Annotated in this window: 46 protein-coding genes and 1 pseudogene; 31 read left to right on the top strand and 16 right to left on the bottom strand. The window is 39.4% G+C overall.

All coding sequences use genetic code 11. From position 1 onward, the window contains the following. Positions 1-227: 227 nt before the first annotated feature. Positions 228-1,124: a Tfp pilus assembly protein PilF gene (locus H6G25_RS17325; protein ID WP_190393565.1), complete on the bottom strand. Its 897-nt coding sequence runs from the start codon at positions 1,122-1,124 to the stop codon at positions 228-230. A 486-nt stretch (positions 1,125-1,610) separates the two neighbouring features. On the opposite strand from H6G25_RS17325, the gene H6G25_RS17320 reads away from it, so the two are divergent. Continuing rightward, entirely contained in the window at positions 1,611-2,603 is a 993-nt protein-coding gene (locus H6G25_RS17320; protein WP_190393564.1) for a hypothetical protein, read from the top strand. 204 nt (positions 2,604-2,807) lie between these two features. Here H6G25_RS17320 and H6G25_RS17315 read toward each other — a convergent pair whose 3' ends face one another. Beyond that, positions 2,808-3,977, bottom strand: coding sequence for a homocysteine biosynthesis protein (locus H6G25_RS17315; protein ID WP_190393563.1), 1,170 nt, complete (start codon positions 3,975-3,977; stop codon positions 2,808-2,810). Positions 3,978-4,281: 304 nt separating this feature from the next. Next, positions 4,282-5,580: a histidinol dehydrogenase gene (gene hisD / locus H6G25_RS17310; protein WP_190393562.1), complete on the bottom strand. Its 1,299-nt coding sequence runs from the start codon at positions 5,578-5,580 to the stop codon at positions 4,282-4,284. 481 nt (positions 5,581-6,061) lie between these two features. Between hisD and rpsT the strand changes: the two genes are divergently transcribed. The 6 genes from rpsT (at position 6,062) to H6G25_RS17280 (ending at position 18,614) form a co-directional block, all read left to right on the top strand. Then, positions 6,062-6,349, top strand: a complete 288-nt coding sequence (gene rpsT, locus H6G25_RS17305; RefSeq protein WP_190393561.1) for a 30S ribosomal protein S20 — start codon at positions 6,062-6,064, stop codon at positions 6,347-6,349. Between the two features lie 52 nt (positions 6,350-6,401). After that, positions 6,402-7,187 (top strand): TatD family hydrolase, encoded by a 786-nt coding sequence (locus tag H6G25_RS17300; protein WP_190393560.1) that lies wholly within the window; start codon positions 6,402-6,404, stop codon positions 7,185-7,187. Between the two features lie 820 nt (positions 7,188-8,007). Next, positions 8,008-11,346 carry a DNA-directed RNA polymerase subunit beta gene (gene rpoB / locus H6G25_RS17295; protein ID WP_190393571.1) on the top strand — a complete coding sequence of 1,113 codons (3,339 nt, stop codon included), beginning with the start codon at positions 8,008-8,010 and terminating at the stop codon, positions 11,344-11,346. 209 nt (positions 11,347-11,555) lie between these two features. Further along, positions 11,556-13,448, top strand: a complete 1,893-nt coding sequence (locus H6G25_RS17290; protein ID WP_190393570.1) for a DNA-directed RNA polymerase subunit gamma — start codon at positions 11,556-11,558, stop codon at positions 13,446-13,448. A 7-nt stretch (positions 13,449-13,455) separates the two neighbouring features. Further along, a complete protein-coding gene (locus H6G25_RS17285; RefSeq protein WP_347239213.1) occupies positions 13,456-17,811 on the top strand; it encodes a DNA-directed RNA polymerase subunit beta'' in 4,356 nt (1,451 codons plus the stop codon). 257 nt (positions 17,812-18,068) lie between these two features. Then, the gene (locus H6G25_RS17280; RefSeq protein ID WP_190393559.1) at positions 18,069-18,614 is read left to right on the top strand and encodes a GIY-YIG nuclease family protein; all 546 of its coding nucleotides are present in this window, start codon (positions 18,069-18,071) and stop codon (positions 18,612-18,614) included. Positions 18,615-18,851: 237 nt separating this feature from the next. Here H6G25_RS17280 and H6G25_RS17275 read toward each other — a convergent pair whose 3' ends face one another. Beyond that, positions 18,852-19,523 carry a 2OG-Fe dioxygenase family protein gene (locus H6G25_RS17275; RefSeq protein ID WP_190393558.1) on the bottom strand — a complete coding sequence of 224 codons (672 nt, stop codon included), beginning with the start codon at positions 19,521-19,523 and terminating at the stop codon, positions 18,852-18,854. A gap of 291 nt (positions 19,524-19,814) precedes the next feature. Here H6G25_RS17275 and sfsA point away from each other — a divergent pair, with 291 nt between their 5' ends. Genes sfsA through H6G25_RS17260 form a run of 3 tightly spaced genes read left to right on the top strand, consistent with a single transcriptional unit; the run spans position 19,815 to position 21,235 of the window. Then, positions 19,815-20,540, top strand: coding sequence for a DNA/RNA nuclease SfsA (gene sfsA, locus H6G25_RS17270; protein WP_190393557.1), 726 nt, complete (start codon positions 19,815-19,817; stop codon positions 20,538-20,540). Between the two features lie 58 nt (positions 20,541-20,598). After that, positions 20,599-20,739, top strand: a complete 141-nt coding sequence (locus H6G25_RS17265) for a hypothetical protein (RefSeq protein ID WP_190393556.1) — start codon at positions 20,599-20,601, stop codon at positions 20,737-20,739. Positions 20,740-20,770: 31 nt separating this feature from the next. After that, positions 20,771-21,235 carry a gluconokinase gene (locus H6G25_RS17260; protein ID WP_190393568.1) on the top strand — a complete coding sequence of 155 codons (465 nt, stop codon included), beginning with the start codon at positions 20,771-20,773 and terminating at the stop codon, positions 21,233-21,235. Here H6G25_RS17260 and H6G25_RS17255 read toward each other — a convergent pair. Beyond that, a complete protein-coding gene (locus tag H6G25_RS17255) occupies positions 21,227-22,207 on the bottom strand; it encodes a carbohydrate kinase (protein ID WP_190393555.1) in 981 nt (326 codons plus the stop codon). The genes H6G25_RS17260 and H6G25_RS17255 overlap by 9 nt on opposite strands. A gap of 232 nt (positions 22,208-22,439) precedes the next feature. Here H6G25_RS17255 and H6G25_RS17250 point away from each other — a divergent pair, with 232 nt between their 5' ends. Continuing rightward, positions 22,440-22,718, top strand: coding sequence for a LuxR C-terminal-related transcriptional regulator (locus tag H6G25_RS17250; protein ID WP_190393554.1), 279 nt, complete (start codon positions 22,440-22,442; stop codon positions 22,716-22,718). A 362-nt stretch (positions 22,719-23,080) separates the two neighbouring features. Here the strand turns inward: H6G25_RS17250 and H6G25_RS17245 are convergent, their stop codons facing one another. Continuing rightward, positions 23,081-23,455 (bottom strand): hypothetical protein, encoded by a 375-nt coding sequence (locus tag H6G25_RS17245; protein ID WP_190393553.1) that lies wholly within the window; start codon positions 23,453-23,455, stop codon positions 23,081-23,083. 807 nt (positions 23,456-24,262) lie between these two features. Here H6G25_RS17245 and H6G25_RS17240 point away from each other — a divergent pair. The 4 genes from H6G25_RS17240 (at position 24,263) to H6G25_RS17225 (ending at position 28,610) form a co-directional block, all read left to right on the top strand. Beyond that, a complete protein-coding gene (locus H6G25_RS17240) occupies positions 24,263-25,483 on the top strand; it encodes a type IV pilus twitching motility protein PilT (RefSeq protein ID WP_190393552.1) in 1,221 nt (406 codons plus the stop codon). A 55-nt stretch (positions 25,484-25,538) separates the two neighbouring features. After that, the gene (locus H6G25_RS17235) at positions 25,539-26,309 is read left to right on the top strand and encodes a circadian clock KaiB family protein (protein ID WP_190393551.1); all 771 of its coding nucleotides are present in this window, start codon (positions 25,539-25,541) and stop codon (positions 26,307-26,309) included. Positions 26,310-26,359: 50 nt separating this feature from the next. Continuing rightward, complete coding sequence (locus H6G25_RS17230) at positions 26,360-27,115, top strand: MBL fold metallo-hydrolase (RefSeq protein WP_190393550.1); 756 nt, start codon at positions 26,360-26,362, stop codon at positions 27,113-27,115. 184 nt (positions 27,116-27,299) lie between these two features. Next, the gene (locus tag H6G25_RS17225) at positions 27,300-28,610 is read left to right on the top strand and encodes an ABC transporter substrate-binding protein (protein ID WP_190393549.1); all 1,311 of its coding nucleotides are present in this window, start codon (positions 27,300-27,302) and stop codon (positions 28,608-28,610) included. A 305-nt stretch (positions 28,611-28,915) separates the two neighbouring features. Here H6G25_RS17225 and H6G25_RS17220 read toward each other — a convergent pair whose 3' ends face one another. The 4 genes from H6G25_RS17220 to H6G25_RS17205 all read right to left on the bottom strand — a co-directional run bounded on the left by H6G25_RS17220 (position 28,916) and on the right by H6G25_RS17205 (position 31,843). Further along, entirely contained in the window at positions 28,916-29,515 is a 600-nt protein-coding gene (locus H6G25_RS17220) for a hypothetical protein (RefSeq protein WP_190393548.1), read from the bottom strand. Positions 29,516-29,920: 405 nt separating this feature from the next. Further along, a complete protein-coding gene (locus tag H6G25_RS17215) occupies positions 29,921-30,853 on the bottom strand; it encodes a cobalamin-binding protein (RefSeq protein WP_190393547.1) in 933 nt (310 codons plus the stop codon). Between the two features lie 266 nt (positions 30,854-31,119). Beyond that, entirely contained in the window at positions 31,120-31,644 is a 525-nt protein-coding gene (locus tag H6G25_RS17210) for a hypothetical protein (protein WP_190393546.1), read from the bottom strand. Then, positions 31,634-31,843, bottom strand: a complete 210-nt coding sequence (locus H6G25_RS17205) for a hypothetical protein (protein ID WP_190393545.1) — start codon at positions 31,841-31,843, stop codon at positions 31,634-31,636. The genes H6G25_RS17210 and H6G25_RS17205 overlap by 11 nt, the downstream gene beginning before the upstream one ends. A gap of 433 nt (positions 31,844-32,276) precedes the next feature. Here H6G25_RS17205 and H6G25_RS17200 point away from each other — a divergent pair, with 433 nt between their 5' ends. Genes H6G25_RS17200 through H6G25_RS17190 form a run of 3 tightly spaced genes read left to right on the top strand, consistent with a single transcriptional unit; the run spans position 32,277 to position 34,076 of the window. Beyond that, positions 32,277-32,855, top strand: a complete 579-nt coding sequence (locus tag H6G25_RS17200) for a hypothetical protein (protein ID WP_028085361.1) — start codon at positions 32,277-32,279, stop codon at positions 32,853-32,855. A 10-nt stretch (positions 32,856-32,865) separates the two neighbouring features. Next, positions 32,866-33,102, top strand: coding sequence for a hypothetical protein (locus H6G25_RS17195; RefSeq protein WP_190393544.1), 237 nt, complete (start codon positions 32,866-32,868; stop codon positions 33,100-33,102). A gap of 17 nt (positions 33,103-33,119) precedes the next feature. Continuing rightward, entirely contained in the window at positions 33,120-34,076 is a 957-nt protein-coding gene (locus tag H6G25_RS17190) for a PIN domain-containing protein (RefSeq protein WP_190393543.1), read from the top strand. Between the two features lie 58 nt (positions 34,077-34,134). On the opposite strand, the gene pruA is transcribed toward H6G25_RS17190, so the two are convergent. The 3 genes from pruA to H6G25_RS17175 form a co-directional block, all read right to left on the bottom strand. Next, positions 34,135-37,113 carry an L-glutamate gamma-semialdehyde dehydrogenase gene (pruA, locus tag H6G25_RS17185; RefSeq protein ID WP_190393542.1) on the bottom strand — a complete coding sequence of 993 codons (2,979 nt, stop codon included), beginning with the start codon at positions 37,111-37,113 and terminating at the stop codon, positions 34,135-34,137. Between the two features lie 45 nt (positions 37,114-37,158). Continuing rightward, on the bottom strand, positions 37,159-38,364 hold the full coding sequence (gene chrA / locus H6G25_RS17180; protein ID WP_190393541.1) for a chromate efflux transporter: 1,206 nt from the start codon (positions 38,362-38,364) through the stop codon (positions 37,159-37,161). A 74-nt stretch (positions 38,365-38,438) separates the two neighbouring features. Beyond that, on the bottom strand, positions 38,439-39,428 hold the full coding sequence (locus H6G25_RS17175; RefSeq protein WP_190393540.1) for a glycerophosphodiester phosphodiesterase: 990 nt from the start codon (positions 39,426-39,428) through the stop codon (positions 38,439-38,441). A 256-nt stretch (positions 39,429-39,684) separates the two neighbouring features. On the opposite strand from H6G25_RS17175, the gene ligA reads away from it, so the two are divergent. The 11 genes from ligA (at position 39,685) to H6G25_RS17120 (ending at position 52,863) form a co-directional block, all read left to right on the top strand. Then, on the top strand, positions 39,685-41,730 hold the full coding sequence (gene ligA, locus H6G25_RS17170; RefSeq protein WP_190393539.1) for an NAD-dependent DNA ligase LigA: 2,046 nt from the start codon (positions 39,685-39,687) through the stop codon (positions 41,728-41,730). Between the two features lie 98 nt (positions 41,731-41,828). Next, positions 41,829-42,374 (top strand): fasciclin domain-containing protein, encoded by a 546-nt coding sequence (locus H6G25_RS17165; RefSeq protein WP_190393538.1) that lies wholly within the window; start codon positions 41,829-41,831, stop codon positions 42,372-42,374. A gap of 171 nt (positions 42,375-42,545) precedes the next feature. Then, on the top strand, positions 42,546-42,842 hold the full coding sequence (locus H6G25_RS17160; RefSeq protein WP_190393537.1) for an RNA-binding protein: 297 nt from the start codon (positions 42,546-42,548) through the stop codon (positions 42,840-42,842). A 982-nt stretch (positions 42,843-43,824) separates the two neighbouring features. Next, positions 43,825-45,519 carry an alpha/beta hydrolase gene (locus H6G25_RS17155; protein ID WP_190393536.1) on the top strand — a complete coding sequence of 565 codons (1,695 nt, stop codon included), beginning with the start codon at positions 43,825-43,827 and terminating at the stop codon, positions 45,517-45,519. 88 nt (positions 45,520-45,607) lie between these two features. After that, the gene (gene truB, locus H6G25_RS17150; RefSeq protein WP_190393535.1) at positions 45,608-46,504 is read left to right on the top strand and encodes a tRNA pseudouridine(55) synthase TruB; all 897 of its coding nucleotides are present in this window, start codon (positions 45,608-45,610) and stop codon (positions 46,502-46,504) included. A gap of 221 nt (positions 46,505-46,725) precedes the next feature. After that, positions 46,726-47,721: a hypothetical protein gene (locus H6G25_RS17145; protein ID WP_206754779.1), complete on the top strand. Its 996-nt coding sequence runs from the start codon at positions 46,726-46,728 to the stop codon at positions 47,719-47,721. Positions 47,722-47,746: 25 nt separating this feature from the next. After that, on the top strand, positions 47,747-48,592 hold the full coding sequence (locus tag H6G25_RS20910) for a hypothetical protein (protein ID WP_206754780.1): 846 nt from the start codon (positions 47,747-47,749) through the stop codon (positions 48,590-48,592). Positions 48,593-48,837: 245 nt separating this feature from the next. Continuing rightward, positions 48,838-50,268 carry a dihydrolipoyl dehydrogenase gene (gene lpdA, locus H6G25_RS17135; RefSeq protein ID WP_190393533.1) on the top strand — a complete coding sequence of 477 codons (1,431 nt, stop codon included), beginning with the start codon at positions 48,838-48,840 and terminating at the stop codon, positions 50,266-50,268. An 83-nt stretch (positions 50,269-50,351) separates the two neighbouring features. After that, positions 50,352-51,233, top strand: coding sequence for an indole-3-glycerol phosphate synthase TrpC (trpC, locus tag H6G25_RS17130; RefSeq protein ID WP_190393532.1), 882 nt, complete (start codon positions 50,352-50,354; stop codon positions 51,231-51,233). Between the two features lie 117 nt (positions 51,234-51,350). After that, positions 51,351-51,596 (top strand): DUF5340 domain-containing protein, encoded by a 246-nt coding sequence (locus tag H6G25_RS17125; protein ID WP_190393531.1) that lies wholly within the window; start codon positions 51,351-51,353, stop codon positions 51,594-51,596. 115 nt (positions 51,597-51,711) lie between these two features. Further along, a complete protein-coding gene (locus H6G25_RS17120) occupies positions 51,712-52,863 on the top strand; it encodes an alanine--glyoxylate aminotransferase family protein (RefSeq protein ID WP_190393530.1) in 1,152 nt (383 codons plus the stop codon). Positions 52,864-52,955: 92 nt separating this feature from the next. Here H6G25_RS17120 and H6G25_RS17115 read toward each other — a convergent pair whose 3' ends face one another. From H6G25_RS17115 to nblR, 3 genes are all read right to left on the bottom strand, one after another. After that, entirely contained in the window at positions 52,956-53,147 is a 192-nt protein-coding gene (locus H6G25_RS17115; RefSeq protein ID WP_190393529.1) for a DUF2949 domain-containing protein, read from the bottom strand. Positions 53,148-53,748: 601 nt separating this feature from the next. Beyond that, the gene (locus H6G25_RS17110; protein WP_190393528.1) at positions 53,749-54,276 is read right to left on the bottom strand and encodes a DUF192 domain-containing protein; all 528 of its coding nucleotides are present in this window, start codon (positions 54,274-54,276) and stop codon (positions 53,749-53,751) included. 126 nt (positions 54,277-54,402) lie between these two features. Next, positions 54,403-55,116, bottom strand: coding sequence for a response regulator transcription factor NblR (gene nblR / locus H6G25_RS17105; protein WP_190393527.1), 714 nt, complete (start codon positions 55,114-55,116; stop codon positions 54,403-54,405). 379 nt (positions 55,117-55,495) lie between these two features. Here nblR and H6G25_RS17100 point away from each other — a divergent pair, with 379 nt between their 5' ends. Both H6G25_RS17100 and H6G25_RS17095 read left to right on the top strand, forming a co-directional pair. Next, on the top strand, positions 55,496-56,077 hold the full coding sequence (locus tag H6G25_RS17100; RefSeq protein WP_190393526.1) for a Uma2 family endonuclease: 582 nt from the start codon (positions 55,496-55,498) through the stop codon (positions 56,075-56,077). A gap of 182 nt (positions 56,078-56,259) precedes the next feature. Then, a pseudogene (locus H6G25_RS17095) lies at positions 56,260-57,671 on the top strand (hypothetical protein); the annotation flags it as partial.

Genomic DNA, 57,671 nt, shown 5'->3' with positions numbered 1-57,671 from the left:
TGTGATCAAATGTGATAAAGTGCCAGCAGTAGTTAACAATTGCCTACATTTTATCACAAATTTTTCTTTAACGCATCGTTAAAATTAAAAAAAGAAAAAGAAGTAGAAAAAAGCGATCGCCGAAATCCGTAGGGGCGTTATTTTCTTGCCCATTCAGTAGTTTAGGAGAAAGAATAATAAAGTTTCTCCCCTAGTCCCTGTCCCCTCTCCCCTCTCCTCCCTACACCTTACGGAGTAGCCGTAGGTGCAGGTGGAGATGATTCCGTAGGTGGTGCAGTGGGAGTAGGATTAGAATCTGCTACCTTATTGATTTCGTCCTTATACTGAGCCGGAGCTAAGGCTGTAGCTTGATCAAATAAAGGTTTTGCTTCAGCAAGCTTACCTTGTTGCTTAAACAGCATTGCTTTCGCTAAAACGGGACGAAAATCTTGATGATCTTGATTAATTGCTTGATCATACACAGAAACAGCCTGTAGATCCTGCTTCTGAAAAGCATAAACATTACCTAAAAGGACTTGAATAGCAACTACATCCCCACTACCCGGCACAATAGCATTAGCCTTCTTTGCAGCAGTTAAGCTTTCTTCCAATAAGCCAATAGCTGCTTCTGGACGCTTTTCACTTAATTGCAAACTGACCATCCCCTGTAAAGCCTTCAAATCTGCCGGTTTTGCAGTTAAAATAGTACGATAAGTTTGGGCTGCTCCTTCCTTATCGCCAATTTGTTGTTTAGCTTGAGCCAGTAAAACCCCATACTCTGACTTTTGGGGATTAAGTTTAGCAAGTTTTTCCAAAGGTTCAATCACAACTTGAATATCCGCCGGTTTAAGTTCCCCTTGTCCTTTTTGACTCAACAACTGTAACCGGGCTTGCAAAAGTCCTTTGAGTGCAGTTTGATTTTCTGGCTCTTTCTGTAAAACCAATTCATAGCCCCGGACTTGATCTTCTAATTTTGACTTTTGCTGCAATGAAGATCCTTGATTCTCAGTATTGGCTTGATTCGATGGTAATGATTGGGGTTTGTTAAATGTTGTAATTATGGGCATAACAGAAACCCCCACAAAAGCAACAACAGCGAAAGCCAACACTACTCGAACCATCCAGCGATTACGCGATTCAGACACAATATTATTCTACTCCTAAATGTTAACAAAATGTAAGTATATAGAACCAAAGCCATGCTACACTATCAGCAGATTTTAAATTTTGGATTTATTCTTGATCTAAATTCCGACAATGAAATTAATTACAAATTGCAAAGTTAAAAATTTCCAAAACTTTGCGGAATACGGTCATTTATCTGTGAATTTTATAACAAATAAATATCTATCCTGCTAAAGTAAGTGATGACTTTAGGAAGATCCGTCAGAATTATAGCTATGCTATGCTGCCGATAACCTAGCGTGGCCTTAGCCTCAATGGTTATGAAGAGGCTAAATTACACATTTAGTGTATAAATGTGAGATTTCGCGTACTTCTGTTCATATAAAGCATCAAGCGAAAGGCTAGATTAAAAGTAAATATACTTTGATCAGCCACACGCTTGCTCTTTTCTACCTGTCTTTGTCAAATCCTACCAAGGGATAAGTCTTGTGCCGCAAGGAGTTTTTATGAATTCCGACCTGATGCCATCTTCTCAATCCTCAAATTCCACAGCCTCTAAACAAGGCAGAAAAGAGATTTCACCCCCTGTTAATGCTCATACATTAGCAGACCAACCCTCTCAACTGGAAAATTCTGTCATTGACCTGAGTAAATCCGATGCTAACGGGCATTTAGTTAATCGAGAACAACCAATTCCACCTCCGAGTGAACCAACTCAGTACCGAGCTATTGGCCTAGTTCGCGGGTGCTATCATGCCAGTAGTGAACAGTTTACCCAAGGAACACTACTGACCAGCGATGGGGTTGAACTTAATGCCGTCCTATTAGGTCGGATTATGAGTTTAGTCAAAAATCACTTAGACCTAGAAAAAGAACATCTATGGGTAGTTTATCCCCGCACCAGACAAGAAAATGACGCATTACACCTGCAAATTGTTGGCGTTTGGGAACCAGAAAATCTGGCGAAAAATGCACTAGATGAACATAGACCAGATGGGATTACTCAAAAGTTACACAACTCGACAGTAGTTTGTGATGATCTCAAACCCTCATCATCTGTTCCTGATGGCGGTTTTTCTGTGCGCGGTGAGGTAGTTTACCAGTCTTTTGATGAAAGGAGTTTGGTTGTGAAAATCAAGCAATCTCCCCGGAAAACTACTGATAAAGCTAAATATTTTAAGTTGAAACTCAAGGGCATATTAACCACCAAAGCGGTCGGTAAGTTCTGGGACTTCAATGTTAAACGGGAATCGGATACTTTAGTAGTAATTAATGCCGAAGCGATCGCTGATTTACCGAAAAAACGTAGACCACCATTCAAAGCCGCGTCCCGTGGCGCTGCTAACAGCGGTACTAGAAGACCATTCGCCCCCCGACACAATGGTGAAGCCCCACGTCCCATTAGAAAGACAGCAGGTGATCCCACGGTCATTACTAAACCTATACCCAAAACCCCCACTCCTATGCCAATTAAGAGGCCTAAGCCGACCGGGGAATAGGTAATTAGTCCGTTGTCCGTTGTCCGTTGTCCGTTGTCCGTTGTCCGTTATCCGTTGTCCGTTGTCCGTTGTGAAATGATGATTAATGGGTACAGAAACACGGAATTTGCTGAGGAATTTCCCTCTTTGTCTTTCTTCTTGCTTGTTTTTTCTTGCTTGTTTTTTCTTCTTTCTCACTCCTGACTCTGTGACTCCTGACTCCTTCTAAAACTCCGTCCAACGATCTTGAGGTAAAAAAGAACGCTCCATTGGTATCGGGGCTACTGGTTCAGTTAGGCTAAATATCCCCTCTTTAATCCATTGTTTCAACTCTTGGGCTACTTTTCGGGACAGAAATAAGCTCGCTAAAGATGCTACTCGTACCGTTCTCCCTTCAATAGTGATACGTCCAGATTTAAGTTGGGCGTAACTCACTAAACCGAAGGTAGGACGGACACGACGAGGAATGGAAAAATCTACAATTGGCGCTACTAAGTCTCTGTCTTGGACAGCACACCGTTCTATCACTGCCACATTTAAAACTGGCAACGGCACGCCTACACCCATCATCAAGGATGGCCCATAGCTTTTAAAGTAACAACCTCGTATCCATCGGGCATCCATTTGTTTGGCATCGCCAATTAACGCTAAAGTGGCTGAAGGTCCAATCGGTGTCCGATTTTCTAACCGCTTTTGCAAAGGGAAATGTTGTGTCCCCTCCCAAGCTACATAACCAATACCCCCAGCTAAAAAAATCTTTGTCCCAATACCAACGATTTGTAAATCGGGGTCATTCAGCAACGGTGACAGCGAACCAGGGTTAGAATAAACTGCATTCCCTAAACGTGGCTGTAACGGTCCTAAATACGTATACAGTGGGCGATCGCCACCATTCACACCAACAATAAAATTTTGATAAAGATTACGCGGATTAAATAAATAAAACTGATTGATGGTGTCACGGGTAATAGTAGTTTCAAATGTAGCCCTGGGATAACAATCGGTAACTTGTCCAATAGCACGTACTTGGATAGATTTACCCGCAATTAAATCCTCAATCACATGACCCCCTCCACGTTCTCGCACTTCTTCCCCATCTATGGTGTCAACTGGACAACTAGCACCTAAGTATAAATCCACAGCCCCAAACCCAGAGTATGCTGGTACTCCATCTAACCAGCAACGCCGAATTTTTATCGGTGGGTCAGTATGTCCTAAATTAATAATTGCACCACTTGACTCCATTGGTTCAAATGTACCAGTGGTAATTACATCTACTTCCTTAGCAGCTTTATTAACACCAACTTCTCCAACTCGTGCTTTCAATTCTTCAGCAGTCCAGACTATCGCCCGTTTTTGGCTGATTTTCTCGTTAATCTCCGCAATTGTTCGCATTTTTAATTCAGTTGTAAGTTGGGTTTAAAAAAACCCAACATTTCCGTGTTGGGTTACACCTTCGGCACGCTACGCGAACACTTTGTTTTACCCAATTGACAATCTATCAGGATTGTATTCTCATTGTGCTTCAGACGCAGGAATTACATCACAAAACAAAACCCTTACCCTTCAAATATTGTGAAAAAGGCACGAGTCATCAGACTTGTGACTATCAAAAACTATGCGCCCGCTGTCAAAATCAATTTTTCCAGGATAAAGGTTATTCAAAATACTGTCACTCGTACCCGTGTTGTACCACCTATCACCTCTCATCTACCCTGAATTTAACAGAATCAGCATGGGAAGGTAAACCCTCTGTAGTTGCTAATATGTCAATGGCCAATGCCACTTTTTCTAGTGCGGTTTGCGAGTATTGGATAATACTTGAGTGTTTTAAAAATGTTTCTACCCCTAAGGCCGAAGCATAACGGGCAGCGCCAGAAGTAGGTAGGGTATGATTTGGACCTGCCAAATAGTCTCCCACTGCTTCCGGTGTAGAACTACCCAGAAAAATTGCCCCCGCATGGCGAATATGGTTAATTAAAGCCCAAGGATCAGCAACTTCTAATTCTAAATGCTCTGGTGCAAACTCGTTAGAAAGTTCCGCTGCGGCAGACAGAGATTCCACCACCACAATTAAACCATAATGGGCGATCGCTTTTTCCGTATCTATCCGGCGCGGGTGATCTGCCAATTGTCTTTCTACCTCGATTTGCACTTTTTTAGCCAAAATAGCATCTGTTGTCAGCAAAATCGCGGCGGCCATAGGATCATGTTCTGCTTGCGCTAACAAGTCCGCAGCTACATACACAGGATTAGCCGTTTCATCAGCAATTATTAGCACTTCGCTAGGACCGGCTAAAGAATCAATACCCACAGTTCCGTAAACTAATTTTTTCGCCAAAGTGACATAAATATTACCCGGTCCTGTAATTACATTTACTTTGGGAATAGTTTCTGTTCCATAAGCCAAAGCCCCAATAGCTTGAGCACCACCAACTCGGTAAATTTCCTGAACTCCTGCTTCTTGAGCCGCTACCAAAACCGCAGGATTAACCATTTTACCTCCTCTCACAGGTGTCACCATCACCACCCGTGGCACACCCGCTACTTTCGCCGGAATGGCATTCATTAACACTGTACTCGGATAACAAGCCCGACCACCTGGTATATATAAACCCGCACAGTCTACGGGCGTGTAGCGCTTACCTAATACTACTTCATCATCGCCAAACTGTACCCAGCTTTTGGGAACTCGCTGACGGTGAAAATTCTCTATTTTTTCGCAAGCTAGGCGAATAGACCGCAGCAAATCCTTAGATACCTGTTGATATGCTGCATCTAATTCTGAGCCTGTTACCTTTAGTTCTTCTGGTTTTAGGGTTTGCTGATCAAATTCAGCTGTATAGTGTAGTACAGCTTTGTCCCCTTGGCGCTTCACCGCTTGCAACACTTCGCGTACTGTTGCTTCTTTGTGAATTACCTGTTCATCCTGGGTGCGTTCGCAGATCCTTTGCAGTTCTGCTCTAACGTCAGCTTGCTCAGTAATAATTCGCAGCATGGAGTAAAAAAATATCAAATTTTACAATATTCTTAGACAAAAACTAATTAGGCTTTCTATTTGCCGGCACACCACAGCGTTAACACAACAAATATCCAAAAATAGCTAAAAAGTCCATTGTATCAGCTTTTTGACCTTGGATTTTTTGAGTTTTGACTACCGCCGCGCCCTACCAGACTATGAACCTGAATCTGATTCTTCTCTCTAGCTTAACCTGGATTTTTTTTTGATACTACTTTTATATATAAAACTCAACCAATCCAGGAAATTTAAAACTCCTTGGGGTTGAATTTGTGGCGATTAGTCAGCTTTCTTTGTCAATAACGCATTTTAACCTATTTACCCCCATCCCTAGCCATCAAGATTTTCTCTCCAAATACAAAAATTTTTTTCCAGAAATTATAACATTCCCAAAAATAATGCTATAGTTATTAAACCTGGTAGTGTGTGTACATAATTAATAGTCTTTTTTGGAATTACTGTGGCGAATACAAAATCTGCTCTTAAACGCGCCAAAATCGCAGAGCGCAACCGACTACGTAATAAAGCATATAAATCGGCCGTAAAAACGCTGATGAGGAAGTACTTTAGTTCTGTGGAAGCTTGTACAGCTAATCCAACAACGGAACTCAAGCAAGAAGTGGCAGCAAGAATGTCCGAGGCTTACAGCAAAATTGATAAAGCTGTAAAAAATGGTGTGCTTCATCCCAACAATGGGGCTAGGAAAAAGTCAAGATTGGCTCACAAACACAAAACCCTCACCGCTTAGTCCAGCGTTCAGTGGTTTGTTTACCGCTGACCACTGAACCAACTAACAAGCCATGCAACTCATAGATAGCCACGTACACATTAACTTTGACATTTTTCAGCCCGATTTGGCAGCAGTCCGCGCTAGGTGGCAAGAAGCAGGAGTAGTCAAATTAGTCCACTCCTGTGTTCACCCCCAGGAATTTGCCAGCATTAGTCAAATAGCAGAGCAGTTTCCTGAACTCAGCTTTGCTGTAGGGCTACATCCTCTGGAGGCTGATAAATGGAATGACCAAACATCTACCCTAATTAAGTCCTTGGCTAGTTCTCATTCCCAAGTGGTAGCCATTGGAGAAATGGGGCTGGATTTCTACAAAGCAGATAACTATGAGTACCAACAAGAGGTATTTAGATTACAATTGGACCTTGCTTGTGAACTGAATTTACCAGTGATTATTCATTGTCGTGATGCAGCACCAGCAGTGAGGGACATATTGCAGAAATGGCGGAATTTGTATGGGGAAAGGTTGCGCGGTGTCATGCACTGCTGGACAGGAACACCGGAAGAAACTCAATGGTTTCTAAATTTGGGGTTCTATATTAGCTTTAGCGGAATAGTGACATTTAAAAATGCTCAAACCATTCAAGCAACCGCCGCAATGGTTAATAGCGATCGCTTGCTCATAGAAACAGACTGTCCATTTCTGTCGCCCGTACCCAAACGTGGTGAAAAACGTAACGAACCGGCTTATGTTCGTCATGTAGCGGAGGCACTAGCCAAAATACGAGGGGAAACAATAGAAGAAATTGCCCAGAAAACAACTCACAATGCCTGTAAACTATTCGGTCTAGCATTGTAGATGACAAATTGGTTATTAGCAAAGATAATTGACAATTGATTTGAGTCCTGTGATCCTTCTGAAGGAGAAAAATGTGCTACAATCTTAACCTCCAAAACATTTAGGTTAAGCCACAATGGTAGGGGGAGAATAGTAACTTTATAAAACTCAATTTGCCCTGTTATTAACCCGATATTAGGCAGTTTGAAAGTTTCTGGTTTTAGCCCGCTTGATCAATCGAAAGGGCATCTGCGGCCTACGTTGCTATTATGCTTATTAAGCAGCCCCATCGAAAATCCAAAATCGTCTACCCATTCAATCAAATCTCTACAAACTTAAATCTCTACAAACGGATGCTCTCAATCACCAACAAACCGTGACAACTTAGTTAGTTTGACTAGAGTGAAAATTGTGAAAACAGCAATCCAAATCCCCACGTTCCCCTATTGGTATATCAAACCTATAGAAAATCGTAACAATAATTGTCTAGTTTAGACAATCATAACAATATCAAATCTATAGTGCAGGGACAAAATGCAACGTTGCACTACCAAGTCCAACTCTAGCGAGGCTTCCCAGTTTTGGGATCTGACAGAAAGGATAAAGTACCAGGTATGAGGTGTGAGGTGTGAAGTATGAAAAACTATGAAGTAGAAAAAATATTATGGACAAAGCTAGGCTACGCTATCAGTCAGAAACCTGACTATTGCCCAGTACATCGCCTTCATAACCCACAGTTCTCATTCTAGCACAAAGCCCTTATGGCAGACTCTCAGCTATGGCTACGCCACCTCGGCTATCAGCAACAAGCAAGTTTAACCAGGTTGATAAAGGTAAAGGCATGACTAACGACGATAAATACATGGAATCCGCCTTTCTGTTACCCGACTTGATTGAAATTCAGCGTTCCAGTTTTCGCTGGTTTCTAGAAGAAGGGCTAATAGAAGAACTAAACTCTTTTAGTCCAATTACAGACTATACTGGCAAACTAGAACTGCACTTTTTAGGCAATAACTACAAACTCAAAGAACCTAAATACAGCGTTGAAGAATCCAAGCGGAGAGATAGCACTTATGGAGTGCAAATGTATGTCCCTACCCGTCTGCTAAACAAAGAAACAGGAGACATTAAAGAACAAGAAGTATTTATTGGCGATTTGCCTTTGATGACAGATAGAGGCACATTTATTATCAACGGAGCAGAGCGGGTTATAGTCAATCAAATTGTGCGATCGCCTGGAGTGTACTATAAATCAGAAATAGATAAAAACGGACGACGGACTTACTCTGCCAGTTTAATTCCTAACCGGGGGGCATGGCTGAAATTTGAAACAGATCGTAACGACCTAGTTTGGGTACGGATAGACAAAACGCGGAAATTATCAGCCCAGGTACTTTTGAAAGCACTAGGACTATCAGATAATGAAATATTTGATGCCCTGCGTCATCCAGAATACTTCCAAAAAACCATAGAAAAAGAAGGGCAATTTTCCGAAGAAGAAGCCCTAATGGAATTATACCGGAAACTTCGTCCTGGTGAACCACCGACAGTTTTAGGTGGACAACAGCTTTTAGACTCCCGTTTCTTTGATCCTAAACGCTATGACCTGGGAAAAGTTGGTCGTTATAAACTTAACAAAAAACTCCGTCTTTCTGCTCCCGATACCATGCGCGTCCTTACCCCTGGGGACATCCTAGCGGCCATTGATTACCTCATTAACCTAGAGTATGACATTGGTAGCATTGATGATATTGATCATCTGGGAAATCGCCGAGTCAGAAGCGTGGGGGAATTACTGCAAAACCAAGTCAGAGTTGGGTTAAACCGCCTAGAAAGAATTATCAGAGAACGGATGACTGTATCTGATGCTGAGGTTTTAACACCAGCTTCCTTAGTCAACCCCAAACCCTTAGTAGCAGCCATTAAAGAGTTCTTTGGTTCTAGTCAACTTAGTCAATTCATGGATCAAACCAATCCTTTAGCCGAATTGACCCATAAACGGCGAATCAGTGCCTTGGGACCTGGAGGTTTAACCAGAGAAAGAGCCGGGTTTGCGGTGCGAGATATTCACCCCAGTCATTATGGAAGGATTTGCCCCATTGAAACACCAGAAGGACCAAACGCTGGACTCATTGGTTCATTAGCTACCCATGCCCGCGTTAACCTCTATGGTTTTCTAGAAACACCCTTTAGACCGGTAGAAAACGGCAAAGTTCTCTTTGATGTTCCCCCGGTTTACATGACAGCAGATGAAGAGGATGATCTGCGGACCGCAACGGGTGATGTTCCCCTAGATGAAAATGGTTATATCAAGGGACCTCAAGTACCAGTTCGCTATCGTCAAGATTGGACAACCACCAGTCCAGAACAGGTGGATTATGTGGCGGTTTCTCCAGTACAGATTATCTCCGTAGCTACCAGCATGATTCCTTTTTTGGAACATGATGATGCTAACCGGGCGCTGATGGGTTCTAATATGCAGCGCCAAGCTGTGCCGCTGTTGAAACCAGAACGTCCTTTAGTTGGTACGGGGTTAGAGGCGCAAGCTGCTAGGGACTCTGGTATGGTGATAGTTTCTCGCACCGATGGCGATGTGGTCTATGTTGATGCTACGGAAATTCGCGTTAGGGTGGGTGGTCAATTGCCCGCAGCCAGTGGTGGTGAGGTGATTGAGAAAGGACAAGAAATTAGATACAATCTTTCTAAGTATCAGCGTTCTAATCAAGACACTTGCTTAAACCAAAAACCCTTAGTGAGAATTGGCGAGAAAGTTGTCGCTGGTCAGGTATTGGCAGATGGTTCTTCTACGGAAGGTGGGGAACTGGCATTAGGGCAAAATATTGTTGTAGCGTATATGCCTTGGGAGGGGTATAACTACGAAGATGCAATTCTGATTTCTGAGCGTTTGGTACAGGAAGATATTTATACTTCTATCCACATTGAAAAGTATGAAATTGAAGCTAGACAAACCAAGCTAGGACCAGAAGAAATCACCAGGGAAATTCCCAACGTGGGTGAGGACGCGCTTAGACAATTAGATGAACAGGGTATTATCCGTATTGGGGCTTGGGTAGATGCCGGTGATATTCTGGTGGGTAAGGTGACTCCTAAAGGTGAATCGGATCAACCCCCAGAGGAAAAACTGCTACGGGCTATCTTCGGTGAAAAAGCCCGTGATGTCCGTGATAATTCCTTACGAGTCCCCAATGGTGAAAAAGGCCGAGTGGTTGATGTGCGGCTGTTTACCCGCGAACAGGGTGATGAATTACCACCAGGGGCGAACATGGTCGTCCGGGTTTATGTAGCTCAAAAGCGGAAAATCCAAGTTGGGGACAAAATGGCGGGAAGACACGGGAATAAGGGGATTATTTCTCGCATTTTGCCGGCGGAGGATATGCCTTATTTAGCCGACGGTTCACCGGTGGATATTGTTCTCAATCCCTTGGGTGTACCCAGCCGGATGAACGTGGGTCAGGTGTTTGAATGTCTTTTGGGTTGGGCTGGTCATAATCTAGGGGTGCGGTTTAAAATTACTCCCTTTGATGAAATGTATGGAGAAGAAACCTCCCGCCGTTTAGTGCATGGCAAACTTCAGGAGGCTAGGGACGAGACCGGTAGGGATTGGGTATATAACCCGGAAAATTGCGGTAAAATCATGGTTTATGATGGTCGCACGGGTGAACCCTTTGACCGTGCTGTAACTGTGGGGGTGGCGTATATGCTCAAACTAGTGCATTTGGTTGATGACAAGATTCACGCCCGCTCTACTGGACCCTATTCTCTGGTGACTCAACAACCTCTGGGTGGTAAGGCGCAACAGGGGGGGCAAAGATTTGGAGAAATGGAGGTTTGGGCACTGGAGGCATTTGGGGCTGCTTATACCTTGCAGGAACTATTAACGGTGAAGTCTGATGATATGCAGGGACGTAATGAGGCTTTAAATGCGATCGTTAAGGGTAAGGCTATTCCCCGTCCTGGTACTCCAGAATCTTTTAAGGTATTAATGCGCGAGTTGCAATCTTTGGGTTTGGATATTGCGGTTCATAAAGTCGAAACCCAAGCAGATGGTGGTTCCTTGGATGTAGAGGTAGACCTCATGGCAGACCAATCCCCGCGCCGTACTCCATCCAGACCCGTTTATGAGTCACTTTCCTATGAATCACTAGAAGAAGATGACTAAGGTGACAGGTAAGTACGACGACAGAATTAATTACATATTGGTTATTTACCAATTATTTGCCAGTCAAGGATTTCAGTCCAGATTTTTTGTGTGATTAATTTTGTCTAATTACTTAAGAGGTAAGAGTAAGAAATATTTCTCTAGCCTCCTCCGCTTCTTCTGCTCCCTGCAATCTGCATAACATGAGAAATTCACAATTATCACTTAACATGAAAGCCGCCCAAACTAATCAATTTGACTACGTAAAAATTGGTATAGCCTCACCAGATCGCATTCGCAAATGGGGTGAACGGACTTTACCTAATGGACAAATAGTTGGTGAAGTAACGAAGCCAGAAACTATTAATTACCGCACCCTCAAGCCGGAAATGGATGGTTTGTTCTGTGAACGCATTTTTGGACCGGCTAAGGACTGGGAATGTCACTGTGGTAAATATAAACGAGTTCGCCATAGAGGTATTGTTTGCGAGCGCTGTGGTGTCGAAGTAACCGAGTCTCGCGTCCGTCGTCACAGAATGGGTTTTATTAAACTAGCAGCCCCAGTGGCTCATGTTTGGTATCTCAAGGGCATTCCTAGTTATATTGCCATTCTCCTAGATATGCCGCTACGGGATGTGGAGCAAATTGTTTATTTCAATTCTTACTGCGTTTTAGCCCCTGGAAATGCTGATACCTTAACTTACAAGCAACTTCTGAGTGAGGATCAATGGCTAGAAATTGAAGATGCTATCTACAGCGAAGATTCTCAGTTAGAAGGCGTGGAAGTGGGTATTGGTGCGGAGGCACTATTACGGCTTTTGGCGGATATTAATTTGGAACAAGAAGCGGAAACTCTACGGGAGGAAATTGGCAATGCGAAGGGACAAAAACGGGCGAAATTAATTAAACGTTTGCGGGTAATTGATAATTTCATCGCCACCGGTTCTAAACCGGAGTGGATGGTTTTAGAAGTGATTCCAGTGATTCCTCCAGATTTACGTCCCATGGTGCAATTAGATGGGGGTAGATTTGCTACTAGCGATTTGAATGATTTGTACCGTCGGGTGATTAATCGTAATAATCGCTTGTCTAGACTTCAGGAAATATTAGCACCAGAAATCATTGTCCGTAATGAAAAACGGATGCTACAAGAAGCCGTTGATGCTTTGATTGATAATGGTCGGCGGGGTAGAACCGTCGTAGGTGCTAATAATCGTCCCCTAAAGTCGTTGTCCGATATTATTGAAGGAAAACAGGGACGGTTTAGGCAGAATCTCTTAGGTAAACGGGTAGATTATTCTGGTCGTTCTGTAATTGTAGTAGGTCCGAATCTAAAAATCCATCAATGCGGACTACCCAGGGAAATGGCCATTGAGTTATTCCAGCCCTTTGTGATTAATCGCTTGATTCGTTCGGGTATGGTGAATAATATCAAAGCGGCGAAAAAGCTGATTGCTCGCAATGATCCCTGTGTTTGGGATGTGCTACAGGAGGTAATAGAAGGACACCCGGTGATGTTAAACCGAGCACCGACGTTGCACAGGTTGGGTATTCAAGCCTTTGAACCGATTTTAGTGGAAGGTAGAGCTATTCAATTACATCCTTTAGTTTGTCCGGCCTTTAATGCTGACTTTGACGGGGACCAAATGGCAGTTCATGTGCCTTTATCTTTGGAAAGTCAAGCAGAAGCGCGGTTGTTGATGTTGGCTTGTAATAATATTTTGTCTCCTGCTACGGGTAGGCCTATTGTCACGCCTAGTCAAGATATGGTATTAGGGGCATATTATTTGACGGCGGAAAATCCCCAGGCGACAAAGGGAGCGGGGAAATATTTTTCATCCTTGGATGATGTGATTATGGCTTATGAAGCGAAGCAGGTGGATCTTCATGCCTATATTTATGTACGGTTTGATGGAGAAGTTGACTCAGGAGAACCAGACTCTGAACCCTTAGAAATCATAGAAGACAAAGATGATTTGGGTAAACTCAGGGGGAGGATGCTAAGGTATAAATTCCGTCGTGTCCGTGAAGATGCTCAAGGAAATTTAATTTCTCAGTACATTTATACAACTCCTGGACGAGCGATTTATAACAAGGCAATTCAGGAGGCGATAAATGCTTAATTAGTCAGTGGTCAGTGGTCAATGGTCAGTAGCAAAAGAAAAACAACTGATAACTGACAACTTGAACCTGGACGGGCTAGAAGCCCATCCCACAAAAACTGACAACTTGAACCTGGACGGGCTAGAAGCCCATCCCACAAAAACCGACAACTTGAACCTGGACGGGCTAGAAGCCCATCCCACAAAAACTGACAACCGACAACTGACATCTGACAAAATTATGACAACTAAAGCAGTTTTTCGCAATCTTGTGGTTAACAAAGGTAAACTAAGAGACTTGATTTCTTGGGCATTTACCCACTATGGAACAGCGCGGACAGCGGTAATGGCCGATAAACTCAAGGATTTGGGTTTCCGCTATGCGACTAAAGCGGGGGTATCTATTAGTGTAGATGATTTGATGATTCCTCCTTCTAAAAAAGAGCTTTTAGAAGCTGCAGAAACAGAAATTCTAGCCACAGAAGAACGTTATCAACGGGGGGAAATCACAGAAGTAGAACGTTTCCAAAAAGTCATTGATACTTGGAATAGTACCTCAGAATCCTTAAAAGATGAGGTTGTTACTCACTTCAAGAAAACCAATCCCCTTAACTCAGTTTACATGATGGCTTTTTCAGGAGCGCGGGGGAATATTTCTCAGGTGCGACAATTGGTAGGAATGCGGGGACTAATGGCAGATCCCCAGGGGGAAATTATTGACTTACCAATTAAAACTAATTTCCGCGAAGGTTTGACCGTTACAGAATATATTATTTCTAGTTATGGAGCGCGGAAAGGACTAGTAGACACAGCACTGCGGACAGCGGATTCTGGTTATTTAACTCGGCGGTTGGTGGATGTTTCCCAGGATGTGATTGTGCGGGAGTTTGACTGTGGGACGACAAAAGGGTTGGCTATCCGCGCCATGACCGAAGGTAGTAAGGTTTTAATTAAATTGGCTTCGCGGTTGATGGGTCGAGTAGTGGCTGAGGATGTAATTGACCCGGTGAGTGGGGAGATAATTGCGCCTCGGAATACACCTATTGACGATGATTTAGCCATCGCCATTCAAAAAGCAGGGGTCAAAGAGGTGATTGTCCGCAGTCCTTTGACCTGTGAGGCAGCCCGGTCTGTGTGTCAATATTGTTATGGTTGGAGTCTGGCCCACGCCAAAATGGTGGATTTGGGAGAGGCGGTAGGGATTATTGCAGCTCAGAGTATTGGTGAACCTGGTACACAGTTAACCATGCGGACTTTCCATACTGGGGGGGTATTTACCGGTGAAGTTGCCCAACAGGTACGGTCTAAAGTGGCGGGGACAGTGAAGATTCCCCGCAAGTTAAAAACCCGTCCCTATCGTACCCGTCATGGTGAGGATGCTTTGTATGTGGAAGCTGACGGAACTTTGATGATAGAAAGGGATAAAAAGCAAAGCAATACGCAAAGTCAGGAGATAGCAGTTACTCAAGGTTCAACTCTATATATACATGATGGACAGCAGGTATTAGCAGACCATTTAGTGGCGGAGGTGGCACTGGGTGGTAAAACCACTAGAACTAATACAGAAAAAGCGGTTAAAGATGTAGCTTCTGATTTGGCTGGTGAGGTGAAATTCGCTGAAGTTGTAGCCGAACAAAAAACAGACCGTCAGGGCAATTCTACTACAACGGCATCTAGAGGGGGTTTGATTTGGGTCCTTTCGGGTGATGTTTATAATTTGCCACCGGGGGCGGAATTGGTGGTTAAGAATGGTGATGCGATTGCGAAGCACTCCGAAGGAATCGCTACTAATGGAGTTTTGGCGGAAACTAAGCTGACTACTATCCATGGTGGTGTTGTGCGGTTGCCAGAGGTAGCTCCAGAAAAAGCGACTAGGGAAATAGAAATTATTACCGCTTCTGTGGTTTTAGACCAAGCAGCGGTTACGGTTCAGAGTTCCCAAGGACGCAATAGTTACTTAATTACGACTACTAATAACCAAGAGTTTAACCTGCGGGCTACACCGGGGACTAAGGTACAGAATGGTCAGGTAGTGGCGGAATTGATAGATGATCATTACCGGACTACTACGGGCGGTTTCTTGAAGTTTGCGGGGATAGAGGTGCAGAAGAAGGGTAAGGCCAAACTGGGTTATGAGGTAGTTCAGGGGGGGACACTGCTGTGGATTCCAGAGGAAACCCATGAGGTTAATAAGGATATATCTTTGCTGCTGGTAGAGGATGGTCAGTTTGTAGAAGCGGGAACGGAAGTAGTTAAAGATATCTTTTGTCAGACTGGCGGTGTGGTGGAAGTTACTCAAAAGAACGATATTCTCCGGGAGGTGGTGATTAAACCAGGTGAATTGTTGATGGTAGATGATCCTGAAGCTGCGATGGCTTTTGATAATATATTCTTGCAACCGGGAGAGGAACTGCAAGGGACGACGGTAACGGAATTGCGTTATATCCAATATGTAGAAACACCGGAGGGACCGGCATTATTAAGCCGTCCGGTGGTGGAGTTTGCTGTACCGACTACACCGGATGTACCTGCGACTACTTCTATTAGTCAACACACGGGGCGTTCTATTCAACTGCGGGCGGTGCAAAGGATTCCTTATAAGGATTCGGAGCGGGTGAAGTCTGTGGAGGGGGTGGAATTGCTGCGGACACAGATTGTGTTGGAAATTGAACAAGCGGCGGATACAGAACACGGGGCTTCACCTTTGGCGGCGGATATTGAATTGATTCCAGACTCAGAAGATGGTGAGATTCAGCGTTTGCAGTTGGTGATTTTGGAGTCTTTGGTGATGCGTCGGGATATTACTGCTGATGCGACCCAGGGTAGTACCCAAACTAATCTAGAAGTTGCTGATGGTGATACCATAGCTCCCGGTGCTGTGGTAGCCCGGACAAAGATATTGTGTAAAGAGGGGGGAATTGTTCGCGGTGTGCAGCAGGGGGCGGAAACGGTGCGCCGTTGTTTGGTGTTGCGACAGAATGATTTAATGACCGTGAGTACAAATGTTCTGCCCAGTGTGAAAGCTGGAGATTTGGTAGTCGAAGGGAGTGAACTTGCCCCTGGTGTGGTCGCGGCTGAATCTGGACAAGTAGTGGAAGTAGTCAGTGGTCAATTGTCAGTGGTCAATGACAAAACAACGGACAACGGACAACTGACAATTGACAATTCAGCCCACACTATTACTCTCCGTGTTGGTCGTCCTTACCGAGTTAGTCCAGGTGCAGTGTTGCAGGTAGAAGACGGGGATTTGGTGCAACGGGGTGATAATTTGGTGTTGTTGGTATTTGAACGTGCAAAGACTGGTGATATTATCCAAGGTTTGCCCCGGATTGAAGAACTTTTAGAAGCTCGTAAACCGAAAGAAGGGTGTATATTAGCCCGTCGCCCTGGGGAGGTGAAGGTGATTTATGGAGATGGAGACGAGGTAACATCTGTTTCTCGTGAAGCATATTCTATTAAAATCATGGAGGCTAATGGTACAGTCACAGACTACCCCCTCGGACCGGGGCAAAACTTGATAGTTCCCGACGGAGTGCAGGTAGTGGCTGGTCAACCCCTAACGGATGGACCTTCTAACCCCCATGAGATTTTGGAATTATTCTTTAGTTTGGGGTCTGAGGATGGGGTTTATGCTTGTGCTAGTCTAGCCTTGCAGAAGGTACAAACCTTTTTGGTGAATGAGGTACAAATGGTGTATCAGTCTCAAGGGATTGAGATTGCTGATAAACACATTGAGGTGATTGTCCGACAGATGACGAATAAAGTACGGATTGATGACGGTGGGGATACGACTATGTTGCCTGGTGAGTTAGTAGAATTACGGCAGGTGGAACAGGTGAATGAGGCTATGTCTATTACAGGTGGTGCAAAGGCGCAATATACACCTATGTTATTAGGTATTACGAAAGCGTCTCTTAACACTGATAGTTTTATCTCTGCGGCTTCTTTCCAAGAAACCACGAGGGTATTAACTGAAGCGGCTATTGAGGGTAAATCTGACTGGTTGCGTGGTTTAAAGGAAAATGTGATTATTGGTCGGTTGATTCCGGCTGGTACTGGTTACAATACCTTTGAGGAAGTAGGGGTAATTGATGACTATGTGACAGATATGGGTTTTGGCGACATGGGTGATAGGGTATTAGATGAAGTTGACGATTCTTTGGATATGGTGTTAGATGACCGTACGGCTAAACTATATAATTTGGATGCACCCGGTATGGTAGAAGGTGGTTTTGGTAGCAGTTCAAATTTTTTTGGGGGGGAAGAACGTCTGATTTTAGATGATGATGATGATGATGATTTGATTGTTGATGAAATTAGTGACCTCATTGCAGAAGATGATGAGGACGACGATGATTTTGAAGATGATCTTGATGATGAATAAAATCGGGCGTTGCTGAATTGAGGAGAAAAATTACCAAATTGAACCTTTAAAACTCTTACCTTTGCGTCTTTGCGCCTTTGCGTGAGACTAAAATTCATACCGTTAATCAGTAACGCCTAAAATACTAGGGGCAAACCCCCCGTGGTTGCCCTAAATATAAAAGGCAATAGGAATAGTAAATAGATTCCCTGTTCCCTGTATCTAAGAACCAAATTTAGCTAAATTATCATCTTTATCAGTAATTTTTTAATTCATTTATGACAACAGAAATCAATATACCAACCTTAGCCAGTCTTGAATATTATGCTTATATTGATGGCCATGGTGAAGTAATAGCTGACTTTGAGGGTAAAATCGGAGTTTATGCTATTTTTAATCAAGATAAAATTCTTCAATTTGTTGGTTATTCTCGTGATATTTATCTGAGTTTAAAACAGCATTTAGTCCGTCAACCTCAAAGTTGTTATTGGGTGAAAGTGCAAACTATAGAACGTCCTAATCGCACGGTTTTAGAAAATATTGAAAAAGCTTGGATGATCGAAAATGCGGCTACTTCTATTACTCAAGCCATGTTTAAACAAAAATGGACTAATCCTATAGATGTGAAGGATTTAATGACACCGGAGGAAAAAAATGATTATGAGTATAAGGCTGTTGATGAATTAGGGAAAAGCAAGGTTTTAAAAAATGTGGCGCGGCGTGTTGAAGAGGAGATTTTAGGGGTTTTGAAGCAACGGGGGGTAAATACTCAAGTCCGCTTTAATCCTAAATTAAAGGAAGTAGGATTGTTGGATTTGAAGTGAATAGGGTGAGAGGATGTTTATTAGGATTTTCCTGAATAGCCAAATTAAAATCTGCTATAGCTCCAGCATAATTTTTTTATTGGGCTTTTTCTAATCCCCGATCGTAAAATTCGTTATTCATAATTGGTAATGGAAAAAAATCAAGAATTTGTTAATGTAATTATACACCAATTCAAGAAGATCCCCGACTGCTTGAAGAAATAGGGGATCTGAATTTCTCTAGAACCTTGATATTTCCTAAAAATCAGAAATTAAGCTAGGATAATTGATCACAAATACATCTCTAGTTCCTAACCCAGGAGTTTCCGGTTTTATGGGAGTAGTAAAATGAAAAAATTGATGTTCATTAACTAAAATTATTTCTCCGGGTTGCAAAACTTTGTTAAAAACTGGCTTTTCCTTTTTCGCAGAATATAAATGAGTTTCTCCACCTTCAATATTATCTCTTCCTGCGGAAAAAATACCAATAAAATCACTACCATCTCTGTGGATACCTTCAGGAGCAGGATTTCCTAAATTATTTGGTGAACAGGTAGTTCTAATTTGATGAACATCAATTTCTGCTTCTATATCTAGTTTACAAGAATCACAGAATGCGAAAATCAGATGCTTAAAAATATCCAGTTCTATGAGTGCATTATCCAATTCTGAAAACTCTCTTTTTATCCCTCCCAATAAAGGATTATAATCTCTACTTTGTAATAGATATCCATGTGGAAGTTTGAGCAACTTATCTCTGGAAACTAGAAACCTGGATAACCTGCGTGAGCGATATTTTCCCTTAATATAAGGATCAATTGGTAAATTATCAAAAAATGGCTGAAAACCTATGGTATTAATGGAGTTTACTTTTCTGAGGGTAAACAGAAAAGCATATTCTAATTCCCTATCAAGTGAGACTTTTTGCATAGAATATTTCTCCTTGTATTGGTAAATGCTACCATATTTGTCTAAATGGTAGGTTTATAATATCCATTATATTCAAATCTGCTAAAAATATCGTAAATTTGACTACAAAAATGAATTATTTATGATTAAAATCAGACTTTGTGGCTTAATTATCCCTGAGTGATGGATAAACATATAGATTTTGTAATTTTACGGATTGCGTTGATTCCTATTTTCCTAATTTGCTCTAGTCAGCAAGACTGGGAATGATTTTGAGTTAATATGAGTAAATATTCTACCTAATTAATGATCATGACAGATTGGCTTTATAACTACCCAACCCTATATCCTGGTACTTTACTCAAACGCTACAAGCGGTTTTTTGCTGATATTCAATTAAATTCTGGAGAATTGATCACAGCACATTGTCCAAATACAGGACCAATGACAGGAGTTTCTACTATTGGTAGTGCTGTACAAGTTTCTAAAAGTGATAATCCTCAACGTAAACTAGCATATACTTTAGAACTAATAGAAGTCAATGATCATGCAACAACTTGGGTGGGTGTAAATACAGCTTTACCTAACCGTGTGATCAAATTAGCTTTAGAGAAACATTTATTTCCAGAATTGGCTGAATATGAACAGGTGAAAAGTGAAGTTGTCTATGGAAAAGATCGTAAAAGTCGAGTTGATTTTTATTTAACAGGAAATGCTCAACAACGTCCAATTTATTTAGAGGTGAAAAATACAACTTGGTCTCAAGGAACTTTAGCCTTGTTTCCCGACACAGAGACCACCAGAGGACAAAAACATTTACAGGAATTAATAGAAATTCTCCCCCAAAATCGGGCAGTAATGCTATATTTTATTAACCGGAATGATTGTTTAGAATTTGCACCTGGAGACAGCAAAGATCCCCTATATGGTCAATTGTTAAGAACAGCGATTAATCTAGGTTTAGAAGTTTTACCATGTCGGTTTGATATTTCTCCAGTAGGTATCCGTTATTTAGGTTTAGCAGAACTAAAAATATAGACGTGATAGCTATATTAAATTATGAAATTTGAAGATTTAAAATCTTAAACCTCGCGCTTTGGAAACCACAGCCGAAGAAAAAGCTGAATCTCAATTAAGACAAATTGCGGTGAATTTGTGGCAAAATGGGATGTCTCTAGAACAAGTAGCACAGTTAACGGGTTTAGAAGTTACAGAAATAGAAAAATGGCAGGTTTAATTTGATTAACTTAAGTTCGATTATTTTAATTATGGGTGTTTCTGGTTCTGGTAAAACTACAATTGGTAAACTTTTAGCTGAATTACTCAACTGGGAATTTAGAGACGCTGACGACTTCCATAAACTAGAAAATATCAAAAAAATGCAAATGGGAATTTCCCTCAATGATGGTGATAGAATATCTTGGTTAGAAGATTTGCAAGCAGCTATCAAAAATTGGCTACAAGATAACAAAAATGTCGTTTTGGCCTGTTCTGCACTCAAAACCAGTTATCGTCAAATGCTGATAATTGATAGCCGCATTCAGTTAGTTTACCTCCAGGGGTCTTTTGATGTCATTGAAAATCGGCTAAAAGCCCGGACAAATCACTTTATGACTGAAAAGCTCCTCAAAAGTCAGTTTCATGACCTTGAAGAGCCTGATAATTGTATTTGTGTTGATGTTTCCCAAGCCCCGGAAGTAATTGTCGAAAAGATTAAAAAGGCTTTAGGCTAGTTGATGAGAACTCAGAAAAGCGTCAACTTCCGCCGCAGTGGGTTGAGAAGCGATCGCACCTGGTTTAAGAGTAGTTAAAGCTCCCACAGCACTGGCATAGGTGACAATTTTTCTAGCGGTTTCCGCGTCCTTGAGTTTGTGAATCCCAACTTGATGTAATTGGTGGATAAACCCAGCCAAAAACCCATCTCCCGCACCAGTGGTATCCACAACAGGCACGGAAAAAGCTGGTAATTTACCTTCATTCTCCCCTAAACAATAGGAACAACCATTTTCACCATCTGTCACTAACACCCCTTCCAAAGAATTGAGTCTATAAGTAATTGCCCCAGGATCTATTGTATTAAATAACCATTCTGCTTCTTCCTTTGTCAATTTCAGGAAATCAAATCTCCCCAATAAAGCTTGAATTTTGGTCTTAGCTGTATTTTCATCTAGCCAAAATACTGGTCGCCAATTGACATCAAGAATAATTTTTAGGTCATATTGTTCTGCCAATTCTAAAGCTCGCAAAACAGCTTTCTCACTTTCAGGATAGGCTAATTCTAAAGTTCCTACCACCAAAAAGTCAGCTTCATCAAACAATGCGGGTGGTAATTTTGTGGCTTGGAGACGGGTATCAGCAAATTCTGAAGTATCATATTTACCAAAACCAGCAAAAGTGCGATCGCCTGTTAAATCCCTCACTACATATACTTGTCTCGTTGGTGCTGTAGGATGACGTTGCACACCAGTTGTATCTACGCCGACAGTTTCTAATAATTTTATCAGTGTATTCCCTGGTTCATCTTCACCCACTGCGCCCATAAATCCGGCTGATGTCCCCAACTTCACCAAAGCACAAGCCACATTTGCGGGCGCTCCTCCTGGGTAGGGAGTCCATGATTTGACTTCCTCTAGTTTAAGTCCCAATTGATCAGCTAAACAATCAAATAAGACTTCACCAAGACATAAAACACGGGGATTAATCATTGCATTTTTGATTTTCTATGGGGCATTATATATTTAGTTTGACAGGTTTTTAATTAATCCTAGTTAAAATCAACACTTTTTATCTGTAGTGTGTACGACTACAAACCTAAAATCAAAAGAAAATCTTGACATTAGGATTATTAGTAACATTTAAAACTATCTACCTCCGCAATAATCTTCTAGAATAGGGAATAAGACTTGAGTACATATACCAAGGGAGGAATATTAAGTAATGGCTGCTAGTGAGTCTGGAACCCGTGTTAGTCTGTCAGACAGAGAAATGCAAATTATCGACTTAGTGGCCACTGGCTTAACTAACCAAGAAATTGCAGCAAAACTGGAAATTAGCAAACGGACAGTTGATAACCATATTAGCAACATTCTCACCAAAACTAAGACTGACAACCGTGTGGCCTTAGTTCGTTGGGCTTTACAATGGGGTAAAGTCTGTTTAAATGATGTTAATTGCTGTTCTCTTCCCTCTGGGAATGATGAAAGTATGACCACGTGAAGCAAAGGATATTTAAAAAGCTGATTAGTCGGGCTTTTTAGTTATTCAGCACCTGCCAGTTAGGAGTATGGTTAGTTGATTTACGCTGTTGTGTACTATCAAATTTTCATAATTGCAAAGTCACGTAAAAGCACAGCTAGGGACAGGCGTAAATCAATTATCCTGCAAATATACTTGATTTAGTGAATTAGCGATTTAGCAATGGAAGTGCAGTAGCCGGACAAAGCCCACATTCAACGAAGTAAGGTAAGGAGAGTATCAATACTTCCAATCATATACAATCAAAAAACTACTGATACATAATTAAAAAACCCGGCTGAACCGGGCAGATGTACTTTTTGTCAAGTTTTAGCGAATGATCACTATTGGTTGATTTCACAAGTTAAAGGACAAGCTGCATAAACAGTAGTTTGGGTTTTTTCAGCTTCACCATGTAGCCAGCTTAACCATTTTATCTGCTTAGGATGAATACCCTTAGCTGTGAGAACTCCAGCAGCAATTAATACCGCCATAACATTAAGCATGACTAAACCACCTGCCACAACTAAAACTGCACTAGCGGGCATTACGGATTGTAACACAATAGACAACAGACATCCAATTGTAGCCATCAATACAACCAGTGGAAAACCGACGACTAACAAGCACACTGCCAATGTAAATGTCCAGATTAAAAAGCTTTTCATCACTAACAAGGAGTGGGTCTGAACTAGATTAGAGCTTTGAGCAGAAACCATGACTTTTCCTCCTAATACACAGCAAGTTTAAATTTCAGTTTCAGTTATTGATCGCTCGGGGGCGAATTAACCGATTTTGTTTCAGTAAAATTTAGTATATAAAACCTTAGCCCCAAAATGAGCATTTCTTTACTAAACTTTACAGTTAATTTTTCGTGCTTATGAATGAGAAGTCAGATATACCCGCAGGTGGGGAAACAAGTTTAGCTGTATGCCTTTAGAAATATAGACCAACGATAGATGAGAATCAGAACTTGATCCCCGCCATTTGATCCCCCAGATGCTTAACATTTCTTATAGAAAACTGTATTGTTTCTCATAATTTATGGAGAGGTGACAAAAAATAGCTTGTAGGTAAGGTGTAAATGCCTATTTTACCCAATGTTACTTATCGTTCCATGTTCAATAATAAGTATTATTTTTTATATTTTACTAGTATAGTTACGTGAGACCAAAGATAGTAAACCAAAAAATATGTATACTATAGGACTGGCATTTGATTTTTGAAATTACACTAGTAGAAATTCTGGAAATATCGAAATATCATTTATGATCCTTGTAGTGAGTTAGCCTAAATTGACAATTTAGTTTTCAAGATCGGGTTTACAGGGGTTTCCGCTCTTATGAGGTACATCCTAAGCCCCCTCCTCGCACCCCCCTCAATCCCCCCGCAGCGGGGGGAAGAAAAGGATAAACCTTTGATATTGGAGGGGGTTGGGGTGGGGTTCTTGTACCTCATAACATCGGAAAGTGCTGTATATAGCAGTAAACCACTCAAAAGGCTGTTGTTAGAAATCGTGAAAATATATGACAGAATCACAAATACCCAAAATGTCCTCACCACAATCACAGTCAGCAATAGCACAAACTCTAACCGCAAACAATTTAGGAATCAGTCCCAGTCTACCTGAGTTCCTAGTACCATCATTGATACTTTCTAGTTCAACAGCCTCCATAAATAAAGCTTCAGGACTTAGTTTGGTGGATCTTGTCAAAGAAGCATTTAATCACGGTTACTCTGATGTTCACTTGGGAGTAGGAGAAATCCCCCGCTTCCGCAACCAAGGAGAGATGCAAACCACCAATTATCCTGAAACTGATAAAGCAACCTTTATGAGTTGGTTGCGTGAGATTCTCACTGATACCGAAATTCAAAGGTTTCAAGAACGGCTAGAATTTGATTGTGCAACTCAGTACGAATTTATCCGTGTGCGGATTAATCTTTTTGATTCCTTGCGTGGTTATGGAATGGTACTGCGGTTAATTCCTCTGGAAATTCCATCTATCAAGCAGTTGCGTTTACCACCTATAATTCAAGATATTTGTAATTATCAAAAGGGCTTGATTTTGATTACAGGTCCAACTGGTTCAGGCAAGTCAACAACAATGGCCGCCATGGTTGACTATATCAATCGGACAATGCCTAAGCATATCATTACGATTGAAGACCCAGTAGAATTTGTTCATCAAAGTCATAAGTCTCTCGTCAGACAGCGAGAAGTGGGAATGCACACCCTGGAATTTGATAAGGCCTTAAAAGCTGCTTTGCGAGCTGACCCAGATGTCATTTTTCTGGGAGAAATGCGCGATAAAGAAACGCTGAATACCGCACTGAAAGCATCGCAAACAGGTCACTTGGTTATGGGAACTCTGCACACCATTAGCGCTGTAAAAAGTGTTGAACGGATTCTTAGTTTATATTCAGGTCAAGAAAAAGAAGCTATGCGCGTAGTCCTGGCTGAATCCTTGGTAGCTGTAATTTCCCAAGGTTTGTGCCGGACTACAGATGGTAAACGTTGTGCTTTCCACGATATTCTGATTAATACTGAGGCCGTTAAAGATTGGGTGAAAACAGGCAATTATGATGAAATTGAAGCGTTAATGAAACAATCACGCTTTGATGGTATGACCACAATGAATCAGTCATTGTTTACCCTCTACCAAGAAGGCCGTATCACTCAAGAAACAGCCTTGGAAATGTCCCCAACTCCTAACGAAATGGCGCAATTCCTTCGAGGTCGTCTTTAATGGGGAATTGGTAACTGGTAATTGCATATATATCATAACCGCTAACCGCTAACCAATGACTAAGTTGAATGTGGACAAACTATCTCAGCCTCAGTTATTCAAGGGTATTGCTTTGTTTACACCTGGAGGGGATTTAATTTACTGTATTGATCCTAGTAAACAAGGAAGATGGCATTTAAATCTCTGTGCGGCTTTGCGGGAAATCCTCGATTTACCAGAACCACCACATTTTTTAGTTCCTTGTTATACTGCAACTATTGATCATTGGTTAAATCCTCGGACTCAAAAAGTCCAAATCTTTGCCGAGGCTTATCCCGCAGTTATGCGTCACCAAGCTGTGCTAAATGCGATTTTTCGGACTGGGGATTTAGTCTGGCAATCAGCAGCCTGGCAAGATGGATTGTGCGCTCCCCTGGTATTATCAACTTATCGTGCTGCATTTCCTCAACTGTGGCAAGATCATGATTTAATTGTACGTCTAGATTTAACTGATTCTCCCTCGCAGTATCAACAACCAATCATGACTACACAACCTGCACCCCAAAATATCCCAGGTGATCCAGGTTTTGTTTTACGCTTGTTTGTTGCTGGACATAGTATAACCACTGAAAAAATTTTACAAAACTTGCATGAATCGTTAGAACGATCTCTAGGGTATCCTTATACTCTTAAAGTAGTTGATGTTCTCACTAATCCAGAACAGGCCGAAATTGATCAAGTTTCTGCTACTCCTACCTTAGTTAAGGTTTGGCCGCATCCAATTCGGCGCATGGTTGGTAATTTAGATAACATTGATAAAGTGCTACAGATGTTAGCGGGACAGTAAATCATTTCCAATGTCCAATGTCCAATTTTAAATTTGAGGATTTGTATAATATGAACTTTACTTGGTTAGATAGCAATAGTTGGTTAATTGAAATTGGTCAACAGCGAATACTAATTGACCCCTGGTTAATTGGTACTTTAACCTTTAACAATTTAGATTGGTTATTCAAAGGTTCTCGTGATCAGGATCGGTCAATACCAGATAACATAAATTTAATTCTGCTTTCTCAGGGTTTAGAAGATCACGCACACCCACCCACTTTAAAGCAACTTGACAAAAATATTCCTGTGGTTGCTTCTCCCAATGCGGCTAAAGTGGTAGAAAAACTAGGTTATCAACAAATCATCAGTCTTCAACATGGTCAAAGCTTCATTTTAAATCAGCAAATAGAAATTAAAGCTGTTCCTGGTTCTCCCATTGGACCTACTTTATTAGAAAATGGCTATCTGCTCAAAGATCTAGTAAATAATTCTACATTGTATTATGAACCCCATGGCTATCATTCCCCGCAACTTCAAGAAATAGCACCCATTGACGTGGTAATTACACCTATCATTGATTTGAGTTTACCCCTACTCGGTCCGATTATCAAAGGTATGAATAGCGCTTTAGATGTGGTAAAATCCGTGAGACCTCAATTTATCCTCCCTACCGCAGCCGGAGGGGATATTTTCTTTGAGGGACTATTGGTAAAATTTCTCCAAGCTAGGGGAAATACGACAGAATTTCAGACTTTATTAGAAAATAACAGTTTAACAACTAAGGTGATCAGTCCTCACCCCGGCGAAAAAATTAGTGTTTGTTAGTGTTTGTTAGTGTTTGTTAGTGTTTGAATTATGGAAAAACCAACCACTCCAGGACAGGGAGGAATAAGAGTTTAAATTGATTTCTCGTAAGTAAGTCATCAGAATGTTATTATTTGCGGTTGAAGCACCTGATATCAATTTAACTAGATCAAGTCTTCTAAATATCTGAGGAGTGTGACTAACTATGTCGAAAATTCGTGTCTCTCTAGCTTTGAGTATAGCTACCATAGCCAGTGGTTTCTTTTTAGCCGCTTGTGAAAGTCCTAAACCACCGTCTACGGGGGTTAGTACCACTTCACCAACACCTCAGACTACAACCAGTGATACTAAGGGATTGAAAATTGGTAGTTTATTACCCACCACTGGTGACTTGGCTTCTATTGGACAACAAATGGTTGGTTCTGTTCCCTTACTGGTGGAAACCGTTAACGCTTGTGGAGGTGTCAATGGTGAAAAAGTCAGTTTGGTAGAAGTAGACGACCAAACTGACCCTAAAGCGGGCGCTGCGGGTATGACTAAATTAGCAACTTTAGATAAAGTTGGTGGTGTGGTCGGTTCTTTTGCGAGTAGTGTTTCCACTGCGGCGGTTTCCGTGGCTGTACCTAATAAAGTCATGCTGATTTCTCCTGGTAGCACTAGCCCTGTATTTACTGACAAAGCTCAAAAAGGCGACTTTAAAGGCTTTTGGGCGCGGACTGCTCCCCCTGATACCTACCAAGCATTAGCTTTAGCCCAACTCGCTAAGAAAAAAGGCTTTAAACGAGTTTCCACTGTGGTAATTAATAATGACTATGGTGTGGGTTTTGAAAAAGCATTTGTGCAAACTTTTGAGAAATTAGGTGGTACAGTAGTTAATAAAGATAAGCCTGTTCGCTATGACCCCAAGGCTCAAACCTTTGATACAGAAGCATCTGCCGCTTTTGCAGGTAAACCAGATGCAGTTTTAGCTGTATTGTATGCTGAAACCGGTAGTTTATTCTTGAAGGCTGCTTATCAACAGGGTGTTACCAAAGATGTACAAATTTTACTCACAGACGGTGTAAAATCCGATAGTTTCCCTGATCAAGTTGGTAAAGGTAAGGATGGTAAATACATCTTATCTGGCTCAATTGGTACAGTTCCCGGTTCTAGTGGTAAAGGTTTAGAAAATTTTAATAAACTTTGGAAAGATAAAAAAGGTACTTCCCCAGGAGAATACGCACCTCAAGCCTGGGACGCTGCGGCCTTATTGGTATTAGCAGCCCAAGCCGCTAAAGAAAATACTGGGGTGGCTATTGCTAGTAAATTGCGAGAAGTAGCTGCTGGTAAGGGTACACCAGTAAGTGATGTTTGTCAAGGGCTGAAGCTTCTGAAAGAGGGTAAACAGATTAATTACCAAGGCGCAAGCGGTGATGTAGATGTTGATACTAATGGTGATGTCATTGGTACTTACGATGTTTGGACAGTGGAGGATGATGGTAAAATCAAGGTAATTGACAAGGTAAGTCCTAAATAGGGCTGGCTGAAAAATTACCCAAAGAAAACCTAGATACCACACAGTGCGAAAAATGGTGGCTTTGAAGATTGGTTTCCAAATTCAGCCCCCAATTTTCTAGAGAAATGCAAGGATTTTGAGGTTCTAAATGTCATAGCCTTAGCCTTACATTTTTTTATGCTAAAAATCTGCGAAACCCTTATTCAGAAGCGGTTCTACCTTGACTCAGCAATACCTAAATAGAGTATACAATAGTATTGCAAGGAGCTTAAGTCCTTTGCAAATGGCTCAATTCATCTAAATATGAATAAAAAGCAACCTATCTTCTAAAATCCCTTGAAGTTGTAACCAACTCCTAATAAAATCCCGACATCAGTTTGATTGAAAAATCCGGCGTTTACGGCGGCTGTGGCGGTGAATCTTTGACCGAGAGGTACATCTACACCACCAGTTACTAAAACAGCAGTTTCAGATTTATCATCAGTAGTTGTAGATTTCTGAGCAGTTTTAATGACTGCACCCACTCCTATATAGGGAGATATAGTTACAGTCTCAGTAAATGGATCTACTGGTTTAATCGAAAAATCATAGGTAAGAGGAACGAGAAAGGTTGTGTCGCTTCCCAGTATTGCTGATGGTCTGACCGATAGAGATTTGGTAAACCGAATTTTACTGATGAAGCTGAAATTACCATCACTCAAGGCTGAAAACCCACCTGTTACACCAATAGTAGTACCAATACCGACATAGCTACCAGGACTTTGATTTGACTTACCTGTTGTAGTATCCGCCTGTGCTACTTGATTGGATAATTGTGTTTTTTCGGACACTGTTTGAGCATTGACGGAAATTCCACTACCTAATATTGCCAAAGCCGCAAGACCTGGTAAGGCTAAAAAGTTTTTACGAATGATAATATTATTCATGTTTACTCCTGACTAGATTTAAGATTGACATCTGTGCATATCATTTTGTACGATCCTCAATTAACTTACCAAACCCCATGGGAGGGTTTGCTGATAGCTTGCGTGGCCTAGCCCATAAATGTTATCTAGGAGGACGAGGAATACGTAAGAGGGAAGGGTTATCTGAACATCCTAAGTTTCCCATATCTGACCACAAAAAATGCAACTATTTAAAAATAAATACTGATTAATTGATTCAATACCAGATGATTGAGAAGAGTTCGTCAATTTAATATCATGCTCTTTGATTCGATTGGTTATGAAACTCAAAAAACCCACACTGTGAAAGATGTGGGGTTTGATCATTTATTTTTTGTTAATCCTTTAAGCTGTACGAAGGTTGTCTGTTTATTCAGCAAGCCCTAATTACAAAAGTTGCCAACCAGTACCTTGATAACCATAATCAAAGATATCAGGATGCAATATTTCTGCTAATATCTCCACAGAATCTACCAATCGTGGACCAGGACGGTTAAAATAAGCATTACCATCGGTAATGAAAACCCTTCCACTTTGAACAGCGTGGAGTTTTTTCCATTCTGGACGTTGAGTTAATAATTCAGCTTGTTGCTGAGTCCGTTGCAAATCAAAGCCACAAGGCATGAAAATAATTACATCTGGGTTACTAGCTACTAGTGTTTCCCATTGTACATGAACAGCGGGTTTACCCATCAAACAGAACAATGATTGTCCCCCTGCTAAATTAATTAATTCAGGAACCCAATTTGCAGCGGCTATTAAAGGATCAGTCCATTCAATACAAGCTACCCTCGGCATTTCTGCGTTAGAAAGCCCCTGGAGTTTGCGCTTGCAAATTTTAATACGGGCTTCTAAGTTATCCAGTATTTGTACTGAATCTACGCCAAAAGTGCGACTAACTCGTTCAATATCACCCCAAACATCTTGTAATGTGTTAGGCTGTAAAGATATAATTTGGGGTGAACTGTGGGTAAGTTGGGCAACTGCTGCTTCTACTTCTGGTAAAGTAACAGAAAAAGCATCACATTGGTCTTGAGTGACAATGTGGGTAGGGTGCAATTTCTCCAAAACATCAACTTTGATCTTGTGAATACTTAAAGCAGATTGTAATACATCATTGACTTGATTATGAACAGAGGTACTACTAGCATGACCATTAAAACGTGCTTGGGTACAAACTGGACGATTTACGATTTCTGGAGGATAGTCACATTCATGAGACCTGCCTACTATAGCATCAAATAAACCCAGTTTAGCGATAATTTCCGTAGCACTCGGAATTAAAGAAACAATTCTGATATCGTTATTTGTACTAATCATAGTTCCACCCCCTGCTAATAGGAGTTCAGGAGTTAAAAATAGAAAATGGTGTTAAGTTTTTTTAACAGACGTTTCTACCTTCATTGTGGCATATTTTCCAAGAGTGGGTATCTATCTTGAGGATGTTAGCATTTTTATTTTTCCCTAGGATGCTAAGGTACAAAGTTTTATTCTAGACACGAATACGCAGTTACCCACCTTAATTAGTAATTATATTAGTAATTATATTTCAAGCTGGGGATTTTATCTGAATTTAGATATTCAGATTAATAAGGTTCATGAATTGATTTACATTCCCAAAACTGTCCGGGTCCTACTATTAAAATTTGCTCATTTGGCATCATTAATTCCCAATAAGCAAGCCCAGAATCATCTTCTAAATCTGGTTCTAAAATTAGTTCATAATTAAGATCACCCTCAAATGATAAAATGAGTTTCATCTCATTACTATTAGCAAGAGTGACAAAATTAGTCAGTTTTGTATTTTCTAAACACTGTAACTGTATTTTAGCAAATTCCACAGTATTCTCATTATTTACTAACATAGACGAACTCCAGGAAACACCCTTTTTTAGCATTAAATACCAAGGTGTAGCCCTAGTGCTAAGTTGCCAGCTTCCTTTGCGTAAATGTGATAATTTAGGATGATTGTAGGCAGTCATTTCACCAAAATCTAACAGCAATTCATCCCCATAACTAAATGCAACTTGATGGCAAATTTCGCCAATAATTGGTTGAGTAATTTGATTTAGATCTAGTATTGAATTAGCAAGAGATGTTTTAGGAGTCATAATTAATATCCTCTAAAAATTCTTTAGCTTTCTGACGCAGTTCTGGATAAGTAAAATCACCTCTATCATTTAAAGTTCCACCATAACCATTTCTTTTTTCTTGCTCCAGAAATCTACCAAAAGCTTTTCTTTCTTTCCCTAACATACCAAATTCTCTCGCAATTGCATCAATTTGTTTAATATCACCTTTTTTACCCATAAATATAGATAAACCCTGATTTTATATTTTAACATCAAAATATCATAATTTGTCAGAAACAGGATATCTAGGATTTAAGGATTTACAGGATAGGGATATTAAAAACCTACAGATACCTTCATGTTCTTCGCTTCTATCCCTACGGGACGCTACGCGAACGTAGTTCATTTTTGACTAAGGGTAATTCATAAATTACCCCTGTAAGCGGGAAATTATACTGGTAAAATTAGGATCAATTTGCATCAATTCTTAATAGTTGCAATTACTTTTGCTGAATCTGGTGAATTTGAGTCTTTGTTTAGTTGGGAAGAAGATCAATCTTGAGTTATTGAATATTAAATACTCAATAAATCCTTATTGTTTTGTAAAAGGCTAAGATATCAATGTATAATTTTGAGATTGTAAAGTAATTGTAAGAAGGGTGTAAAACAAATTGACTACTATCGGAAGTTATCACGTAAAAGTTTTAATTGAATCCAACGCTGAGGAAGTTGCTTTTATTTCTCCAGCAACTATTGATGATATGCCCACAAATTGGTCTTGTAACTGGTTAAATATTTGCAATGAAACAGCCTTTTACTGTCAAAATATAGTTAAACTTGTTTATAATGATAAAATCTGGGGATTAATAAAATATAGTCTTTATCCATATACTTATCCTGATCCGAGTCCCCCTATATTTCTGGAAATAAATAATTTAGAAGCACACCCTACCAGTCGAGGAGATGTTGCTACAAGATTAATTGAACCTATTGGTAAATGGTTGATTTGGTATGCAATACAGGTTGGTTTCGAGTTTTGTGAACCAAAACCAGAAGCACCGCTAATTATACTAGATGCTTTGGATAAAGCTGTGCCATACTATAGAGATAAGGTACAAATGGAGTATCTTGGTTTATCATGTAGCACACCTGGAGAAGATTTATATGGCTTCAGATTTTCACGAACCGCAGCAGCAGAATTTTGTCAGCGACATGAAACAATATGGGGAGAACCCAAGCGATATGAGTAGTGACGAAATAATGGCAGGGTCAAAAGAGATAATGACTCATGCTCAAAGACAAGCTTTTCTGAAAACATCTTATGCAGGAAAGTTATTTGGTGTTGCACATTTACTTCCCGAAGTGATAGAGGTAATAGAAGAAAGATCAGAAAATTTACCACACTTAAAACGAGTACGCGGACTATTCAAGTCTGAAAAACAAAAAGATCAACAACATAATTCTAATAATACCGAAGTTGCTAAACATGGAAGTTAGGATTTAGAGCAACACTAATGATCAGAAAAGTTTTATTAGATGATGATATTCTTCTAGATATTCTGCTCGAAAGAGATCCATTTATAGAAGATTCATCAAAAATTTGGGAATTAATTGAAACTAAACAAGTAGAGGGTTATGTAACACTTACAACCCTCAATAAAATCTTTGATGTTGGTAGAGATAACGGAGGATTTGAGATTGCTTGGGAGGCTATATCTGAAATTCGATCTGTCATGAAAGTTTGTATTATTGATGATAGAATTTTAGAAATAGCTCATTCATATCACCTTAAAGATTTTGAACAATCTATACAATTAGCTTGTGCGAAATTTTTTAAATTAGACTATATTCTTACTAGAAAAGTTGAATATATTAAATCTTCTCTTCCAACTTCTCTTCAAAACTTAGGGGATTCTTATAAAGAATTTTTTTCTGTAGTTAAACCTACCTCATTTTTGTTTATTTACTTTCGTAGTCATTTGAGTTATGGTTTTTGCAACTCTCTTGAATTTTATAAAATTCTTTTTCAATATTACAGAAAACGTATAGAAATTGTTGGAAATATTACTAATAAAACAGATATTCTAGTTAATTATTCATTAAAATATCTCTTAGATTCTATTTCTACTCAATCAGTTGAAATACAAAATCAGCTAGAATCTGAAAACAAAATTGCTGTTGTACAACGAGATATTGCAACTATTATACGCTATATAATATATGCAATTTTAGCTGAAAAGTTAACTTTAGATGATAATTATATCAATAGTTGTTTTACAGAATGTAACTCTCTTAATATATCACGTCAATCTTTAATTATTGCTTTACAACATACGAAAGAATTAACTATTAAACTTACTACTCAACCAGCTAATCAAGATATTGATTTTTCTGACTTGAATTATAAGATTTTGGTTAATGAGATAAGCAGATATTTTGATCAATTTATAATTAAACTCACATCATATTAATTTTATATCCCCAACCTCTTAAAGAAGTCGGGGATATTTATAAACTCCTACAAATTAATTATTCATTACCTTCAATTGGCGCAAAACCTTGACGTTGGATGTTTTCTGTGATATGGCGTGGTTCTAGGAATTGCAAAAGATAATCTGGTCCTCCTGCTTTTGAACCGACTCCAGAAAGTTTAAATCCACCGAAAGGTTGACGAGATACTATTGCACCAGTTATATTTCGGTTAATGTATAAGTTCCCTACTTCAAATTCAGCTTGCGCTTGTTCAATGTGGGAAGGGGTACGAGAATAAAGACCACCTGTTAAAGCGTAATTTGTGTTATTGGCAACTTCTAAAGCTTCTTGAAAATCTTTAACTCTAATTACAGCTAAAACAGGTCCAAATATTTCCTGTTGTGCAATAACTCCATTTGCGGGTACTTCTGAAAAAATCACAGGACCGATAAAATATCCTTGGGTGGGTGCAGGTAACTCTAAAGCTAATTTAGCTTCTTTTTTGCCCTCTTCAATATATTCTAAAATGCGATCTTGGGCATTAGCGTCAATTACTGGACCTACTTGGGTACTGGGTAAATCCGCTTCTCCAATATTTAAAGATTTTGTCGCTTCTACCAACCTTTCTACAAAAGCATCATAAATAGGTTCAAGCACAATTACCCGTGAACAAGCAGAACATTTTTGTCCACTATAACCAAAAGCAGATTGCACAACGCCGACAACAGCTTGGTCTAAATCAGCACTTTCATCAACAATGATGGCATTTTTGCCTCCCATTTCCGCAATCACTTTTTTGAGGTGCTTTTGACCAGGTTTTAAGATGGCGGCTTCTGCGTAAATTCTACATCCTACTTCCTGAGAACCAGTAAAAGCAATAACATGAGTATCAGGATGATTTACCAAATAAGCACCGACTTGAGAACCTTTACCAGGGACGTATTGAAAAACACCTTTAGGGATTCCTGCTTCTATTAATATTTCTGTAAATTTTGCTGTAATTACAGAAGAAGTTTCCGCAGGTTTGAGTAGAGTACAATTTCCTGAAACCAAAGCAGCGACGGTCATACCGCAAGCAATAGCTAGAGGAAAATTCCAAGGAGAAATTACAATTGCGATTCCTTTGGGCTGGTAAATATAACGATTAGTTTCGCCAAGAACATCGTAAATTATACCTTTATCCAGCCTTTCCATTTCCTCAGCGTAATAAAGACAAAAATCAATTGCTTCGGAAACTTCTGCGTCAGCTTCCTTGACGGGTTTTCCTACTTCCAAAACTATCCAAGCCGAAAGTTCAGCGCGTCTTTGTTCCATTAACGCCCCAGCTTGACGCAAAATATCAGCACGTTGTTTAACGGGAGTTTTTTTCCAAGCGGGAAAAGCAGCTTTAGCAAATTTCATTGCTTCCTCAGCTTGTTCAATGCTAAGTAAACCTACTTTACCGACAATTTGACTAAAGTTAGAAGGGTTAAGAGAATCTACAAAAGTTGTCGTATTTACATATTCCCCATTAATGAATGGTAAATAAGTTTTACCCAACTGCGGACGTACACCATCAAAAGCTAAACGCGAACTATCCCTGCTTTCTTCCTTTGCAAAATCGGTATCTGCTACACCGCAGAACCCCCCCTCAGTCCCCCCCGCAAGCGAGGGGGAAGCTAGAACTGGTATTGGTGGTGCTAACAACTCCTCAACGGGACGATTTTCTAAATTTTGGCGTAAAAAGGAGCTATTTGCGGTATTTTCCAACAACCTGCGAATTAAATAAGCCATTCCCGGTAATAAGTCACCGTAGGGACAATAGACCCGGACGCGATAACCCTTATCTACCAAGGCTTTAGCTATTTTATCACCCATGCCGTAAAGCACTTGCATTTCAAAGCGACGACGGGGAACTTGAAGACTTTCCGCAATGGCTATGGCGCGAGATTGCGATCGCACATTATGACTACCTATGGCAGAATAGACATACTGATGATTTTCTAGCAATAACTGGGTAATAGCTTCAAAATTGGCATCTGTCGCCACTTTATCATGATAAACTGGTTGCGGCCAATGTTTTTGAGCGGCTTTGATGGTTTCCTGGTCCCAATACGCACCTTTAACCAAGCGAATAGTAAGAGGATAACCCCGTTGTTTTAACCAAGCAATGATTTCTCTAGCGTCCTGTTCGCTGTCGCGGAGATATGCTTGAATGGTCATACCAATATCGGTACGTTGACGAAATTCCGCTTCTAGTAAAAGTTTTTTGAGAATGGTGAAAGTAATATCTTTATAGGCGTATTGTTCCATATCAAAATGGACTGCTGTACCTAATTCTTTGGCACGACGGAGTAAAGTCCGAATATGTTCGCTTACTCTCGCTTCACTACCTTCAGCATCTAAAGGGTCAAATTGGGAATAAAACGCCGTTAATTTGACAGAAACCTGGACTTTGGGGATATTTTCGCCGTCTGCTTCGTCAATAGCTGGAATTTTCGCCCAATTTTGTGATGCTTCCACCAACTGCTGCATTAATTCCAGGTATCTTTCTAAATAAGATTGTGCCTCTATTTCCGTAATTACCGCTTCACCAAGTAAGTCAATGGTGAAAGCCATTTTATCTTTTCTCAGTCTTTCAACGGTTTTGATGACTTGTTTAATATTTTCGCCTGAAATATATTTATGTGCTAAAGTTTGCACAGCAGTTCCCACGGTTGTCGCTGCTACCTGTGCGGGCATAGAATCCGGGTTAGCAAAGTTCAAAATTGCTTTTAAAGCTGCTGGTAATTCTACTGATTCATCTCCCAAATATTCTTGTAAATGGGACGCAATTTCTGATTTACTATGTAAAGCGGGTAAAGTATCTATGAAGCGAAATAATTGTACTCGTAAACCGGGGTTACTCATAGCCCAGTCGAGTAATTTATCGTCCCAGCGCATTTGGTCGCGTAAAGCAGCTAAAAATGAGCGATTTTCCTGGGTAACAGCTAAAACCTGTCTAGCAATTTCTTGGGTTTTCTCTTCGTATTTGTTGCTTTCTACTTGTAATACCATAAGATTTGTTAAAAGTATGAATTTCCCAGTCAGGTAATTATGTTCTTATCTAAGATAACCCAAGATTAAAGCACTCCCACCAATAATACTACCAGCTAAAATCAAGTAAATGCTATTAATGCGGTAGTGAATGACTAAAATTGCGGAAATAACAGCAATTCCTAAACCTAAAAAATCTAGGGAATTAGTTTTAGGTAATATTAAAGTAGCTATTCCTAATTGTATTGTAGTTACTGTCATTAAGGCTACAGCACTAACATTAACAGCATCTAAAAATGGTCTTGTCCAAGATGATTTACGAAGGGTATCCATAAAGGGATTTAAAATAGCAACAAACAAAAATGAAGGGAGAAAAATCCCCACAGTTGCTACAATTGCTCCCGGAAAACCAGCAATTATATAACCAATAAATGTCGCGGTAGAAAGCACTGGACCTGGTGTAAATTGTCCAATAGCAATACCATCTAATAATTGTTGTTGTGTTAACCAGCCATATTCTTCTACTAGTCCTTTTTGTAAAAATGCTATTAGTAAATAACCACCTCCAAAGAGGACACTACCAACCTTTAAAAAAAATAAACCCAATTTCCATAAAGGTACAGATACATGATTATTGATATTATTTATATTATTGATAACTGTACTTGTTGGGGTTGTTTCTAAAAACGTTCCTGTGGTTAAACCCAGAATAATTAAGTTAGTTTGATTACCACTGCGTAACCAAATCATTCCTAATATTCCTCCCATTAATAAAGCCACTATTTCGTTGATTTTAGTAAATTGATTTATTAATCCCACAACTATAGCAATTATCAATAATTTTCGCGTTTTTACTGCTTTTTTTCCTAAACCCCAAACAGCATTAATAATAATTGCTAAAACAACGGGTTTTATTCCATAAAGTAAAGGTGCAATTTGCGGTAATGTCCCATAACTAACATATATCCAAGCCAAGAAACCTGTAATTAAAACCGCAGGTAAAATAAAGCAAACTCCAGCAACAATTAATCCTAACCACCCTGCATAAATGTATCCTATATGAATAGCCATTTCTGTGGAATTTGGACCGGGAATTAAGTTTGTTGCACCTAATAAATCTAGAAAATGTTCTTGTGTTAACCATTGACGACGTTTGACTATTTCATCTTCTATCATGGCTATATGGGCTACTGGTCCACCAAAGCCAATTATACCCAATTTGAGAAATATTTGGGCAATTTCAGTTAAGCGATTTAATGATGATTTATTCATGGTTTTTGACTAAGGGTTAATAATAATTAAATGCAGATGAATTTGAGGATTTTGATAAGGGATAGATTGATTATTTATTTTTGATTAAGGTAGCAACATTTCTGCTTTACAGCTAGGTCTGGATAATCAGTAAATACACCATTTACTCCTAAATTTAAAAAGATTTCATATTCTTTTTCAGGACTTCCTTGTAAGTCTAAAGGTAAGAAAAAATCTTCATTTCTAAATGTCCAAGCATGAACTTGTAAATTGGCTGCATGAGCATCTATAATTAAGGATGTTGGTGATAATAATTTACCATGAATATCTCTGGGAATTAATAAGTTTTTATGTACCCCTATTGCTTGTGCATATTCGGCAATTTCTTGTAACCCTTTTGCTGTTAATAAATCTCTATATGTACGCTGATCATTGTTTATAACAAAATCATAGGGTTTACCAATATCATTAATTAATTGTACTAATGGTAAATCTGTTTTCTGAGATAATTCTTTGAGGTTACTCACCGCAAATGATTGAATAAATATGGGTAAATTAATGTCTTGCAAATTCGATAACAAGGCCGCTTCTAATGGTAAACCAATCTCTTGAAAATATCTGGGATGTTTGGTTTCTGGATAAATACCAATATTGCGACCAACTTTTTCACTTTTATCCTTAACTAAATCAATGATTTCTGTAAAAGTAGGAATAGTAAACATTCCGTTATAAATTGCATTTTGAGGACGAATTTCGGGAATACGTTCTTTAGCAGTTAAAGTTTTGATTTCTGCTATAGTAAGATCTTCTGTAAACCAACCTGTTTTAATTTCACTATCAATGATTTTAGTAGTTCTTAAATAAGCAAATTCAGCATGATCAACAATATCCGTAGTTTCTGATATTTCATTTTCATGACGCGCAATTAAAATACCATCTTTAGTCATTACCAAATCTGGTTCAATATAATCAGCACCTAAATCAATTGCTAACTCATAACTTGCTAAAGTATGTTCAGGACGGTAGCCACTTGCACCCCGATGAGCGATAATAATAGGAGACTGATTTGTGAAAGTTTGAATCATAGTTTTTCTCTATAATTAAAGTTTTGCTAAGTAGGTGAACGGAAAAAAACCGACATAAGTAACGAAAAGTAAAGTTTCCCAAAACCTCTCCCCTGTTCCCTGTTCCCTGTCCCCTGTTCCCTTGTCATAACGACAATTTTTAACGCCAACCTACTTACTACTTTATTCTTCCTTCTTGTCCTTTGCGTCTTTGTGGTTCATTCATATCAGTATTCTTCCCCTGAAAAAGGAGTATAATTCTTTCATTATGAAACTTATGATCTCAACTCAAACTGAATTAAAGCGTATAGAAGAATTACGATCTTTGTTACAAAAAGCTAGTTACGCTTATTATGTTTTAGATGCACCAATAATGGAAGATACAGTTTATGATCGGCTGTATCGAGAATTACAAGAATTAGAAACGAAAAATCCAGAATTAATTACTCCCGATAGTCCTACCCAGCGTGTTGGAGAAAGACCTGCAACCCATTTTACCTCAGTCCGCCATAATATTCCTCTGTACAGTCTGGAAAATGCTTTTAATATTGAGGAATTGCAAAATTGGGAGCAACGTTGGCGGCGACACATACCAGAACAGTATAATGCCGTAGAAATAGAATATGTATCTGAATTGAAAATTGATGGTGCGGCTTTGGCCTTGACCTACGAAAATGGACTTTTAGTAAGGGGTGTAACTAGAGGAGACGGCATAATGGGTGAAGATATTACCCAAAATGTCAGAACTATCCGCTCAATTCCCCTCCGTTTGAATTTTGACGGCTTGGAAAATATCGCCAAAGTGGAAGTACGGGGAGAGGCGTTTCTACCTTTACAGGTATTTAAAGAAATTAACGAAAAAAGACAAAAAGCTGGTGAACAAATATTTGCTAACCCGCGCAATGCTGTAGCTGGTACGCTGAGACAATTAGACTCCCGTATTGTCGCCCAACGACAGTTAGATTTTTTCGCCTATACTCTACATATTACCGGGTTAGATGATTCCAGTATTGCCAATACTCAATGGGAGGCTTTGGAATTATTACAAAAAATGGGTTTCCGCATTGATACCAATCATAAACTCTGCCATTCTATCCCTGAAGTCGCCGCATATTACCAATATTGGGATACAGCACGGCTCAATTCTCCCTATATGACTGATGGAATTGTAGTTAAATTAAATACTTTTAAACTCCAGGAACAATTGGGGTTTACACAGAAATTTCCCCGCTGGGCTATAGCCTTAAAATATCCCGCAGAAGAAGCTCCAACCCGTGTAGAAAAAATTACAGTTAATGTCGGCAGAACCGGCGCGTTAACTCCCCTGGCAGAAATGTTACCGGTACAATTAGCGGGAACAACTGTTTCCCGTGCTACCTTACATAATAGCGATCGCATCGCACAATTAGATATTCGCATTGGTGACACCGTAATTGTACGCAAAGCGGGAGAAATCATTCCCGAAGTAGTCCGAGTAATCAAAGAATTGCGTCCCCCTGACACCCAACCCTTTATTATGCCTTCCCATTGTCCCGTCTGTGGACAACTGGTAGTCAGAGAAACTGGCGAAGCTGTTACTAGATGTGTAAATGCCTCCTGTCCCGCCATTCTCAAAGGTGAAATCGAACATTGGGTAAGTCGTGACGCTTTGGATATTAAAGGTGTTGGAGAAAAACTAGTATATCAATTAGTAGAAAAAGGTTTAATACATTCCGTCGCTGATTTATACGAATTGACAAAAGAGCAATTATGTGAATTAGAACGCATGGGAGAAAAATCAGCGGAGAAATTGATCAAAGCGATCGCCCAATCAAAAATTCAACCTTGGTCTAGGGTATTATATGGTTTAGGCATTCGTCATGTAGGTAGCGTCAACGCCCAATTATTAACCCAAAGGTTTACCACCGTCGCTGAATTAACAGCCGCCAGACAATCAGATATTGCGGGCGTTTATGGTATCGGTGCAGAAATCGCCCAATCAGTGTATCAATGGTTTCATACAGTAGCAAATCAAACTTTAATTTCCCGTCTTCAAGCCATGGGGTTACAACTAGCAAACAGCCCAGAAACCAAAGCTGTAGGCGAGATTAATCAAAAACTTGTCGGGAAAATCTTTGTAGTTACTGGCACATTACCAACCTTAAAAAGAGACGAAGCAAAAGCTTTAATTCAAAAACATGGCGGTAAAATTACTGATTCAATTAGCAAAAAAACAGACTTCTTAGTAGTAGGAGCAGAAGCAGGTTCTAAATTAGAGAAAGCGCGAAATTTGGGAATTAGCCAATTGACTGAGGCGCAGTTATTGGCAATGCTGGCAGAATAGTTGTAAACAGACGCAAATTGTTAAATTCTGTTACAGTATTTATTGTCAAGTTGAAGTAACCGCAATATCAGATTTTGAAACTTTTTGGAGTATAAACCATGAATTCCCTATTCAGTAAAACAGTTAGTATCGCCATAGCTACAACTACTCTTCTTATTAGCGCCCCTAGCTTCGCAGAAACTAAGCCTCCTAAACATACTACACCCGTTACCAGTACACAGACCGTAGGAACAATTGTCGAAATTGCCAGCGCCAACAGTTCTTTGAAAACCCTAGTCACAGCTATCAAAGCCGCAGGTTTGGTAGAAACCCTCTCTGGTAAAGAACCACTCACTGTATTCGCGCCTACAGACGCAGCATTTAAAGCCTTACCAAAAGGAACTTTAGCAAAACTCCTCAAACCAGAAAACAAAGACACCTTAGTTAAAATATTAACCTATCATGTAGTTCCTGGGGCAATTACCTCTAAAGATATCAAAGCCGGTGAGATCAAAACAGTTGAAGGCGCTGTAGTTAAGATTCAAGCGAGAAAGAGGCGAGTCACTGTAGGTAACGCTAAGGTAACAAAAGCAGACATTAAAGCCAGTAACGGTGTGATTCATGTAATTAATAAAGTCCTACTTCCTCCCGATGTAAAATTGTAGACTTTTTCCTAACTTAGATTCCCGCATTCTTAAAGAATGCGGGAATCTTTTTGCTTATAAACGACTTACAATAAAAATTAGTAATTCAAACTTGGAAATAAATCTTAATCACGGGTATTATATATTTAATTAGTAGTGCAAACTGCGATTTTTGATTTCTGGAGCTATTCAATGTCAATTTATGCCGGTAATTTATCCTATCAGGTTACGGAAGACGCCCTGAAAGAGGTTTTTCAAGAGTATGGAAATGTTAAGAGAGTCCAAATACCCACAGACAGAGAAACTGGTCGTGTTAGGGGCTTTGCATTTGTCGAAATGTCATCAGATGCAGAGGAAGAAGCCGCAATTGCTGCTCTTGACGGTGCTGAATGGTTGGGACGGCAGTTGAAAGTTAACAAAGCTAAACCCAGAGAAGAGCGTGGTGGCGGAGGACGGGGTGGTTATGGCGGTGAACGCAACCGTTACTAAGTTTTACCACCAAGAGGTTGTTGGGAAAGTTTTGGATCGTGATTTTAGATACTTGCAGATCCCCCTGCCCCCTTAACAAGGGGAATTACAGTCTAAGTCCCCCTTTATTTGAGGGATTTAAGGGGATATGAAAATATTTGATACACTATGAGCGACTTTTCAAACATTCTCTAACACTCTAAAATATCATATTTTCAGGACAGGGTAAATCCCTGTCTTTTTTTATGAGGACTTACCCAAGAGGTAACTTCTCTCTCCTAAGAGGTTGATGGTAAATTTTGCGACTTCCCAAACAGCCTCTTATACCCAAACACCAAAACCAGTTCACCTTCGACCTTTTCTATATTACCCGGACTAACCACCAACAGCCAGAAGTATTTAACTATTCCTGGTACTTGACTATTATGTAAAAATAATTATTTTAAATAATTTATTCCATTTAGTCATTATTAATAATGCCTAAAAATTGCCGTTGATTAGTAATTTTTCAGGAGCGTTATCCATAATATCAATACCTGGGTGTATCTATATTAATTTGGGGGTTTTCCCTATCACGAAAACAACTATTACAATCTTTAGCTTATGCTTGAAAACAGAAAACCAATAATTTCTCAGCATTACCTTTTTTATCCCTAAATTCAGATAAAAAGTAACTTTGATTAATAGGATTAATTAGCATTATTCAAATTTTATTAATCAGTCAAAATACATAATCAATACTGATGTAGATAAATCAGTCATCTATTATGATCTTCAAAGAAATGCTGGTATTAGAACCTGAATATAAGTCCTTCTATCCCATTTCTGATTTCACTCATAAATATATCTGAGAATTAGAATACAATATAGATTTATCAGGGTGTCCAAATAACTACCAAAATTGAGCCGCGCTCAACAACATCACCATAAAAGTTAAGCGATCAATATGTTTGGTAATTGTGGCAAGAACCTGATAAAAAATTCCCTATTACTGATTTTATCAATGTTGCTGCCAACATTGGGAATAAGTAAATCTGCAATGGCAGCAACACAAATTCATGCAGCTTATTCAGCATTAGAAATTTCTATCCCCACTAGTGTTTTAGAAAACTATGCTAAACATGGTTTTGTTAATAAAAACTTTGCCCAATATTATCAATATATTCCCACAAGTACACTACAAGAATTAAGGAAAATTTTAATTCAACCAGTCAAAATTAGTCCTGCTGTAGTTTCTGAATTTCTCGACACTCAACAAGGGAAATTCATCTTAAAAAGGTTGACAGAATTAATTCAAACTAAATCCCATTCTCCAGAATCAGAATCTCAGAATTTACGCACAGCTTTAATTTCCGCTGCTGGTGAACCAGAAGGATTAAATTTATTAAATTTATTACGTAAATATCCTCAAGATAGTATTAGTATTGATCTGATTTCTGGCTGGAAAATTGCTAGAGAATTAGAGAAAATGATCAGCGAAACTCAAAAAGCGATCGCTACATTAACACAAGCATCAAATTTAGAAGCAGCAACCATTTCCCTAGAGAATTTATCTAAATTACCACAGCAGCCAAATTTCCCAATTCAAAAACAAACATTAAAGTTATTCGACTCATTGCGTAATCGGCATTTACCCACTGATATCTATATTCCTAATACCCAAAATTCTGCCCCTATAATTGTCATTTCTCACGGTTTAGGTTTAAATAGTAGTAACTTTCGTTATTTAGGAAAAAACCTAGCTAATTATGGTTTTGCTGTCGTCATTCCCAATCATCCAAGTAGTTATGAAGAAAAAGTAAAATCCTTAATAAATAGTAATCAAGTCATACAACCTCATGAATTTAAAGATAGACCTTTAGATATAAAATATATTTTAGATCAATTGGAATCAGATCCACAATTTCAGAAGCGGCTTAATTTCCAACAAGTAGGAGTATTTGGCCAATCTTTAGGAGGTTATACTGCATTAGCTTTAGCTGGAGCAAAAATTAACTTTCAACAACTAAAAAAAGACTGTGATTTAGACAAATTACGAAATACCTGGAATATGTCTTTGCTGTTGCAATGTCGGGCTTTAGAATTACCAAATCAATCAGAAAAAGAATATAATTTACAAGATAAAAGAGTCAAAGCTGCTATCGCTGTTAATCCTATCACCAGCTCCATTTTTGGCCAATTTGGTTTAAGTCAAATTCGCACCCCAATCATGATTATTGGTAGTAGTGAAGATACTGTAGCCCCAGCTTTATATGAGCAAATTTTACCTTTTTCTTGGCTTACTTATCCCCACAAATATTTAGTCATGCTACTTGGTGCTACTCATTTTTCTACCATTGGTAATAGTGACCCTGAAAGTACACAAATAGCATTACCTAAAGATATGTTAGGTGATGCTTCCCAAGCCCGTCATTATATGAATGCTTTAAGTTTACCTTTCTTTCAAACTTATGTAGCTAAAAAACCAGAATATATTCCCTATCTTAACGCCGCTTATTTTCAAAGTATTTCTAGTCAGTCTCTTGGTTTAAATCTTGTTCAATCTTTTGATCATATTAAATTAGCACCAGTTTTAGATGATCACTTTCATAAAAACCAACCTCGCAAAAAAAAACTTTCTCATACCATAGTCCGCATTGGATTTTGGATACTGGGTATTGGTGTTTCTCTACTTCACTTATTGATATTTTCTTCCTAATTCAAATTCCTTCTCTGAAGAAGTTGGCGATCTTATTCTTGACAATTTATGTAAAAATACAAAAATATCAAATCTTAAATCTAAAATTGTGCAAGGTTTTCTTAATTTAAACAAACCATTTGACTGGACCTCTCATGACTGTGTAGCCAAGGTGCGAAAACTACTGAAAATGAAAAGGGTAGGACACGCAGGAACTTTAGACCCCGCAGCTACCGGAGTATTACCTATAGCTTTGGGTAAAGCCACAAGATTGTTACAATATTTACCAGGAGAAAAAGCCTATCAAGCCACTATTCGTCTAGGTGTACAGACTACTACTGATGATTTACAAGGAGAAATTATTACCTCCAAACCTTGTCCCGGCTTGGATTTAGAAAATGTAAAAACCGCACTTTCCCAGTTTATTGGCAAAATAGAGCAAATTCCCCCTAATTATAGTGCCATTCAAGTTGATGGCAAACGCCTGTATGATTTAGCACGAAAAGGGGAAATAGTCAAAGTTCCAGTGCGAACAGTAGAAATTTTTCAAATTCAGCTATTAGACTGGCGAGACAGTGATTTACCGGAATTAGATGTAGCTATATCTTGCGGTGCGGGAACTTATATTCGGGCGATCGCTCGTGATTTAGGTAGTATATTAAATACAGGTGGTACTCTAGCCGCCCTCATGCGTACAGAAAGCAGCGGTTTTCAAATCCCAGACAGTCTCACATTCACAGATTTAGAAAACCAACTGCAAACAGGTAGATTTCAACCTCTAGCCCCAGACGCACCATTACAACATTTAGCATTTGTAACTTTACCAACAGTATCAGCTAAAAAATGGTGTCAAGGTCAAAAAATTGCCCTCAATCTTACTATTTCTGACTTTGTGCGGGTTTACGAAACAGAAGGCAATTTTTTAGGAATCGGTAAATTACAAGATGATTTCTTAATTCCCCAAATGGTATTTTCTGAACTGACAATTCCCTCTCTACAATCATAAAATCTTTAACCAGACTTTATTAAACCATTAAGTTTGTAAACTCTTCTGCAAGATTTCCTGATCAATTTCCTTTTCACCCTGATATTTCCAACCTAAACGGTATTTTCTTAGTGATTTGCTTCCCATAGCAGTTTTATTTCCATGCTCAAAAGCGAAGTATAAGGATAAGGATTAGGATTTTGCAGAAAGCAAAAATTTTATGTATGATAGTAGGAATAAAATTGTCACAAGTTACAGGTATAACAATATTCAGTTGTATTTGTTTCGCCAATTTTATTTCAGTTAATCTTGCATTGGCAGCAGATCATATAGTTGCTAAAAAGCAAAGTAATGAATTAATCACTAATCAATTCTCTAATCACAAAGAAGTGATAGCGAAAAAAGCAGAATTAGGAGAGAAAGCTGGATATATTCTTGAAAAACAACCACAGATAACTGCTCAAACAGATCCTTCCGTCCCTGCCAATAGCAGTCCGATTGATGCTAATAAATTACGAGAGGATTTATCAATTCAACCTCTTTTCAAAGTAGTTCCCAAAAAACGGACTTACCAACCTTCACTTACTTTTGCCAGTCCCAGTGCCTTCGGGGCTACTTGGGGTGACGTGTTCTTTGGAGGATCAGCAGCAACCGCTGGTAAAGCCAGGAAAGGTAGTCCAGACGGAAGCCTCAGTATGGGTTTTGGCTTAGGAGATGCCCGGCAAATTGGTCTAGAACTTGGCTACAATATTGGTAGTATCAAAAATTTTGCGTACAACGGCACATTTGACCTCAAAGCTAACCACATTGTCTATGCTCAAGGTAATACTCAAATAGCTGCTGCAGTCGGCTGGAAGACCTTTGCCCAGCACGTTAAGAAGGAAAAAGTTAGACCTTCCAGTGGCTATGGTGTAGTTACAACTTACTCCCTATTGAAGCCTAATGATCCAGTCAATCAAATGCCTATCTCCTTTTCTTTAGGAGCCGGTGGTGGTGATTTCCGAAAAGACCCTGCTACTACTGCAATATTTGCTGGAGTGGGTGTGCAAGTTCATCCTCAAGTAGGTATAGGTATGGGTTGGAGTGGAGTTGGTTTCAACATTGGTGCTTCCTTCGTTCCTATCCCTACTATTCCCTTGACAATTAGTGCTGTGGGCGCAGACCTGACAGATAATAGTCTAGGCGGTACAGTATTCGTTCTGAGTATAGGCTATGGTTTCAATTTCTTACCTAAATAAACACTTCAATTCTGAGAAAATCGCCATGTTAAAAATCAGAACCTTGATTCTAGTCCTCAGTCTTACACCCCTCTTGTCGCTCAATTGGCAGCTACCAAGCCAAGCCCAAAAATCACCTAGTGTGGGGACAGCCGGGGGTCAAAGTGGTGGTGGTACAATCGGCGGCAGTGGTACTACCAATTCCAATCCTAGTGTGGGGACAGCCGGAGGTCAAAGTGGCGGTGGTACAACTGGCGGCAGTGGTACTACCAATTCCAATCCTAGTGTGGGGACAGCGGGAGGTCAAAGTGGCGGTGGTACAACTGGCGGCAGTGGTACTACCAATTCCAATCCCAGTGTGGGGACAGCCGGGGGTCAAAGTGGCGGTGGTACAACTGGCTCAGGTACTAATAATCAAAACAATCAGCAAATTAACACTGGTTTGTCTGCGATCAGTGAATCACCTAATATTACTGTCACAACCGGAGAAAATGGATTTGTAACTCTTAATATTGCATCCCCAACTCAAGAGAGGCTCAATGCGGCTTTTACTGCTCAAATCAATAATTTAAGTTCAAGTAATCCCAAGCTCGCCATTGCAATTCTGCTTAATAGTGATGGTCAACAAGCTGCACAGGCCGTGGCTAAACAAATTGCGAAAATCTTAATTGAAGCCGGAGTTTCTGAACAATCAGCAGAGGCTCTCACGAATGCCTTAGCTCAGTTAAATACATCAGGATCAGTAGATATTAACAAACTGAGCATTGCTATTAATGCCTATAACAATATTGTCCGACAAAGCAGCCCGGAAACTCTGCAAACACTCTCACAAAATGAAGATTTCCTAAAAACCCGTAGCATTCTGACAACGTTAAGGAAATCTATTGACTAAGTAGGTTGGCGTTAAAAATTGTCGTTATAGTGAGGGAACAGGGAACGGGGGAGAGGTTTTGGGCAACTTTACTTTTCCTTACTTATGTCGGTTTTTTTGCGTTCACCTACTTAATTATCTTTCTCATCTCCGTAACAAAATCTACTCTACCAAAACTTGTTCTAGGAAGACGGGGTTATGAACCCAAATTTTTGATATAAAAGTTAACTTAAGAGAAAATAGGCCAAGAAAACGGGGAAACAAAAGTGAGTCCTGGATTTGATTACGATTTAGTGATTATCGGCGCTGGTGTAGGTGGACATGGTGCTGCCTTACACGCTATCAGTTGCGGTCAGAAAACGGCGATTATTGAAGCTGGAGATATGGGAGGCACTTGTGTAAACAGGGGTTGTATCCCTTCTAAGGCATTGCTGGCGGCTTCAGGAAAAGTGAGAGAATTACGTAACGCTCATCACCTCAAGTCATTGGGAATACAAATTGGCAGTGTCGAGTTTGAACGAGAAGCGATCGCTAATCATGCTAACAATCTCGTCTCCAAAATTCAAGGGGACCTAACCAACAGTCTCAAGCGCTTGGGAGTTGATATTATTCGAGGTTGGGGTAAGGTAGCAGGTACACAAAAAGTCACCATTACCACAGATAAAGGTGAGAAAACCATCACCGCCCAAAATATCATCCTTTCCCCCGGTTCTGTCCCCTTTGTTCCCCCAGGAATCGAAGTAGACGGGAAAACAGTCTTTACCAGCGACCAAGGCGTTAAATTAGAAACTCTCCCCAAATGGGTGGCGATTATTGGTAGTGGTTACATTGGCTTAGAATTTTCTGATGTTTACTCAGCTTTGGGTTGTGAAATTACCTTAATTGAAGCCCTAAATGAGTTAATGCCAGGATTTGACCGGGATATTGCTAAACTGGCAGAACGGGTCTTAATTAACCCCCGCGATATTGAAACTAAAGTCGGTATTTACGCCAAAAAAGTCATACCGGGTTCACCAGTAATCATTGAATTAGCTAACTTTGAAACTAAAGAAGATTTAGAAGTTCTCGAAGTTGATGCTTGTTTAGTCGCTACAGGCCGTGTTCCCGCTACCCAAAATCTTGGTCTGGAATCCGTTGGTGTTGACCTTGACCGCCGTAATTTTATTCCTGTTAATGATAATATGGCCGTATTAGCCAACGGCGAAGTTGTCCCCCACCTCTGGGCTATTGGTGATGCTACCGGGAAAATGATGTTAGCTCATGCGGCATCCGCTCAAGGTATCATTGCTGTAGAGAATATTATGGGTCGTCAAAAAACTGTTGACTACCGCAGTATTCCCGCCGCCGCCTTTACTCACCCAGAAGTTAGTTATGTGGGCTTGACAGAAACAGCCGCCCATGCTTTGGGTTTAAATGAAGGTTTTGAAATCGCCACCACTAAGAGTTATTTTAAAGGTAATTCTAAAGCTTTGGCGGAAAATGATACTGACGGTATGACAAAGGTGATTTACCGCCAAGATACAGGAGAAGTCTTAGGTGTACATATCTTTGGTCCCCACGCCTCGGATCTAATTCACGAAGCTTCGGCCGCTGTTTCTAACCGTCAATCTATCAAAACTCTTGCTTACCAAGTTCACGCTCACCCCACCCTTTCAGAAGTTCTAGATGAAGCTTATAAACGCGCGTTAGTTAGTTAATCGTTAGTCAGTTGTCAGTGGTCAGTTGACAACTGACAACCAACAACCAACAACCAACAACCAACAACCAACAACCAACTAATATGCAAATTCGTCGTCGTTCACCTAGCCCAGCTATTAATATTTCTATAATCCAATATAAATCCGCTATAGAGGGTGCAGCACCAAATAATATTTTAGAAGAAATTGTCTGGCATAAAGAAACAGAAGTTGAAAAAATGCGGGAAAAGCTCCCCTTGCGGGAATTACAAACACAAGCCCTGACTGTACCACCCACCCGTGATTTTATCGCTGCTTTGCGTTATGGGAAAACTAATCCCGCTTTAATCGCCGAAGTTAAAAAAGCTTCTCCCAGTAAAGGGATATTAAGGACAGATTTTGACCCAGTAGCCATAGCTCAATCTTATCAAGCAGGGGGTGCTAGTTGTCTTTCGGTGCTGACAGATGTTAAATTTTTCCAAGGTAGTTTTGAAAATCTGTCTTTAGTCCGTTCTACAGTGGATTTACCCCTACTATGTAAGGATTTTATCATCTATCCCTACCAAATGTATTGGGCGAGAATTAATGGCGCAGATGCAGTTTTATTAATAGCAGCAATTCTCAATGATCAAGATCTACAATACTTTATTAAAATTGCTCATAACTTGAAAATGGCAGCTTTAATAGAAGTGCATAATTTAGAAGAATTAGATCGGGTTTTAGCTTTAGATGGTGTTTCCTTAATCGGAATTAATAATCGTAATTTAGAAGATTTTACCGTTGATTTACAAACAACTTCTGAATTAATGACAGCTAGAGGTGAGCAATTACAAGCAAAAAATATTCTAGTCGTCAGTGAATCAGGATTGCATCATCCAGAGGACTTAAATGTAGTTAAAACAGCAGGTGTATCAGCTGTACTGATTGGTGAATCATTAGTGAAACAACCAGATCCTCAAGTAGCAATTACGAATCTGTTTGCTTAATTACAGCCCATGACCTGCAATTATTTATTTTCTGTGTAACAACTAGTTAAGGATTAGCTAAACTTTGACTAAAAGAAAATTAAAAAATCCCTAAATTGCAACTTCACAATAAACTACATGGAGCCAATTCCTTTACCCTCTCCTATCCATTACGAACTGATACTTCAACTTTTGGAAAAGCAAACCATGACCTCTTTAGGTCAAAATCAAGACCTTCGCAATCAAGTCAATCAACTGATTATTACCATGCGAAAAGCTGCATCCCAACAAAAACGGTTAGAAGAAATTTTTCAGTCTTCCTCTATGGTGATTGATCACCGTTGGTCTATCAATCATTTTCCAGATCAAGTTGATTGCTCCTGACGGTTTTGAACTACTATCCCTATAAAGGATTTTAGTAGATTTTTTTTGTGTTTTTATCCCCTTTAAGGGTTAATTTGGATCGTATTGAAATTTTCAACTAGGACATAACACACAGATGGATAATAAATTGATGCTGATGATTCCAGGACCGACTCCAGTTCCAGAAGCAGCTTTACTAGCATTAGCCAAACACCCCATTGGCCACCGTAGCGGTGAATTTAGCAGTATGATGGGAGAGGTGACAGAAAACCTCAAATGGCTACATCAAACTACAAGTGATGTACTGATGTTAAACGTCAGCGGTACTGGTGCTGTAGAAGCGGGAATAATTAATTTCCTTTCCCCAGGCGATCGCATTTTAGTTGGTTCTAATGGTAAATTTGGGGAACGTTGGGTAGAAGTCGGTCAAGCTTTTGGTTTAAATGTGGAAACTGTCACCGCAGAATGGGGACAACCTTTAGACCCAGACCAATTTGCAGCTAAACTGCAAGCAGACACCAACAAGGAAATTAAAGCTGTAATTATTACCCACAGTGAAACCTCCACCGGGGTAATTAATGATTTAGAAACTATTAACCGCCACGTTAAAGAACATGGACAGGCCTTAATTATTGTTGATGCTGTCACCAGTTTAGGCGCTTACAATGTCCCTGTAGACGCTTGGGGTTTAGATGTAGTCGCTTCCGGTTCTCAAAAAGGTTACATGATTCCTCCCGGTTTAGGATTTGTTTCCGTCAGTCCCAAAGCCTGGGAAGCTTACAAAACTGCAAAGTTACCTAAATATTATTTAGATTTAGGTAAATATCGCAAATCTACCGCTAAAAATACTACCCCCTTTACTCCCCCGGTTAACTTAATAGTAGCCCTACACACCACTCTGGGAATGATGAAAAAGGAAGGATTGGAATCCATCTTTACTCGTCATGAACGCCAAAAAAATGCCACCCGTGCGGCTATGAAAGCCTTAAATTTATCTTTGTTTGCGGCCGACGAATGTGCTAGTCCGGCCATTACCGCTGTCGCCACTCCAGGCATCGAAAGTGATAAAATTCGCTCTTTGATGAAAAAACGGTTTGATATCGCTCTAGCAGGTGGACAAGACCATCTCAGTAATAAAATTTTCCGTATTGGTCACTTGGGTTTTGTCAGCGATCGTGATATCCTTAGCTGTATCGCCTCCCTAGAAGTTGTTCTTCCACAGGTTGGCCACGAAAACTTCACCGTTGGCGCTGGTATAGCAGCAGCAGCAAAAGTTTTTGGAAAATAGTTATGAGGCTGGTAATGGGTAATGGGTAATTGGTAATGGGTAATGGGTAATTGGTCTCTCTTCCCTGTCACCTGTCACCTGTCACCTTTTCCCTATGCCGTTTCTAGCCAATCATAAATTTGTTCTAACTGTTCTAGAGTAATTAAACCATATTGCCAAAGAGTCATTGTTAAAGAACCAGGATCTTGATCACGGTTACGCAATGCTACGGAAAGGGAAGCAGTGGAAATTGCTAAATCTTCCTGGAGAAAATTAATCAGCCGAGAATATCTTGATATTACCATTTGTATGTCACATCCTTGGGGGAAATGTATAATTATAGATTGTTTATCTATTTTGCGGGTATTATGTAACCAGTATTTTATTTGTCACTTTGCTGCGAGTAGACTAACATTAGAAGGTTATACAGAAAATATTCCATTCTTTTAAATAACCCTTTTTTAAAGTCTTATATCAATAGGACTTACGCAAGTGTCACACCAATAATCTATTGTAGGGTGCATCAGATCTCAGCAATTTGCTTATTTGCTAGATTTCTGCGGTAGTCATGCGCCTTACTAATGTGCCAATTGCATAAGTCCTGGATAAATATTAACCTCTTCTCTGTTATTTATGCTAGTTTACGTAATATTTTTTTGAAAAGATAACCAAGTATCAGTTAAATATCTGACATATTGAGACTTTATTATATACATAACTTACGCAAAGAGGTCAAAGAAGTCAGAATTAAACTAGAAAACGCGGCGTTGCTGATAGCCTGGGTGGCCATAGACTGATAGAGGTATGAAATTGGAAAATTAAAAATCTCTTTTCCTTTGCGGGAAACATAACTGATAATGCCATTATGCAACACAAGAAACGCTATAGTCAGCAATTAAATACCGTTTACTGAGAAGTTTTAGGACTGACGAAATCAATTGTGATATTATCTCCTCTTTTTAAATTTAATTCTGCTGCTCGTCCTGACCTGAGTTCAATTACCTGATCTATAAGTACATTAGGACCATAAGTGGGACAAGGTTCTTCATGACAAGGAGGGGCAGATTCTTGTACATACTTAACTACACCTTTTTCGATAAAGATAATATCTAAAGCAACGGGGACATTTTTCATCCAAAATTTTACTGGTTGTGCTGAAGGAAAAACAAACAGCATTCCCCGATTATCAGCTAAAGTTGGTCTATACATTAAACCCATCATTTGCTGTTCCGGTGTTCCCGCTACTTCTAACTCAATTTTTACGTCTTTAGGAAAAGTTGCAATTGCTGAAATTGGCAGGTTTTGACCAGCATTTACTGCTATTTGAGTTTGATATTTCGGTGTCACAGGTGGAATTTTAGCAGTGGTGGGTGGTGAACAGCCCATGAGTAAAATACTGAGTAATACTGAACAGAGACTGAGCCTGGAAATCATAGGTAATAGAGGGAATAGGCAATTAGTTTATTGACTGGGATTCAGATTTTGACCATCTTACTCAATTTCTGCAAAATTGCCCACAAATTTGGATTTTATTTGTGATTGTTGCTCATTTCAGCAATTTTAGGATTCTCTGAGTACATAACCTACACCGCGTACGGTTTGAATCAGACGTTTTTGACCCTCTTCTTCAATTTTGAGGCGAAGATAACGAACATAGACCTCAATTACATTAGATTCACCCATAAAGTCGTAACCCCAAACATTCTCTAAAATTTGTTCGCGGCTTAATACTTCGCGGGGATGTTCCATTAAGAACTTTAATAATTCAAATTCCTTCATGGTTAAGTCAATAGCTTTGCTATTGTAAATAGCGCGACGCGTTCCTATATCCAAAACCAAATCTCCGAAGCGTAATTGCTCTGTGGTATCAAGATCCGGTTTCAGATAGAGATGAATCAGCTTGAGAAAATCTTCCGAACGGTAAGGCTTGAGAATATAATCATTAGCGCCAGCATCTAAACAAGCTATCCGATCATCTACTGTATCCCTAGCCATTAAAATCACTACAGGAGAAAGATTACCCATGTTTCTGAGATTTTTACATAAGGATAATCCAGAGTCGCCAAGGAGCATCCGGTCTATAACAATTAAAGCAGGTTGGTTATGGCTTTGGCCGCTGGAGGCATCGCGGCAGTATTCCAATCCATGGGCTGCATCATGAGCTACAATTGCATCATAACCAGCTTCTTGTAAATCAAAAGCTAACTGATTAGCTAGAGTTTCATCTGGTTCAATCACCAAAACAAAAACAGAGGGATTGTAAGTAGCTATCATTTGCTGGGAATTAGTAATCAATATGAGTTATAATCTGTGGCTGTGTTACTGACATTTGACACAATACTAACTCAAGTTACTAATTTTCTGGTGACATCTCTAGGGAAAATTCCCCAACCCAATTAAAAAAATAATTTTTGCTGAAGTAATTTCATATTTTTTCCGTTCACCTACTTACGTGATAATTGATTTCTTTTTGCTCAAATCTATCAGTATATAACTCCACCTTGTAGTAGCTTATAATACATAAAGACCTTCAGCGATCGCTTTATCTGTTAAAAATTCATGACACAGTTGAGGTTAATCTTGCACAATGGGTTTTCAACCCTTAATAATTTTATACCTTAATAATTTTATAATTGTCAGAAAAGGAAAAATTATGCAGTCTCCTCTTTACTTTTTCACTGTTGAAGAATATCTGGAATTGGAACAAATTAGCGATATTCGTCATGAATATTTTGCCGGTGAGGTCTTTGCTATGGCTGGAGGTAGTAAAGAACATAATATAATCTCTGGAAATGTTTATTCGCGTTTGCGTTCTCAGTTACGGGGTAGTTCCTGTAATGTTTTCATGTCTGACATGAAGGTAAGAATAAATTTAGCTCATGAGAATCAAACTATATTTTACTATCCTGATGTCATTGTCAGTTGCGACACGGAAGATCAAGACCGTTATTTTTTGAATTATCCTTGTTTAATTATCGAAGTCCTATCACCAAGTACAGAAACTATAGATAGACGGGAAAAACTTCTTAATTACCGCAGTTTAGCAAGTTTGAAAGAATATATTTTGATTTCTCAGGATGAAGTTAAGGTAGAGGTTTATCGTCAAGATGAAAAAAGAAATTGGACTATACAAACCTTGATTAATCGTGATGATAAATTACATTTAGATTCTGTTGGATTAATTTTAGAAATGACAGATATATATGAGGATGTTATCAATGTAGCTATCATGTAACTATAATGTGGCTATAATTTAGCTCGCTATGCTATGATGTTGAGTATCCACTGTCAGAATCAGGATATCCAAGATTATCAGGATGTACAGGATGAAGACAGGTATTTTATCGCTATATAAATCACTTAAATCACTGAAAATGGTGGGTTAAGCGATCGCTATTTATACCAGGAGTGCATTTTATGAAATTCAATCGTAGTCAAGTTAAAAAATACCTGCAATTATCGGATTTTACATCACTTTTTATTGAGGAATTAGGTTGGGATTATGCTGATATTTCTCCTATTTATCTATCTGTAAATGGGGAGAATTATACTATAAAAGCTATTTCCCAAAAACGTGGTTTAATGGTTTATCATTGTTTACCTGAAAATGGGATTTTACCCAACTCTCAAATTAGAAAAAAGATTGATATAGAAGTTACTAGTTATAGTCAAGAACATTTAATTATTTATACCGATAAAGGTCAAGAAAAACAAATTTGGCAATGGGTAAGACGCGAACCAGGAAAACCCGTCACTAGTCGAGAAAATCATTATTATATTCACCAGTCGGGGGAGGGTTTAATTCAAAAGTTAGAAACAATTTATATTAGTATTAAAGAGGAAGAAAATTTAACTTTATTAGAAGTTACTAAGAAGACTAAAAAAGCCTTTGATGTTGATAAAGTTACCAAGAAATTTTATGATCAATTCAAAAAGGAATATAAAACATTTTTAGATTTTATTGACGGTATTCCCGTTAAATTTGATCAAGAATGGTACGCTTCCTTAATGCTAAACCGTTTAATGTTCATTTACTTTATTCAACGTAAAGGTTTTTTAAATAACGATTTAGATTATTTGAGAACCAAATTAAATCAATGTCAAGAACACAAAGAAAATAATCAGTTTTACTCATTTTATCGTTATTTCCTGCTAAAATTATTTCATCAAGGTTTAGGAAATCAGAACAGAAATACCGAATTAGAAGCACTTTTAGGAAAAGTTCCCTATTTAAACGGGGGTTTATTTACAGTCCATTATTTAGAACAAACCTATCCTCAAATTACAATTCCCGATACCGCTTTTACTCAAATATTCAACTTCTTTGATCAGTATAATTGGTATTTAGACGAAAGACCACTAAAAAATGATCATGAAATTAACCCTGATGTTTTAGGTTATATCTTTGAAAAGTACATTAACCAAAAACAAATGGGAGCATATTATACTAAAGAAGATATCACAGAATATATTAGTAAAAATTGCATTATTCCCTATTTATTTGATGTTGTCAAAAGTGAAAATTACGATTTTTGGAACTTATTAAAAGATTACCCAGAACGCTATATTTATGAAGCAGTCAAAACCGGAGTAGATTTACCATTACCGGAACATATTGCTAAAGGTTTAAATGATGTTTCTCAAAGACAGAATTGGAATCAACCAGCAGATGATAATTATGGTTTACCTACGGAAATTTGGAGAGAATATATTACCAGAAAAACCCGTTATTTAGAAATCAGAGAAAAGCTAGTTAATGGAGAAATTAATCATATCAATGATTTAATTACTTATAACTTGAATATTCGTCAATTTGCAGAAGATGTCAT

Origin of the sequence: Dolichospermum sp. FACHB-1091, from assembly GCF_014697585.1 — a bacterium.
Taxonomy (GTDB): domain Bacteria; phylum Cyanobacteriota; class Cyanobacteriia; order Cyanobacteriales; family Nostocaceae; genus Dolichospermum.
The sequence above is the reverse complement of the archived record's forward strand: the minus strand, read 5'-3'. Positions and strand labels throughout refer to the sequence as shown.

What these genes read in the sequence shown, in the direction of transcription:
- H6G25_RS17195 (WP_190393544.1), top strand. Translation starts at nt 32,866, where the DNA reads ATGGCAGGGTCAAAAGAGATAATGACTCATGCTCAAAGACAAGCTTTT.
- H6G25_RS17315 (WP_190393563.1), bottom strand. Translation starts at nt 3,977, where the DNA reads ATGCGAACAATTGCGGAGATTAACGAGAAAATCAGCCAAAAACGGGCG.
- H6G25_RS17215 (WP_190393547.1), bottom strand. Translation starts at nt 30,853, where the DNA reads ATGATTAGTACAAATAACGATATCAGAATTGTTTCTTTAATTCCGAGT.
- H6G25_RS17255 (WP_190393555.1), bottom strand. Translation starts at nt 22,207, where the DNA reads ATGATTAATCCCCGTGTTTTATGTCTTGGTGAAGTCTTATTTGATTGT.
- H6G25_RS17210 (WP_190393546.1), bottom strand. Translation starts at nt 31,644, where the DNA reads ATGACTCCTAAAACATCTCTTGCTAATTCAATACTAGATCTAAATCAA.
- H6G25_RS17165 (WP_190393538.1), top strand. Translation starts at nt 41,829, where the DNA reads ATGAATTCCCTATTCAGTAAAACAGTTAGTATCGCCATAGCTACAACT.
- ligA (WP_190393539.1), top strand. Translation starts at nt 39,685, where the DNA reads ATGATCTCAACTCAAACTGAATTAAAGCGTATAGAAGAATTACGATCT.
- H6G25_RS17290 (WP_190393570.1), top strand. Translation starts at nt 11,556, where the DNA reads ATGAAAGCCGCCCAAACTAATCAATTTGACTACGTAAAAATTGGTATA.
- H6G25_RS17225 (WP_190393549.1), top strand. Translation starts at nt 27,300, where the DNA reads ATGTCGAAAATTCGTGTCTCTCTAGCTTTGAGTATAGCTACCATAGCC.
- H6G25_RS17260 (WP_190393568.1), top strand. Translation starts at nt 20,771, where the DNA reads ATGGGTGTTTCTGGTTCTGGTAAAACTACAATTGGTAAACTTTTAGCT.
- H6G25_RS17155 (WP_190393536.1), top strand. Translation starts at nt 43,825, where the DNA reads ATGTTGCTGCCAACATTGGGAATAAGTAAATCTGCAATGGCAGCAACA.
- H6G25_RS17320 (WP_190393564.1), top strand. Translation starts at nt 1,611, where the DNA reads ATGAATTCCGACCTGATGCCATCTTCTCAATCCTCAAATTCCACAGCC.
- trpC (WP_190393532.1), top strand. Translation starts at nt 50,352, where the DNA reads ATGCAAATTCGTCGTCGTTCACCTAGCCCAGCTATTAATATTTCTATA.
- H6G25_RS17250 (WP_190393554.1), top strand. Translation starts at nt 22,440, where the DNA reads ATGGCTGCTAGTGAGTCTGGAACCCGTGTTAGTCTGTCAGACAGAGAA.
- H6G25_RS17115 (WP_190393529.1), bottom strand. Translation starts at nt 53,147, where the DNA reads ATGGTAATATCAAGATATTCTCGGCTGATTAATTTTCTCCAGGAAGAT.
- nblR (WP_190393527.1), bottom strand. Translation starts at nt 55,116, where the DNA reads ATGATAGCTACTTACAATCCCTCTGTTTTTGTTTTGGTGATTGAACCA.
- H6G25_RS17245 (WP_190393553.1), bottom strand. Translation starts at nt 23,455, where the DNA reads ATGGTTTCTGCTCAAAGCTCTAATCTAGTTCAGACCCACTCCTTGTTA.
- H6G25_RS20910 (WP_206754780.1), top strand. Translation starts at nt 47,747, where the DNA reads ATGTTAAAAATCAGAACCTTGATTCTAGTCCTCAGTCTTACACCCCTC.
- H6G25_RS17190 (WP_190393543.1), top strand. Translation starts at nt 33,120, where the DNA reads ATGATCAGAAAAGTTTTATTAGATGATGATATTCTTCTAGATATTCTG.
- H6G25_RS17100 (WP_190393526.1), top strand. Translation starts at nt 55,496, where the DNA reads ATGCAGTCTCCTCTTTACTTTTTCACTGTTGAAGAATATCTGGAATTG.
- sfsA (WP_190393557.1), top strand. Translation starts at nt 19,815, where the DNA reads ATGACAGATTGGCTTTATAACTACCCAACCCTATATCCTGGTACTTTA.
- H6G25_RS17280 (WP_190393559.1), top strand. Translation starts at nt 18,069, where the DNA reads ATGACAACAGAAATCAATATACCAACCTTAGCCAGTCTTGAATATTAT.
- H6G25_RS17240 (WP_190393552.1), top strand. Translation starts at nt 24,263, where the DNA reads ATGACAGAATCACAAATACCCAAAATGTCCTCACCACAATCACAGTCA.
- H6G25_RS17300 (WP_190393560.1), top strand. Translation starts at nt 6,402, where the DNA reads ATGCAACTCATAGATAGCCACGTACACATTAACTTTGACATTTTTCAG.
- H6G25_RS17110 (WP_190393528.1), bottom strand. Translation starts at nt 54,276, where the DNA reads ATGATTTCCAGGCTCAGTCTCTGTTCAGTATTACTCAGTATTTTACTC.
- rpoB (WP_190393571.1), top strand. Translation starts at nt 8,008, where the DNA reads ATGACTAACGACGATAAATACATGGAATCCGCCTTTCTGTTACCCGAC.
- H6G25_RS17205 (WP_190393545.1), bottom strand. Translation starts at nt 31,843, where the DNA reads ATGGGTAAAAAAGGTGATATTAAACAAATTGATGCAATTGCGAGAGAA.
- H6G25_RS17120 (WP_190393530.1), top strand. Translation starts at nt 51,712, where the DNA reads ATGGATAATAAATTGATGCTGATGATTCCAGGACCGACTCCAGTTCCA.
- H6G25_RS17275 (WP_190393558.1), bottom strand. Translation starts at nt 19,523, where the DNA reads ATGCAAAAAGTCTCACTTGATAGGGAATTAGAATATGCTTTTCTGTTT.
- H6G25_RS17175 (WP_190393540.1), bottom strand. Translation starts at nt 39,428, where the DNA reads ATGATTCAAACTTTCACAAATCAGTCTCCTATTATTATCGCTCATCGG.
- chrA (WP_190393541.1), bottom strand. Translation starts at nt 38,364, where the DNA reads ATGAATAAATCATCATTAAATCGCTTAACTGAAATTGCCCAAATATTT.
- H6G25_RS17160 (WP_190393537.1), top strand. Translation starts at nt 42,546, where the DNA reads ATGTCAATTTATGCCGGTAATTTATCCTATCAGGTTACGGAAGACGCC.
- hisD (WP_190393562.1), bottom strand. Translation starts at nt 5,580, where the DNA reads ATGCTGCGAATTATTACTGAGCAAGCTGACGTTAGAGCAGAACTGCAA.
- pruA (WP_190393542.1), bottom strand. Translation starts at nt 37,113, where the DNA reads ATGGTATTACAAGTAGAAAGCAACAAATACGAAGAGAAAACCCAAGAA.
- H6G25_RS17220 (WP_190393548.1), bottom strand. Translation starts at nt 29,515, where the DNA reads ATGAATAATATTATCATTCGTAAAAACTTTTTAGCCTTACCAGGTCTT.
- H6G25_RS17235 (WP_190393551.1), top strand. Translation starts at nt 25,539, where the DNA reads ATGACTAAGTTGAATGTGGACAAACTATCTCAGCCTCAGTTATTCAAG.
- H6G25_RS17125 (WP_190393531.1), top strand. Translation starts at nt 51,351, where the DNA reads ATGGAGCCAATTCCTTTACCCTCTCCTATCCATTACGAACTGATACTT.
- H6G25_RS17230 (WP_190393550.1), top strand. Translation starts at nt 26,360, where the DNA reads ATGAACTTTACTTGGTTAGATAGCAATAGTTGGTTAATTGAAATTGGT.